Annotated in this window: 51 protein-coding genes, 3 pseudogenes and 2 riboswitches (2 of these 56 running past the window's edge); of the genes and pseudogenes, 32 read left to right on the top strand and 22 right to left on the bottom strand. The window is 54.1% G+C overall.

The window, feature by feature from the left end:
- The 6 genes and pseudogenes from FG166_RS09210 to FG166_RS09185 form a co-directional block, all read left to right on the top strand.
- Nucleotides 1–827: pseudogene (locus FG166_RS09210) on the top strand (IS256 family transposase) (its annotated part extends 139 nt beyond the left edge of the window); the annotation flags it as partial.
- A gap of 4 nt (nt 828–831) precedes the next feature.
- On the top strand, nt 832–1824 hold the full coding sequence (locus FG166_RS09205; RefSeq protein WP_262337642.1) for a transketolase-like TK C-terminal-containing protein: 993 nt from the start codon (nt 832–834) through the stop codon (nt 1822–1824).
- A 286-nt stretch (nt 1825–2110) separates the two neighbouring features.
- Nucleotides 2111–2791, top strand: a complete 681-nt coding sequence (rpiA, locus tag FG166_RS09200) for a ribose-5-phosphate isomerase RpiA (protein WP_003681165.1) — start codon at nt 2111–2113, stop codon at nt 2789–2791.
- Between the two features lie 391 nt (nt 2792–3182).
- Entirely contained in the window at nt 3183–3929 is a 747-nt protein-coding gene (locus FG166_RS09195; RefSeq protein ID WP_003681168.1) for a transaldolase family protein, read from the top strand.
- Nucleotides 3930–3941: 12 nt separating this feature from the next.
- A complete protein-coding gene (tkt, locus tag FG166_RS09190) occupies nt 3942–5945 on the top strand; it encodes a transketolase (protein ID WP_003681170.1) in 2004 nt (667 codons plus the stop codon).
- 210 nt (nt 5946–6155) lie between these two features.
- Nucleotides 6156–7517: an MFS transporter gene (locus FG166_RS09185; RefSeq protein WP_003681172.1), complete on the top strand. Its 1362-nt coding sequence runs from the start codon at nt 6156–6158 to the stop codon at nt 7515–7517.
- Nucleotides 7518–7731: 214 nt separating this feature from the next.
- On the opposite strand, the gene FG166_RS09180 is transcribed toward FG166_RS09185, so the two are convergent.
- The 3 genes from FG166_RS09180 to FG166_RS09170 all read right to left on the bottom strand — a co-directional run bounded on the left by FG166_RS09180 (nt 7732) and on the right by FG166_RS09170 (nt 9559).
- Nucleotides 7732–8550 (bottom strand): SPFH domain-containing protein, encoded by an 819-nt coding sequence (locus tag FG166_RS09180; protein ID WP_003685435.1) that lies wholly within the window; start codon nt 8548–8550, stop codon nt 7732–7734.
- Between the two features lie 179 nt (nt 8551–8729).
- Nucleotides 8730–9080 carry an ANTAR domain-containing protein gene (locus tag FG166_RS09175; RefSeq protein WP_003681175.1) on the bottom strand — a complete coding sequence of 117 codons (351 nt, stop codon included), beginning with the start codon at nt 9078–9080 and terminating at the stop codon, nt 8730–8732.
- A 26-nt stretch (nt 9081–9106) separates the two neighbouring features.
- Nucleotides 9107–9559: a universal stress protein gene (locus tag FG166_RS09170; RefSeq protein ID WP_021350218.1), complete on the bottom strand. Its 453-nt coding sequence runs from the start codon at nt 9557–9559 to the stop codon at nt 9107–9109.
- 116 nt (nt 9560–9675) lie between these two features.
- Here FG166_RS09170 and FG166_RS09165 point away from each other — a divergent pair, with 116 nt between their 5' ends.
- Both FG166_RS09165 and FG166_RS09160 read left to right on the top strand, forming a co-directional pair.
- Entirely contained in the window at nt 9676–10074 is a 399-nt protein-coding gene (locus FG166_RS09165) for a hypothetical protein (RefSeq protein WP_003681177.1), read from the top strand.
- A 6-nt stretch (nt 10075–10080) separates the two neighbouring features.
- The gene (locus tag FG166_RS09160; protein ID WP_003681178.1) at nt 10081–10557 is read left to right on the top strand and encodes a hypothetical protein; all 477 of its coding nucleotides are present in this window, start codon (nt 10081–10083) and stop codon (nt 10555–10557) included.
- Nucleotides 10558–11010: 453 nt separating this feature from the next.
- On the opposite strand, the gene FG166_RS09155 is transcribed toward FG166_RS09160, so the two are convergent.
- Together FG166_RS09155 and FG166_RS09150 are read right to left on the bottom strand one after the other, a co-directional pair.
- Nucleotides 11011–11862 (bottom strand): hypothetical protein, encoded by an 852-nt coding sequence (locus FG166_RS09155; RefSeq protein ID WP_003681179.1) that lies wholly within the window; start codon nt 11860–11862, stop codon nt 11011–11013.
- Nucleotides 11859–12284: a helix-turn-helix domain-containing protein gene (locus FG166_RS09150; RefSeq protein ID WP_003681180.1), complete on the bottom strand. Its 426-nt coding sequence runs from the start codon at nt 12282–12284 to the stop codon at nt 11859–11861. Before FG166_RS09150 ends, FG166_RS09155 begins: the two co-directional genes overlap by 4 nt.
- A 129-nt stretch (nt 12285–12413) precedes the next feature.
- Between FG166_RS09150 and FG166_RS09145 the strand changes: the two genes are divergently transcribed.
- From FG166_RS09145 to FG166_RS09135, 3 genes are all read left to right on the top strand, one after another.
- On the top strand, nt 12414–13376 hold the full coding sequence (locus FG166_RS09145; protein ID WP_003685422.1) for an alpha/beta hydrolase: 963 nt from the start codon (nt 12414–12416) through the stop codon (nt 13374–13376).
- Nucleotides 13377–13749: 373 nt separating this feature from the next.
- Nucleotides 13750–14172: an OsmC family protein gene (locus FG166_RS09140; protein ID WP_003681182.1), complete on the top strand. Its 423-nt coding sequence runs from the start codon at nt 13750–13752 to the stop codon at nt 14170–14172.
- A gap of 11 nt (nt 14173–14183) precedes the next feature.
- Nucleotides 14184–15197, top strand: coding sequence for a lipoate--protein ligase (locus tag FG166_RS09135; RefSeq protein ID WP_003681183.1), 1014 nt, complete (start codon nt 14184–14186; stop codon nt 15195–15197).
- A gap of 857 nt (nt 15198–16054) precedes the next feature.
- On the opposite strand, the gene FG166_RS09130 is transcribed toward FG166_RS09135, so the two are convergent.
- The 6 genes from FG166_RS09130 to FG166_RS09105 form a co-directional block, all read right to left on the bottom strand.
- Nucleotides 16055–18016: a cation:proton antiporter gene (locus FG166_RS09130; protein WP_003681185.1), complete on the bottom strand. Its 1962-nt coding sequence runs from the start codon at nt 18014–18016 to the stop codon at nt 16055–16057.
- Between the two features lie 103 nt (nt 18017–18119).
- Nucleotides 18120–18479 (bottom strand): magnetosome magnetite crystal formation protein family, encoded by a 360-nt coding sequence (locus tag FG166_RS09125; protein ID WP_003681187.1) that lies wholly within the window; start codon nt 18477–18479, stop codon nt 18120–18122.
- Nucleotides 18480–18523: 44 nt separating this feature from the next.
- The gene (locus FG166_RS09120; RefSeq protein ID WP_003681189.1) at nt 18524–19177 is read right to left on the bottom strand and encodes an energy-coupling factor transporter transmembrane component T family protein; all 654 of its coding nucleotides are present in this window, start codon (nt 19175–19177) and stop codon (nt 18524–18526) included.
- Nucleotides 19167–20549, bottom strand: a complete 1383-nt coding sequence (locus FG166_RS09115) for an ATP-binding cassette domain-containing protein (RefSeq protein ID WP_003681190.1) — start codon at nt 20547–20549, stop codon at nt 19167–19169. Before FG166_RS09115 ends, FG166_RS09120 begins: the two co-directional genes overlap by 11 nt.
- A 3-nt stretch (nt 20550–20552) precedes the next feature.
- The gene (locus tag FG166_RS09110; RefSeq protein WP_240839928.1) at nt 20553–21131 is read right to left on the bottom strand and encodes an ECF transporter S component; all 579 of its coding nucleotides are present in this window, start codon (nt 21129–21131) and stop codon (nt 20553–20555) included.
- A 70-nt stretch (nt 21132–21201) separates the two neighbouring features.
- Nucleotides 21202–21291: riboswitch (TPP riboswitch) on the bottom strand.
- A gap of 367 nt (nt 21292–21658) precedes the next feature.
- The gene (locus tag FG166_RS09105) at nt 21659–22618 is read right to left on the bottom strand and encodes a nucleoside hydrolase (RefSeq protein WP_003681197.1); all 960 of its coding nucleotides are present in this window, start codon (nt 22616–22618) and stop codon (nt 21659–21661) included.
- A gap of 172 nt (nt 22619–22790) precedes the next feature.
- Here FG166_RS09105 and FG166_RS09100 point away from each other — a divergent pair, with 172 nt between their 5' ends.
- The 5 genes and pseudogenes from FG166_RS09100 (at nt 22791) to FG166_RS09080 (ending at nt 27332) form a co-directional block, all read left to right on the top strand.
- The gene (locus FG166_RS09100) at nt 22791–23783 is read left to right on the top strand and encodes an NAD(P)/FAD-dependent oxidoreductase (RefSeq protein ID WP_003681199.1); all 993 of its coding nucleotides are present in this window, start codon (nt 22791–22793) and stop codon (nt 23781–23783) included.
- Between the two features lie 193 nt (nt 23784–23976).
- A pseudogene (locus FG166_RS09095) lies at nt 23977–25861 on the top strand (heavy metal translocating P-type ATPase).
- Between the two features lie 67 nt (nt 25862–25928).
- Nucleotides 25929–26159 (top strand): heavy-metal-associated domain-containing protein, encoded by a 231-nt coding sequence (locus FG166_RS09090; protein WP_003681208.1) that lies wholly within the window; start codon nt 25929–25931, stop codon nt 26157–26159.
- Entirely contained in the window at nt 26159–26707 is a 549-nt protein-coding gene (locus FG166_RS09085; protein WP_003681210.1) for a ferritin family protein, read from the top strand. Before FG166_RS09090 ends, FG166_RS09085 begins: the two co-directional genes overlap by 1 nt.
- Nucleotides 26685–27332, top strand: coding sequence for a Crp/Fnr family transcriptional regulator (locus tag FG166_RS09080; RefSeq protein ID WP_003681212.1), 648 nt, complete (start codon nt 26685–26687; stop codon nt 27330–27332). Before FG166_RS09085 ends, FG166_RS09080 begins: the two co-directional genes overlap by 23 nt.
- A gap of 100 nt (nt 27333–27432) precedes the next feature.
- Here FG166_RS09080 and FG166_RS09075 read toward each other — a convergent pair whose 3' ends face one another.
- A complete protein-coding gene (locus tag FG166_RS09075; protein ID WP_021349998.1) occupies nt 27433–27909 on the bottom strand; it encodes a DUF7679 family protein in 477 nt (158 codons plus the stop codon).
- A 394-nt stretch (nt 27910–28303) separates the two neighbouring features.
- A complete protein-coding gene (locus FG166_RS09070) occupies nt 28304–30433 on the bottom strand; it encodes an LTA synthase family protein (RefSeq protein ID WP_003681217.1) in 2130 nt (709 codons plus the stop codon).
- A 223-nt stretch (nt 30434–30656) separates the two neighbouring features.
- On the opposite strand from FG166_RS09070, the gene FG166_RS09065 reads away from it, so the two are divergent.
- Complete coding sequence (locus tag FG166_RS09065) at nt 30657–31310, top strand: histidine phosphatase family protein (RefSeq protein WP_012391720.1); 654 nt, start codon at nt 30657–30659, stop codon at nt 31308–31310.
- Nucleotides 31311–31711: 401 nt separating this feature from the next.
- The gene (locus tag FG166_RS09060) at nt 31712–32566 is read left to right on the top strand and encodes an NAD(P)H-binding protein (RefSeq protein ID WP_021349996.1); all 855 of its coding nucleotides are present in this window, start codon (nt 31712–31714) and stop codon (nt 32564–32566) included.
- Between the two features lie 29 nt (nt 32567–32595).
- Here FG166_RS09060 and FG166_RS09055 read toward each other — a convergent pair whose 3' ends face one another.
- Nucleotides 32596–33927: a nucleobase:cation symporter-2 family protein gene (locus FG166_RS09055; protein ID WP_003681223.1), complete on the bottom strand. Its 1332-nt coding sequence runs from the start codon at nt 33925–33927 to the stop codon at nt 32596–32598.
- 47 nt (nt 33928–33974) lie between these two features.
- Nucleotides 33975–34074, bottom strand: a riboswitch (purine riboswitch).
- 75 nt (nt 34075–34149) lie between these two features.
- The gene (locus FG166_RS09050) at nt 34150–35070 is read right to left on the bottom strand and encodes a magnesium transporter CorA family protein (RefSeq protein WP_003681225.1); all 921 of its coding nucleotides are present in this window, start codon (nt 35068–35070) and stop codon (nt 34150–34152) included.
- A 92-nt stretch (nt 35071–35162) separates the two neighbouring features.
- Between FG166_RS09050 and FG166_RS09045 the strand changes: the two genes are divergently transcribed.
- The 8 genes from FG166_RS09045 to scrK all read left to right on the top strand — a co-directional run bounded on the left by FG166_RS09045 (nt 35163) and on the right by scrK (nt 42803).
- On the top strand, nt 35163–36047 hold the full coding sequence (locus FG166_RS09045) for an RluA family pseudouridine synthase (protein WP_035430689.1): 885 nt from the start codon (nt 35163–35165) through the stop codon (nt 36045–36047).
- 56 nt (nt 36048–36103) lie between these two features.
- Complete coding sequence (locus FG166_RS09040) at nt 36104–36913, top strand: TerC family protein (RefSeq protein ID WP_003681229.1); 810 nt, start codon at nt 36104–36106, stop codon at nt 36911–36913.
- Nucleotides 36888–37208: a thioredoxin gene (gene trxA, locus FG166_RS09035; protein WP_003681231.1), complete on the top strand. Its 321-nt coding sequence runs from the start codon at nt 36888–36890 to the stop codon at nt 37206–37208. Before FG166_RS09040 ends, trxA begins: the two co-directional genes overlap by 26 nt.
- A 284-nt stretch (nt 37209–37492) precedes the next feature.
- Nucleotides 37493–38413 (top strand): ribokinase, encoded by a 921-nt coding sequence (rbsK, locus tag FG166_RS09030; protein ID WP_003681233.1) that lies wholly within the window; start codon nt 37493–37495, stop codon nt 38411–38413.
- 119 nt (nt 38414–38532) lie between these two features.
- A complete protein-coding gene (locus FG166_RS09025) occupies nt 38533–39417 on the top strand; it encodes an NAD(P)-dependent oxidoreductase (RefSeq protein ID WP_003681234.1) in 885 nt (294 codons plus the stop codon).
- Nucleotides 39401–40384, top strand: a complete 984-nt coding sequence (locus FG166_RS09020; RefSeq protein WP_003681238.1) for a LacI family DNA-binding transcriptional regulator — start codon at nt 39401–39403, stop codon at nt 40382–40384. The genes FG166_RS09025 and FG166_RS09020 overlap by 17 nt, the downstream gene beginning before the upstream one ends.
- Before the next feature lie 171 nt (nt 40385–40555).
- Nucleotides 40556–41908 (top strand): glucose-6-phosphate isomerase, encoded by a 1353-nt coding sequence (locus tag FG166_RS09015; RefSeq protein WP_015639535.1) that lies wholly within the window; start codon nt 40556–40558, stop codon nt 41906–41908.
- 19 nt (nt 41909–41927) lie between these two features.
- Nucleotides 41928–42803 (top strand): fructokinase ScrK, encoded by an 876-nt coding sequence (gene scrK, locus FG166_RS09010; RefSeq protein ID WP_035430736.1) that lies wholly within the window; start codon nt 41928–41930, stop codon nt 42801–42803.
- Nucleotides 42804–43087: 284 nt separating this feature from the next.
- On the opposite strand, the gene FG166_RS09005 is transcribed toward scrK, so the two are convergent.
- Nucleotides 43088–44407: an MATE family efflux transporter gene (locus FG166_RS09005; protein ID WP_003681244.1), complete on the bottom strand. Its 1320-nt coding sequence runs from the start codon at nt 44405–44407 to the stop codon at nt 43088–43090.
- Between the two features lie 236 nt (nt 44408–44643).
- Between FG166_RS09005 and FG166_RS09000 the strand changes: the two genes are divergently transcribed.
- Nucleotides 44644–45858, top strand: coding sequence for an ammonium transporter (locus FG166_RS09000; protein ID WP_003681247.1), 1215 nt, complete (start codon nt 44644–44646; stop codon nt 45856–45858).
- A gap of 72 nt (nt 45859–45930) precedes the next feature.
- On the opposite strand, the gene FG166_RS08995 is transcribed toward FG166_RS09000, so the two are convergent.
- From FG166_RS08995 to trpX, 4 genes and pseudogenes are all read right to left on the bottom strand, one after another.
- Nucleotides 45931–46266 (bottom strand): hypothetical protein, encoded by a 336-nt coding sequence (locus FG166_RS08995; protein ID WP_003681248.1) that lies wholly within the window; start codon nt 46264–46266, stop codon nt 45931–45933.
- Nucleotides 46267–46521: 255 nt separating this feature from the next.
- Nucleotides 46522–47283, bottom strand: coding sequence for an ABC transporter ATP-binding protein (locus tag FG166_RS08990; RefSeq protein WP_003681249.1), 762 nt, complete (start codon nt 47281–47283; stop codon nt 46522–46524).
- A pseudogene (locus FG166_RS08985) lies at nt 47276–48183 on the bottom strand (ABC transporter permease). Before FG166_RS08985 ends, FG166_RS08990 begins: the two are co-directional and overlap by 8 nt.
- Entirely contained in the window at nt 48183–49175 is a 993-nt protein-coding gene (trpX, locus tag FG166_RS08980; RefSeq protein ID WP_012391709.1) for a tryptophan ABC transporter substrate-binding protein, read from the bottom strand. Before trpX ends, FG166_RS08985 begins: the two are co-directional and overlap by 1 nt.
- Before the next feature lie 558 nt (nt 49176–49733).
- Here trpX and abc-f point away from each other — a divergent pair.
- Entirely contained in the window at nt 49734–51278 is a 1545-nt protein-coding gene (abc-f, locus tag FG166_RS08975; protein WP_003681253.1) for a ribosomal protection-like ABC-F family protein, read from the top strand.
- A gap of 90 nt (nt 51279–51368) precedes the next feature.
- The gene (locus tag FG166_RS08970; protein ID WP_035430690.1) at nt 51369–52442 is read left to right on the top strand and encodes a DHHA1 domain-containing protein; all 1074 of its coding nucleotides are present in this window, start codon (nt 51369–51371) and stop codon (nt 52440–52442) included.
- Between the two features lie 218 nt (nt 52443–52660).
- Here the strand turns inward: FG166_RS08970 and FG166_RS08965 are convergent, their stop codons facing one another.
- Together FG166_RS08965 and FG166_RS08960 are read right to left on the bottom strand one after the other, a co-directional pair.
- The gene (locus FG166_RS08965; protein ID WP_003681255.1) at nt 52661–52804 is read right to left on the bottom strand and encodes a hypothetical protein; all 144 of its coding nucleotides are present in this window, start codon (nt 52802–52804) and stop codon (nt 52661–52663) included.
- Entirely contained in the window at nt 52797–53396 is a 600-nt protein-coding gene (locus tag FG166_RS08960; protein WP_003681256.1) for a L,D-transpeptidase, read from the bottom strand. Before FG166_RS08960 ends, FG166_RS08965 begins: the two co-directional genes overlap by 8 nt.
- A 353-nt stretch (nt 53397–53749) precedes the next feature.
- Here FG166_RS08960 and FG166_RS08955 point away from each other — a divergent pair, with 353 nt between their 5' ends.
- The 3 genes in view from FG166_RS08955 to FG166_RS08945 are tightly spaced (at most 10 nt apart) and all read left to right on the top strand, a layout consistent with a single transcriptional unit that may run on beyond the window.
- Entirely contained in the window at nt 53750–54211 is a 462-nt protein-coding gene (locus tag FG166_RS08955; RefSeq protein ID WP_003681257.1) for a class Ib ribonucleoside-diphosphate reductase assembly flavoprotein NrdI, read from the top strand.
- Nucleotides 54208–56373, top strand: a complete 2166-nt coding sequence (nrdE, locus tag FG166_RS08950) for a class 1b ribonucleoside-diphosphate reductase subunit alpha (protein WP_003681258.1) — start codon at nt 54208–54210, stop codon at nt 56371–56373. The genes FG166_RS08955 and nrdE overlap by 4 nt, the downstream gene beginning before the upstream one ends.
- 10 nt (nt 56374–56383) lie before the next feature.
- Nucleotides 56384–57200, top strand: the 5' portion of a protein-coding gene (locus tag FG166_RS08945; RefSeq protein ID WP_003681259.1) for a ribonucleotide-diphosphate reductase subunit beta. Its footprint extends 104 nt past the window's final position; the window shows 817 of its 921 coding nt (coding positions 1–817); it begins with the start codon at nt 56384–56386; its stop codon lies off the right edge, out of view.

Here is a 57200-nt window from a genome sequence, read left to right as displayed (position 1 = left end):
AACCACATACTCGGATCGACCGATCAAAAGACGACGTGAACTACCGGAACGGGACGTACACCCGCACGATCGACACTGAGTATGGTGAAATTAATCTGACGATCCCACGGGACCGGTTAAACAAGTTTCAAAACGCCCTCTTCCCTCCTTACGTGCGTCGGACTGATGGACTGGAGGAAATGGTCATCAAGATGTACTCCAAGGGCGTCACAACTCGTGAAATCGCTGATATGGTTGAGAGAATGTATGGCCACTACTACTCACCAACCACGGTTTCAAACATCACTAAGCGGACGGAACACCTGGTTGAAGAGTTCCACGAGCGCAAATTCAAGTACTCACAGTACGTCTGTGTGTTCCTCGATGCTACTTACATTCCGTTACGCCGTGGTACCGTTGAACGAGAAGCCGTTAACGTAGCGATCGGAATTCGAAGTGACGGCGGTAAGGAAGTTCTTGACTACAGTATCGCACCGACCGAGAACGGAGCCGCTTGGTCTGAACTACTCCAGGGATTACGCGCACGGGGGATTAAAGATATTCAGTTGTTCATCGCCGACGGTTTAGTTGGACTTCAATCTGCGATTGAGGCTAACTACCCGCAGGCAAAGTTTCAACGGTGCTGGGTCCACGCAGAGCGCAACCTGTTAGGGTACGTTCGCAAAAACGATCGCAGGGAGATTATCACCGACTTTAAGGCTATTCGGCAAGCAGAGAACCTACAAGCCGCCAAAGAACGATTGGCGGCTTTCAGTGCTAAGTGGGAGTCCAGTTATAAGCGTCGAATCAAGAATCTAGTCCAAATGGAGGAGCTATTCACGTTCTTCTAACATGTTAGACGTGACCGACTTGGTTGACGAATATCAAACTGGTGATCAAATGGCAACCCGGGTTGCCAGTTCCGACGTCTTGCAACAACTTGCCAAGGCAAACCCACAGTTCTGGGGTGGAGCGGCTGACCTGGCCTCCTCAAACAAGACGGCCTTAAAGGACGATGGCAACTTTACGCCCGACAACTACGCCGGCCGCAACGTCTACTACGGGGTCCGTGAGTTCGGGGCCGCAACCGCAACTAACGGGATTAACCTTCACGTGGGGAGCCGTGCTTACGTAAGTACCTTTATGGTCTTTAGTGACTACCTTAAGGCTGCCATTCGCTTGGTTGCCATTCAACACTTACCATCAATCTTCATCTTTACTCACGACTCCTTAGCCGTTGGTGAAGACGGTCCCACCCACGAACCAATCGAGCAGTTGGCAATGTTACGGACGATTCCAAACGTTCAGGTCTTCCGCCCGGCTGATGCGCACGAAACAGTGGAAGCTTGGAAGGTGATTGCTAAGACGACGGATAAGCCAAGCGTTTTGATCGCATCATGGCAAAAATTGCCGGTGTTAGATGAAACGAAGGGCGCCGACGTTGAAAAGGGTGCCTACATCATTTCGCCGGCCAAGACGCAAGAACCAGATGGGATCTTGTTAGCGTCTGGGTCCGAAGTTTCCTTAGCCCTAGAAGTTAAAGCAAAGCTTCAAAAGCAAGGCGAATACGACATTCAAGTGGTTTCCGTACCAAGTATTGAACGCTTTAAGGAACAATCCGCTGATTACCAAGAGCAAGTCTTACCGACTGGTGTTCGTCACCGACTGGCGGTTGAAATGGGGAACACGCAAGCTTGGTACCAATTTGTGGGCCTTGACGGTCGAGTTGTCGGCGTCGACACCTTTGGTAAGAGTGGGAAGGGACCGGAAGTGGTCGCGGACTACGGCTTCACTGTTGATCACGTTGTTGACGTTTTCAACAAAATGTGGGAAGATCAAAATTAACTGTCAGCTAGGATAAAATCAAATCCATTAATACCAATCCACGGTTGATAGTTAATTTCGTTGTCTCAAGGATGCGAAGTCATTGTGATTACCAAGTTACCGGCCAGTTAAAACCGTGTGAGCAGTGATCATTAGTTACTCTCCTTACAACACCTTACAGTAATGATCAATAGCGAACCTGGAAGTAATGAGCGGATCGGAATGACTCGCATTCTCAGACTTGTAAAAAAGGCCGGGGTTTCCGGTCTTTTTTAATGTAAAACTAAACATTGGAGATGATATAGTTATGGATCAAAATGAATTAAAAGCACTCGTTGGAAAAGAAGCCGTTAAGTACGTTGAAGATGGTATGATCGTTGGGTTGGGGACCGGGTCAACCGTTCGCTTCATGGTGGATGCCCTAGGTGAACGAGTTAAAAACGAAGGTTTGAAGATCGTTGGGGTGACTACTTCACGTCGGACAACCAAGCAAGCAACTGAACTGGGGATCACGATCAAAGATATTGATGAAGTTGATCACGTTGACCTTACCATTGATGGTGCCGATGAAGTGAGCAACGATTTCCAAGGTATTAAGGGGGGCGGGGGCGCCCTGCTTTGGGAAAAGGTCGTTAACGATGCCTCAACCAAGAATATTTGGATTGTTGACGAATCAAAGTTAGTTGATAAGCTTGGCGACTTTGGGGTACCAGTAGAAGTAATCCCGTTTGGGGCGGCCCACGTTTTCCGCAAGTTTGAAAAGAAGGGCTACCAACCGCAGTGGCGGATGGACGGGGATAACCGTTACCTGACTGACGAAAAGAACTACATTATCGACCTCAAGATGGGGAAGATTGATGCCCCGAAGACCCTAGCTGAGGACCTTATTCACACCGTGGGCGTTGTTGAACACGGTCTCTTCTTGGATCGGGTCAACGAAGTAATCGTTGGTCGCCAAGACGGCCCGGAAGTTCTACACGCGCGATAAAAAATAGGTTTTGCTAACAAAAAAGGAGTGTAACATGCGTGCACTCCTTTTTTTGTCGAAATTTTCAGATTGGTCTAATTTTAATTTTGGCTGAATCTATGAAGAATCGATCATTCATTATGCGGCGATTATAAAATTTGCGCAACCGCTTGGGTGAAAAATCGACGCCCTTATTCCAAAATGGTCTATCCAATTAAATAAGCGTTAAATTAGCTTTATTTCATCGCTAAATCGGTTGATATAATTGAATTAAACATAATTGGTCTTAACAAATTAACCGCTCCAATTTACAAAAAGGTTGTTGACCCAGTTGGGTGAGACGTGCATGATATGAAGCATGACGAACTTAATAATGTGAAATTGGTATACTCTTAAAAGGAGCGATTTAGTTATGCAATTTACGAACCAAGCAACGATTGAAATTTACGCCGACGGGGCCGACATTAATGACATGCGTGAAATGGCCAAGTTACCGGAAGTGACTGGCTTTACCACCAACCCGTCCTTGATGAAGCGGGCTGGGGTAACCAACTACCTGGCCTTTGCCAAGCAGGTGGTTGCCGAGTTCCCGTCGATGCCGGTTTCCTTTGAGGTCTTCACCCAGGACCCGGATCAGATTAAAGAAGAGGCCACGATCCTGTCCTCTTTGGGGCCCAACGTCTACGTCAAGGTACCGATCTTATCCTTAGATGGGCAACCCAATATCAACCTGTTGCGTGAACTCTCCAACCAGGGGATCAAGCTTAACGTAACGGCGATCACGACCAAGGAACAGGTGCGCTGGGCCTTAGACGCCCTCGATCCCGTGGTGCCCGCGATTGTGTCCCTCTTCGTTGGGCGGGTCGCCGACACCGGGGTTGACCCGACTTCCTTTGTGATTTGCAGCTCGGCAATGTCATACCGCTACCCCAACGTGAAGTTGCTCTGGGCGTCGACCCGGGAAGTTGATAACATCCGCCAGGCCGAACAATCCGGCTTAGACATCATCACGGTACCACCGACGATCCTGCAAAAGTGGCTATCGCGCCGGGACATGACGCCGGCCGACGTCGCCTTAGACACGGTGCGTGGTTTCGAAGAAGACATCCAGGCACTGGGCTTTAGCATCCTCGATGACGTCGCTGACCCGGTTAAGTAAGGAGGGGGAAGAATGCAACGAGAAGAAATGCTGGCGGTTAACGCCCTACGCTTTTTGAGCGTCGATATGATTAACCAAGCTAACAGCGGTCACCCCGGGATTGCCATTGACGCCGCCCCGATGGCCTACACCCTGTGGGAACGGGTGATGAACTTTAACCCCCGCGACCCAGAGTGGCTTAACCGCGACCGTTTTATCCTCTCGGCGGGGCACGGCTCGGCGTTGTTATACAGCCTCTTGCACCTCAACGGGTTTGACCTGTCGCTCGCCGACTTGAAGGCTTTTCGCCAACTCGGCTCCAAGACTCCCGGTCACCCCGAATACGGCTGGACCCCAGGGGTGGATGCCTCGACGGGCCCGCTCTCCCAGGGGCTAGGGATGGCGGCTGGGCTGGCAATGGCCGAAAAGCATTTGGCCGCCGTCTACAACCGGCCGGGCCTGCCGCTGATCGACCACTACACCTACGTTCTGGCCGGTGACGGCGACTTGATGGAGGGGCTCAGCCAGGAAGCAATCAACCTGGCCGGTCAATTAGGGCTGGGCAAGCTGATCGTCTTGTACGACTCCAACCAGGTTTCCTTAGATGGCCCGCTAAGCTTTAGTAGCCACGAGGACCCACGCCAACGCTTAACGGCAGCTGGTTGGCAGTACCTGGTGGTTGACGATGGCAACGCCGATCTGGATGCGATTGAAGCGGCGATCAAGCAGGCCCAGCAAAGCACGCAGCCAACCATGATCGAAGTTAAGACCACGATTGGTTACGGGGCCCCGAATGGCGGCACAAACAAGGTGCACGGCGCTCCCCTGGGGGAAGAGGGGCGTCAAGCGATGGCCGACTTCTATTCCTGGTCAGCGGCGCCCTTTGAAATTGCCCCGGCGATCCGCCAACGCTTCGAAACCGCGGTGGCTAATAAGCGGGCAGCCTACGACAACTGGCAAGCCCTCTTTGCCACCTACCGGGCTCAGTACCCAAAGGAAGCCCGCCAGTTGACTAACCCGCAATTAAGTGTGACGGGGGTAGCGACCACCCGTAAACCGGGGGAGAAGGTGGCGACTCGTCAAGCTAGTGCGGAGGTCTTGCAAACGGTGGCCGGCGCCAACCCGCAGTTCTGGGGTGGGGCGGCCGACCTGGCTAGCTCGAACAAGACCTTCTTGGACGGCGGTGGCACCTTTGGTAAGGACACCCCGGCCGGCAAGAACATCTTCTTTGGCGTCCGCGAGTTTGGGATGGCCGCGGCCGTCAACGGGATCAACCTCCACGGGGGGACCCGGGCCTTTGGGAGCACCTTTTTAGTCTTCACCGACTACCTGCGGGCCGCCATCCGCCAAGCGGCACTGATGCACCTGCCGTCGATCTTTATCGGTACCCACGACTCGATCGCCGTGGGGGAGGACGGGCCGACCCACCAGCCGGTAGAGCAGCTGGCTAGCTTCCGGGCGATGCCGAACCTCAACGTTATTCGCCCCGCTGACGCTAACGAAACGGCCGCGGCCTGGCGGGTGATGGCACAGACGACCGACCGCCCGTCGTTATTAGTGGCGTCACGCCAAAGCTTACCGGTGCTAGAAGAAACGGTGGACGCACCGGTCGAGCGGGGGGGTTACGTGTTGGCGGATTCGAGTCGTGAGGTGCCGGATGGCATTATCATTGCGGCCGGTTCGGAAGTCTCCCTAGCCTTACAAGCCCGCGAGCTCCTTTTCGATGACGGGATCGATGTTCGGGTCGTTTCGATGCCAAGCACTAACCTTTTCGATGAGCAACCGAAGGCGTACCGAGATGCGGTCTTACCGCCACAAGTAACCCGGCGGCTCGCTGTCGAGATGGGTGCCAGTCAGTCGTGGTACAAATACGTCGGCTTAAACGGAAAAGTTATGGGCGTTGACCGGTTTGGTATTAGCGGTCAGGGGGCCGAAGTCGTTAAAGCCCTGGGCTTCACGCCGGAACACATTTTTCGGGAGTATAAGCATTTAAATAAAACGAATTACCTAGCCGTCAAAACACCTGTGATTCAATAAACCACGTTGCAATTGGTCGATAATCCATATATAATACGGTTGGCGAAAGCGCTACCACTCGCAGGTCAAGTTCGTAGATAACTCGGTTAACCGTCCAATTTATGACCCCGGGGTAATTTCCCGGGAAATACATAGATGAGCACTGGTTTAATTCGGTCCTCTCGTAACTATTCTGCTGGTGGGGACATCAAACAGAATAGGAGTGATTAGATGTTTAACTTCTTAAAGCCGTCACCGGACGCAACGAAACTGGTGCCTAAAGAAAAGGTCGCCGGCGAATACCGCAAGCGTCAGGCGGGGGTCTTAGTCGCCACTTGTGTTACCTACCTGTCCTACTACATCATTCGGCTGATTTTCACCACCGAACAAAAGCCGATCATGGAGGCGTACGGCTTTTCAATCGGTCAAATTGGGCTGATTTTATCAACCTTTGGGATTGGTTACGGGGTGGCCAAGCTGTTCATGGGGGGCTTAGCCGATAAGTCCAACACCAAGTGGTTCTTGGCTTCCGGGCTGTACCTATCTTGTATTTTCAACGCCTTCTTGGGCTTCACCAAGAACTTTTACATCATCTTATTCCTGATGATCTTAGTGGCCGTGACCCAAGCCATGGGGGCCGTGGCCTGCCAACGTGAAATCTCGCTCTGGTTCGCTAAGAAGAACCGGGGGACGATGTTCTCCATCTGGGCCTCTGCCCACAACGCCGGGGCCTTTGCCTGCGTGGCCGTGATTCAAATGGCCACCCTGCTCTTCTCAGGTTCTTTAACGATGGTTTTCTTGACCGCTTCCGTTATCTCAGCTATTATCGCAACCTTAATGTTGCTTATTAACTCGGAACGGCCAGAAGCAGTAGGGCTGCCAAACATGGCGGAATACTCTGGTTACGTGGAACTGGACGAAAAGGGGGAAGCTACCTCCCAAGAACTTTCCCAAAAGTCCTTCACCCAGATCCTCTTCCAAGACATCTTGACTAACAAGGTGGTTTGGGCCGTTACTTTGACGTCAATGTCAATTTACATTGTCCGTTACGGGGTCATGAGTTGGATCCCAAGTTACCTGCCGACCAAGGGCTTCTCCGCCGACTGGGCCAAGTGGTTAGTCGGGATCTTTGAACTTTCGGCCGTGCCAGGGGTAATCATCTTAGGGTTGGTCTCCGACTTCTTGAAGGGGCGCCGTTCCTTAGTTTGTTTCATCTGCGTGATTGGTTTGATTGCCTGCCTGATCACTTACTTTACTAGCACCAGTCAAGCCGTAATCACGGTAGTCCTCTTCATTATGGGGAGCCTGATTTACGCCCCACTGTCCTTAGTGGGACTAATGGTCAATGAAGCCGTGCCGAACTACGCCGTTGGGCTGTCGACCGGGTTCATGGGCTTCTTCCAATACGTCTTCGGTGAAACGGCCGCGACGGCCCTGATCGGTCAACTGGTCGACCACTTTGGTTGGGGCGCTTCGGCGACGACGATTTACGTGGCGGCCGCCGCTGCCTTCTTGCTCTTGGTTTACCTGGTCTTCAAGGAACGCAAGATCATGCAAATGGAAGCCAAGGCCAACGCGGCTAACGGAAATTAGGAAGTGCGACCCAACCTCCTCGACGGGGCGTATGGCTAAGCTGGGACGAACGGTTGATGCGGTACGCATCGTTCTTCGGCCAGCTTAGACACTAGCCCCGTGGTGGGGAGCACGTTATGGAAGTGCGACCCAACCTCCTCTAAATGAAACAGCCACCCAATTCGTAACTTGGCGAATTGGGTGGCTGTTTTATCTCTAGGAGTAATTTCTTGCTTTATTTGTTTTTGCCGGCGTCCCACAATTCCTTAGCGACCGGGACCTTACCTAGTTCGGTGATGTCGTCTTTATCCATCACCACTAAATTGTTGTTGCCCTCCGCCAGCTTAGAGAAGGCCAGTAGGCTTTGGTCGCGGAAGTACTTGTCGTCAACGCTACTCAGGGCCTGGCGAATCTTTTCAATCCGGTAGGCTTCGGCGTCGGCCTTGGTCCGCGTCGCCGTGGCTTGGGCCTGCGCGGTTTCGACCAGGGCGGCGTTTTTAGCGTCGGTGGTCAGCTTGATGTTGCGGGCTTCCCCTTCGGCCCGGGCGATCGTGGCTACCCGTTCCCGGTCGGCGGTCAGCTGCTTGTCCATCGCCTTTTGGATCTCCGGTGACGGGGTCAGTTCATCAATGTTGACCCGGTCAACGTTAATTCCGTACAGGCCGGTTAAATCGCCGATCGCAGCGGCCAGCTGGGCGTTGATGTTGGAAGTCGAACCGAGGGCCTGGTTTAATTCCAGCCGGCCGATGATGTCGCGCAGGTGGCCGCGGACCAGTTGGATCATCGACTCCTCGGAGTTGGTGTTTTCGTAGCTGTACTTAACGGCGTCGGTGACGTGGTAGTTTAACGAAACCGAGGCCTGTACGTCGGCGTTATCGCTGGTGATGACGCTGTACTTTTGCAATAAGATGGGCTGCATGGCCAAGCTAACGTGGCGGACGTGTTGAACCAGGGGAATGTACAGGTGTAAACCGGCTTCGACAGTCCGGGAGTACTTCCCTAAGGTTTCAATCAGCCCCTGGGTGTTTTGCTTGACGATGGCAATTCCGAACATGCTAAAACCTCCTGTATGTTTGGCACTGCGGTAGGAAACTCCGGTGGCGACGGGGCGGTTAGTGTTTTGCTTGGCTGGCGCCGTTGGGTTATCCGGTTTTTTCTTGGCCTCGCTTTTAGCGGCGAAGTAGCCGTAAAGGAGAAAGAAGATGATAAATACGATTACAAGGGAGAAAAACATCAGGCATCATCCTCGCTTTCGTTGGTGGGGGTGAGGGTTAAGACGTTATCTTTGACTGCGGTGACCACGAAACGTTGGCCGGGTTGTGGCTTGCCCGCAATCCGGTAGCGGTAGTAAATCCCCCGCACCAAGACGAGTGGCTCGGTGGGGTCGAAAGCAGATGGGGTGACGATTTGGCCAACCACGAAGCGCCCCTCTAAACTGGTCATCCCGGTCGCCGGGACCTTGCTAGCGGTGGTCAGCATGGAAGCCGCCACCTCTTCTAGTGGGCGTCGTTCGCTTTGCGCCCTCTTTTCAAGGGCCCGAAAGGCATCTTCGTCAAGGGAAATTGTCAGTTGATGCGAAACCATAGGGGCGCCGTCCTTTCATTCAAAACCTAAACCCGTACGACCTCCACGTCGCAAGCGGCGTTACGGACCACGTAACTAGTGACCGAGCCGACAATCAGGCGTTCGACCATCGACAGGCCGGTGGTACCAATCACGATTAAATCGTTGTGGTGGTCGGCGATAAAGTCGCGGGCGATCACCTGCTTGGGGTTGCCAAAGCGGATGTGGATAGCGACCGATTTAACCCCGCTTTCTTCGGCGTGCTTCTTTAAGTCGCCCAGCCGCTCCTGGGTCGTTTTAACCAGGTCGAAGGTTTGGCTGGTGCTCAGCGAACTGGCAATCGCGTAGCCGTCGGTCAGCTGGTTAACCTGGGCGACGTTTAGGATGTCTAAGTGGGCCTGGTGCTTTTTGGCGGCGGCAATCGCCTTTTCCATGACGACCGGGGTCGCCCGGGAGCCGTCGATGGGGACTAAGATGCGTTGGTAAGTTCCGTTTGTCATAACAATTCCTCCATTCATGCTTTCACCTATATTATACGCTACCCGGGGCGGGAGGAAAATTGAGCTTTACAGGTTGATCAGTTAGAATAGGGGAAGATTAGCAAAAGGGGAACAAAATGAAAAAAACAACGAACGCGAATAAGATCATCGCCTACACCATTATTGCCATGGTTCTGGCGGCGGTGATTGAGTTTTGTATGTACGCCCAGGTTGGCCAAGCCTGGAATTCAGCGGCCGTCTTAGGCCGGGTGGGCTTTTTGGTGGCCCTAGCCGTCCTAGTGGTAATCTTCGTGGCCTTGCGGGTCCGCCTGTCTAGTTACGTCACGATTCTGGTTAACCTCTACTTGGGGATTATTAACCTCGGGGGGCTCCTGCAAGTGCACGACCGCTCCGCCATGTCCGGCCTGTTGATCCAACTGGTGGCCATCTGCGGAATCGTCGTGGCGGTGGCCGGGATTATCCAAGGAATTCGCCAGCGGCTCAACTACACCTACTCGCGCTTAGAAGGGAAGTAACAAGCAATGGAAATGACCTACGAACAATACCTGGAGGAATTAGAGAGTGAACGGGTACACGTCACCACGGGGCAAGTGAGCGCCGCCGTTGTCCAGCAAGCAACCACCCTAAAGGCCGGTTTAATGGATATGGCCGAGCAAATCGCGACCGGACACTTAAGCCAGTACAACTGGGAGGTCAAAGTACCGGTTGGTGACCCAGTCAGCGTGCGCCTAGAAATGAACCTGATCAACGTGCCGATGGCCGAAGCACAGCGCTTAGACCCCAAGCTTTTAGAACGGGACCAGCCTTACCCGGTGAAGGTTTACATGATCGTTGAGGGCGAACAGCTTAACCAATCCGGCCTGCGGATCGATGAACTGGGGGACGCCGACGCCGTTAGCGACCAGCCAAACAGTTTTGTGACCCCGCTAGGTGAGTGGCTGGTTAACCAGCTCAGCGCCTTGACCCAAAACCGGGCCGCCCAAGAAGAGGACGATTAGCCTTGCCGGAAGCTTAAAATCGTGGTATGGTAAAGACTGCGATGAGTCGAGAGGTCAGGGAACCGACCCTTATTTGGTTCCCCCGTGCGAACGGAAATGATTCTCGAGTGGGGCACGTAACCTACCGGATTGTAGGGTGCCTGGTCCAGCTGGTAGTGGACGACCGGTGCGACCTGAGATAGTATCAATACACATCCACGTGGCCGCCAAGCCACGTTTGCCAAACGAAAACGCCACCTACTTCTCCACGGAGAAGCGGGTGGCGTTTTTATATTGCTGAGTGGGAAATAACCTCCGAAGCAGGTCGTATGACTAAGCTAGGACGAACGGTTGGTGCGGCACGCACCGTTCTTCGGCCGTACTTAGGCACTAGACCTGCGGTTATTTTCCACGTTTTCTGTCCAACATTCGTGAAGATAGTAAGATGCTTACTAGGAGTTGGATCGCACTTCTTTATTTAGCTAAATAAACCTGTTCATCAATCAGGTCAAAGGACTTTAGAGCGGCGTTAACCTGGGCTAGGCCGTCTTGGGAGAGCTGGGCTTCTTGCCAGAAACGCTTGGAATTGGTGGCGCCGTCCTTTTCCCCAATCACGAGGAGCTTGAGGGCGGGGTAGTGTTCCCGCAAATGTTCTAACAAGTCCCAGTCGGCCTCGCCCTTGTCCGGGGCCCACGACATGATCACGTATTCAACCTGGTCGGCGTACTTGTCGACGGCGGCGAGCGCGTCTAAGGGTTCAATTGAAATGACCGGATGGCGCCCAGTTTGGTTCTCCTTGACCCAGGCCGTGGAATCGGTGGTGAACACCGTTTGGGTCGGGCGTTTGTCCTTTAAGCCCTTGGACAAATAACCGTTGCCGGCCATCACTTCCAAGACCGGTGCGCCCTTTAAATAATCACTCAGGCTGCTGATAAAGGAGACGTTGGTAAAGGACCACATTCCGTAGGTTTCCTCTAGGTAGTCACGGTAGTCGCGCAAGAGGGCGTCAACCTTGGGCAGGGCGGCCGTGTACTGGTCCCACAAGCGGTCGCCGGTTGCGTCGCCCTGGGGGTACTTAGCCGCAAGCTGGTTGAAGATGACGGTTTGGATGTCATCGGGCAAGAGCAACTTCGGCAACGGCTGGGGCAAGAGCCCAGACTTTAACAACTGGTCGTCTAACAAGGCGGCGTTGAGCAGGTACTTGACCTGGGGTACCTTGTCAAACAGGTCCCGGTAGCGGGTTAGTTGTGCAATGTAGGGAGCTGGGGCCGTGGTCCGGGCCTTTTTAGTAGCTTTTTTGAGTTGGCGGAGTTTTTTGGGGTTCATGATTCGTCCTTAAAGTTTAAGTTCAGTTCTTCTTGTTGGGCATAGAAAGTGGCGGTTTCGCGACGGTTGGCCTGGCCCTTAAAGTAGCCGTCAATCAGTTGGAAGATTTCGTAGCGGTCCTCGCTGGTTAGGGTCCGCTGGTTGAAGGTCAGGGCCTTGTTGGTATCAAAAAAGAGCTTGGCCAAATCGGTTTCGTCGTGGTCGGAGCGCCCGGTCAAGTAGTCGAGGCTGACGTTAAAGTACTCGGCTAGCTTGCGGACCTCAACGTAAGACGGGGTCCGGATCCCCCGCTCCCAGTTCCCGATTTGGGAGGGGGAGTTAGGCTTTTCACCCGGGGCTAAGTTCTTGCTCAGGGCGTCGGCTAGTTCTTGGAGGGTAATTTTTTGTCCGGCGCGCAAGGCCCGGAGTCGTTCTGGAAACATATCGACACTTCCTTCCTCAATTCAGTTTTATTATACCATTCACGCCACGCCCCGTGGTCTTAGAAAAGCAAATGACGATTACCCACACAGCGTGGTAAAATGAAACGATTGAAAATTGAGGAGAAAACGATGCAAAAAACGAGCAACAAACGCCGCCGCTGGCCCTGGGTGGTCGGTGGCTTAGTGACCCTCTTAGTGGTCGCCTTTTTAGGGGTGGCCCTGTATTTCTTTAACGTCGCAATGGTGGCGGGGCACAAGTCCTTTATTAACAACAATACCAAGATTGAAAAGTCCGACCCGCTTTACGCCCAGAAGATGTGGTTCCAAAAGACCCCTAAGCAGGTTTGGACGATGAAGTCGGCGACCGACAACCTGAAGCTGGACGCCGATTACATTCCGGCGGCCAAGAAGACCAATAAGTCGGTCCTGATCGCCCACGGTTACATGAATAACAAGGATTCGATGGGGGCCTACGCCGCGATGTTCCACCAGCTGGGCTACAACGTCTTGATCCCGGACGCCCGGGCCCACGGCGATAGCCAGGGGAAATACATCGGTTACGGCTGGCCGGAACGCTACGACGAACGTAAGTGGATTAACCGTCTGATTAAAGAAAACGGCGCCGATAGTCAGATCGTGATGTTCGGGGTCTCAATGGGGGGCGCCACGACGATGATGACGTCGGGCATCAAGTTGCCTAGCCAGGTCAAGGCCTTCATTGAAGACTGTGGCTACACCAGCGTTAACGCCGAACTGATGCACGAAGCTAAGGACCTGTACGGCTTGCCGGTATTTGTCGCCTGGCCGCTGATCAAGACGATGAGTGGTATCAACCGGGTTGCCAACGGCTTTTTCATCGGCCAGGCTAGTTCGGTGAAGTCCCTACACCACAACCATCGCCCAATGCTCTTCATTCACGGTACCAAGGACACCTTTGTCCCAACCGCGATGGTCTACCAAAACTACGCCGCGACTAGGGGTCCCAAGGAACTGTGGTTGGTCAAGGGAGCCGTTCACGCTAAGTCCTTTGCGACCGCCCCAGCGGCTTACCAAGAGCACGTGAAGGACTTTTTGGAGAAGTATATTAAATAGTTGCTAAGCCCTACTTGATACGCTAAGGTGTAGTTGTAAACACACGATGGCTAGCTACCATAATCAAGATTAGCCACTTGATGTAGCATAGTTGTTCACCCTTCCTCTTAGCTAGAGGAAGGACATACATATTAAGAGGTTAGGGTAAATCTTTCTCTAACCTCTTTTTGTTGTACAGATAACGTGCTCCCCAACCGCAGACCTAGTGGCTAAGTCTGGACACAGAACACCGCGTACCGCGCTAACCTGTGCCCTATCCTTGGCCCACGGCCTGCCAATTGGTTGGTGCGTACTTCCAATAACGCACTTCCCTTTTCTTTTAGTCAGTTCAGCGTATAATGGGTGCAAACGCATTCATAAGGAGGGAAAAGTGATGACTTTTCGTTCTTTATACCACACCGAAGTGATTAATGATGCCGGTTTAAACGGCCACGCCCGCGTGACCCTGGGCGGTGACTTAGATGTTTTGACGTCCAGCCCGCTCCAGGATGACCCGGGGACCAACCCGGAACAGCTCCTGGGATTAGCGCTGGCTACTTGTTTAAACGCCACGATCGAAGCTGAAGAGGGGCGCCGGGGACTAGAACACGCCGCCGAAGTTAAGGTTGGCGTTGACATGGGCAAGGATACCGAGGGCTACCAGTTCTTTTTGGACTGCCAGGTCCGGATTCCCCAAGTCGCTGAAGCAGAGACCCAAGAGATCTTGGCCAAGTGCGAACGCCGCTGCCCAGTTGCTAAAATCGTTGGTTCAAGCCAAAACGTCAGGGTGCACCTGGTTAAGCAATTCGCATTTTAGAGGAGGAGAGCATGAAGTACTTAGTCACTGATACCAGGGACATTCGCTATAACCTGGCGCTAGAAACCTACCTGATGGAGCACGTCCAACTCGATGAGCCGATCCTCTACTTTTACATCAATTCGCCTTGCATCATTCTCGGCCGCAATCAGGACGCCTATGAAGAGGTCAACCTTGATTACGTGCGTGAACATAACATCATCGTTACCCGCCGGACCTCCGGGGGTGGGGCGGTCTTTGACGACCTGGGCAACGTTTCCTTTAGCTTTATCACTAAAGATGATGGCCACTCTAACGGGAACTTCGCTAAGTTCACCGACCCGGTGATCGAAGTCCTGCACGAAATGGGGGCGACCAAGGCTGAACTATCCGGGCGCAACGACTTACAGATCGAAGGTAAGAAGTTCTCCGGCAACGCCATGCGGATTGCCCACGGGCGGATGTTCTCCCATGGCACCCTGATGTACGACGTCGACCTCGACGTGATTGGCCACGCCCTCAATGTGCCTAAGGACAAGATTGAATCCAAGGGAATTAAGTCGGTCCACAGCCGGGTAACTAACCTAAAGCCCCACTTCACGCCGGACTACCAGCACCTGACGATCGAGGAATTCCGCGACACGCTAGCCAAGAAGATCCTCGGTGTCAGTGACCTAGCCGATGCCAAGGAATACGTGCTGAGTGATGAAGACAAGGCCGCCGTGGCCAAGATCAACGCGGAGATCTTTAGCAACTGGGACTTCGTATATGGCAAGTCGCCCAAGGCGGCCATCCAACACCGCCAACACTTTGACCAGGGGACGGTCGACTTCCGTTTTCAAATTGAGGGCGGTAAGATTGCCTACCTCAAGGTCTATGGTGACTTCTTAGGTCAAGAAGACGTGCGCGATTTTGAACAGCGTTTGTTGGGGGTTCGCTACGACCGGGAAGCCATCAACCAAAAGATTGACGAGGGCTTGGTGGCCCGGGTCTTTGGTAAGATCACCAAGGACGAAATTGTCGACCTGCTGGTCCGGCAGGAATGAGAGCACGACTGAAATCTCTGATTTCTTAGTCGTGCCTCCGCAAGCACCAATAGGACTCTAGCTAGGTTCGTGAAACGAACTGCTAGAGTCCATTGGTGTACTGCCGTGTTGCCTTTAAAAAAGAGTAGTTGGGTAGTAATCGCACCCTCGCAAGCGTCAGTAGGGTTCTAGGAAGTTCGCTAGTCGAACGAGTGGAAGCCACTGACGTACTGCGTATGTAGAATTCAGGAAAAATGGTGATAAGGTGGATCGTGCCTCCGCAAGCACCAATAGGACTCTAGCTAGGTTCGTGAAACGAACTGCTAGAGTCCATTGGTGTACTGCCGTGTTGCCTTTAAAAAAGAGTAGTTGGGTAATAATCGCACCCTCGCAAGCGTCAGTAGGGTTCTAGGAAGTTCGCTAGTCGAACGAGTGGAAGCCACTGACGTACTGCGTATGTAGAATTCAGGAAAAATGGTGATAAGGTGGATCGTACCTCCGCAAGCACCAATAGGACTCTAGCTAGGTTCGTGAAACGAACTGCTAGAGTCCATTGGTGTACTGCCGTGTTGCCTTTAAAAAAGAGTAGTTGGGTAGTAATCGCACCCTCGCAAGCGTCAGTAGTCCCTAATATTTCTCGGGAAATTACCCGGGAATCAAAAACGCCCGTCGTGGTTTTAACCACGGGGGCGTTTTTTCGTTAGGTGGGTTACCAAATGTTATAAGGGGAATGGCGGCTAACGGTTGGGTCGCACTTCCCATAACGTGCTCCCCAACCACAGGCCTAGTGGCTAAGTCCGGCCACAGAACACCGCTGGCGCGCTAACCTGTGACCTATACCTAGCCCACGGCCTGTTTGATAGGTTGGGTCGCACTTCCTAGTTAGTCGATTGAATGTACACCAACTGGTCGGTGGAGATGTGTTCGTTAAGGGCGTTGGCCAGTTCAACCGAAATCGTACCTTTGGCGGCCGCCTGCTGGATGTAGGAATGTTCAAATTGGAAGGCCGCCACGAAGAGGATGTCGATTTGCTCGCCGTCGAGGTGCTCGTGCTGGCGGAAGAAACGCTGGCGGTTGAAATAGGAGCGCCGGACCATCGTCACCTCGTGGGTGTTGGCGGGGGTCTGGATGTCATTCAGGTAGGCGATGACTTGGGGGTAGATCAGGTCAAAGACGCGGGCGACCTGTTGCTGGATCGGGGCGACCTCGCGCTTGAAGTAGGCGGTTTGGGCCGGGGTTATGTGCGAAACCCGGTGGCGGACCCGGTGCCACTTGATCCGGTAGTAAATCCCCCGACAGAAGTTGATCAGCCCGTCCCCGTGGCTAGCCAGTTCCCGTGAGATCAACCCGACGTACAGGCGGGCGATCTTGTCGGTCACCTTGCCTTCTTCACTGAGCTTGGTGATCGCGGCGAGTTCGACCTCGTGGGCCCGGTCATAAATCCTTTGGAAGCGGGCCTGGTTGGTCTTAAAGGTTAGGGTGCTTTGGCTGGATAACACGTTTAAGACCACCGCTTTTTCGGCCGCCCCGCCCGGTTCATTGGCGAGTTGGTCGATGGCGTAGTGGACGGTCTTGTTAAGTTGATATTGGAACTCGCTTTGCCGGTAACTCTTCTTTTTGGCCGGTAGGATGCGTGGAAAGGCGAGCGCCCCGACCGTGATGCTGATGATGATCACGAGGGCGGCGATCAAAATTATCGTGTTGCGGGCCGCTAGGGGTTGGCCGTTGATGGTGTGGGGGATTGAAAAGGCCATCGCTAAAGTGATCGTCCCGTGGATTCCGCCAAGGGAGAGTAGGAAACTGTCCTTTTGGCGCTGCTTTTTCTTAGAGTGGAGGTCAACGAACTTGAGTTGGCTCCAGAAGTAGCGTAGCGCCCCCATTACTAAGTAGAGGGCAATGGCGACCACGAAAATCTTGGCTAGGCGCGCTAGGGAAGTGTTACCGAGCACGCTGGGCAAGGTGACCCCCAAGAAGACGAAGACCAGCCCGTTTAAAATGTCAGCGACCATCGACCAGATCGTGGTGGAGGCAATTTGGACCTTAGCCGAGGTCAACCGCAAGCGGGTGTACAAGAGGGCGTGGACGATCCCAGCGGCCACCACGGCCAGGATCCCGGATAAGTGGAGTTCCTCGGCAAACCAGTAGGTGACGATTGGAGTCATCAGGTTGATCGGGATCACAATTCGCCCGATATCAACGTGGGTCCGCATCAAGGTTGTCCGCAATTGGATGGCTAGGAAACCGATCAGCGCCCCAAAGATGATCCCGCCTAAGAAGACGTAGAGGAAGGTGAAGATCCCCTGCCCTAAGGAAAAGTGCCCCGATGACAGGGTGGAGGTGGCCAGGCCGAACAAGACCAGGCCGGACGCATCGTTAAAAAGGGCTTCGTGCTCTAAGGTCCGGTTGACGTTTCTGGGCATCGCCACCGTTGCCGATAGTGACTTGACGGCGACCGCATCGGTGGGGGTGATGATTGCCCCCAACATGAAGGCTAGCGGTAAGGAGAAGGTCTCCGCCATCGCTAAGTGCAAGCCAGTCCCTACCACCAGTACCGAGAAGACAACTAAGGTGACCGCCATTGATAGCGTTTGTTTGAGGTTACGCGATAGTTCGCGTGGGGAGGTTCCCTGCCCGTCGTTAAAGAGTAGGGGGGCAATGATTAACAAGAGGAAGGTTTTGGGATCTAGTTCAAAGGTGTGGGATTGAACGGGAATCAGGGCCAAGACAATCCCGGCTAAAATTCGGTAGATGGCCAGTGGCAGCCGGGGCCACAAGAGGTGTAAGACGTTGGCGGCCACCACGGCAATTAGGAGCATTAAGATCCCAAAAATCGTCGACAAGAATTATCATCCTTTCTAAAAATGGGCGGAAACAACTCCCTTCTAAGCAAGGGTGCTAAGCAAGGGTGGGTGGCTTCCGCATTATTTGTAACAACGCAAAAAGTTAACGCCGACCTAAGAAGACGAGGACGGCCATGACAATGTTATAAGCAAAGAGGGCGGCACTACCGACGAGTAGGGCAACCACCCAGAGGATGTTTAACCAGGCGGCGCCCCCGGTGATGGTATGGTGGCTGGCGCTAATCCCGACTGCGTTTAAGATGGCGACGACCACTAGCAAGACTATGACGACTAAGAAGGGCGCCAGTTGAGTCCAAAAGGCGACCTTACCATGGTGGGCCAACGGCGGGTTATCTTGCCGGGCCACGATCCAAACGATCAGCGGAAATAAGACTGGCAAGAAAAGGACTGCCAGGTAGCTTAAGCCCCCCACGATTCGGTTTGTTAAGGTCTGCTCGTTCATCAAATCTCCTCCCCCAAAACTTTTCTTTTAGCATACCGAAAAGCCTAGGGAAAGGCAATTAAGAGCACCTGTAAAATTATAATTCCGCCGCCGAGGAGCGCCCAGTCGTACCAGTGAACGGCGATGGGGTGGGCGAAGGTGCGTTGTTTACCTTCGACAAAGCCGTGCGATTCGATCGCTTGGGCCAGCTGGTCGGACCAGTTAATCGCCACCAGGATCGCCTTGAAGTACAGGGTGGGTGACCACAGGTGGAGGGTGACGCCGCGCATTAAAGCGGCCGCCCGGATTTGGATGACTTCTTGCTTGATCTTAGGCAAGAGGTTGACCGCCGACAAGGTCCCGTAAGCAAACTTAGCCGGCAGGTGGGCGGTTTGTTCCAGGGACTGGGCCAATTTGAGCGGGGTGGTGGTAAAGGTCACCGTCGCCCCTAGCATTACGTAGAGGTAGATCCGGCTGACTAAGACGAAGCCAAAGTGCCAGTCGTGGCCGGGGCTATAGAAAACGATCGTCACAAAGAGGGCCAGGGCCGGTAAGAAGGGGCCAGCCAGCAGCCGCAGCCACTGGCGCCAGTGAAGGCGGTGGGCCAATAAGACGAAAATGGCAATCACTAAGAAGACCAGGTTGGCCGTTAAGCGGCTGGTAAAGGAGACCTCAAAGGAAATTAGGAGAACCAACAGCAGTTGCAGACTAGGATTCATGGTGCACCTCCCCTTGGTAAGTTAAGTGGTGGTCGGCTAAGTGGAGGCGGTAATCGATGTGGTTGGCCAGCCCGGCTAGCTGGTGGCTGATGATGATCAGCGTTTGCGGCCAAACTTGGCGGCTCGCGTCGATCAGCTCCCACACCACTTCAATCGACTTACTGTCGAGGCCGGCGAAGGGTTCGTCCAGGAGTAAGACCGGTTGACCCATCATTAGCATCAACAGCAGTTGGAGCTTTTTTTGCTGGCCGCCGGAAAGCGAGTAAACGACCCGTTCGTCCATCCCGGTCAGCCCCAGTTTTTTCAGGGTAGCTTGGACCCGTTCCGGGGTAAAGTAGGGGTTTTGCCCCTGTTGTTGGCTAAGCTCCAGTTCTTCTTTGACCGTCACGTTGAGGTACTGGTCAGAGGCGCGCTGAAAGACGAGGCCGACTTGGCGGGCGTACGGGGCCGCCTTGGCCTGTTTGATTTCTTGGCCCTGGTAGGTAACCGAACCTAGGTAGGGGCGTAGCTTGGTCAGGGCCCGAAAGAGGGTGGTTTTGCCGCTACCGGATTCCCCGGTTAGCAGGGTGACCCGGTCTTTAAAGAGGCCTAGCTGGTCGATGGTTAACAGTGTTGCACCGTTCGTAATTAGTTTTAAGTCGGCCAGGGAAAAGAGGGGCGTGGTCCCTTCAGTTGGCAAGTAAGCTGGGAGTGGTTTAGCTAGTTGCTCGGCTTGATCAAAGCGCTCCGTTGCCTCTTCGCCTTGTAATAAGCGACAGCGCCCCTTTTCAAAGGCGATCACGGTCGGCTGGTACTGGCGGTAGCCCTGTAAGTCGTGGTCGGCGATGATAACGGTCTTGCCCTGGTTTTTAAGCTCCACTAAGCGGGCCAACAATTGGGTCCGGTGGTCATGATCGAGGGAGGCGAAGGGTTCGTCCAGGAGGATCAACTGGCTATCCATGGCCACGGTGATCGCAAGGGCGACGAGCTGTTGTTCACCACCGGACAGGGTTACTAAGCGCCGGTCGGCTAGGTGGTCGGCCTGGCAAAACTTCAGCGCTTGTTCCACCTTGGCCGGGATCTGGTTGGCCGGAAGCGCCAGGTTTTCCAGGGCAAACTCAACCTCGTGGCGCGGGGTGTCGAGGGCAAACTGGAGGCTCGGGTCCTGAAACATCAAGGAAGCCGTGCCCGGTTCGACCCCACTTACCTCGCCGGTTAAGGTCCCTCCGTACCGGGGTAAGAGGCCGGCCATAATGCTCAAGAGGGTCGATTTTCCACTACCAGAAGGGCCGGAAAAGAGGTAGAGCTCCCCGGCCGGCAGGGTTAGGTTTAGGTCGACTAAAACCGGTTCCTCTTGGTAGGCAAAGTTTAGGTGCTGGATACGGTATTCCATGGGTTAGGCCTGGGCTTGCGGGATGACGTGGGCGCGTTCCAAGAGGTTAGTGATCAACTTGACCAAGACCCCGCAGAAAAGAAACATCGAGATGAAGCGAATCGCAAAGCAGGCTAAGAGGATCGGCAGGGCGAAGTGGCTGTAACCGTTACGGAACCAGTCCCAGGCAAAGGTTAGGATGGTGGTGGTGGCCGTCGTTGACAGGATCGTCAGCCAGTTGTACATCCGGTAGCCAACTAGGGTGAACCCGAGTTCAGAAGCAACCCCTTGGACCGCCCCGGAAATCAGGTTCGAAGCCCCCCATTGGCCGCCTAAAAACATTTCCCCGGCCGCCCCGAGAAATTCGCCCAAAAAGGCGGATCCCGGGCGCTTGAGCATGAAACCGGCTAATGGTCCGGCCATGCACCACAGGCCCATTGTAAAGTCGTTGCCGGCCGCCCCCAGGCCGATTGGCGTCAGGGCTAAGGTAACGGCGTTGTAAACAAAGTCGCCGGCAAAGTAGATCACCCCGAAGATGATCCCGATTAGGGCAAGTAAGATGACGTCGCGCAATCCGAAACGTGATTTATTTATGAGAAACATTCCTCCAAAAATTTTTACCATTCCTTGCCCAAAGAAAAAGCCACCCCGGGACATGGGGTGGCTGATTTTTGACGGTGATTACCTGTCGTTCCCTTCGTTGGTCCTAACCAAAGCAGGTTCAATGGGTATTTATCAGCCAATGGCACCCCAGACAAGATATGATTTAAGACCATCATACCTGTTTTTGGTAGTGGGGGCAAGAAAATTCTTACCGATCGCCTGCTTAGGACGGTTCGTGGCGCCACGCCTTGTTAAAAAACGGGAGTGCTCTGACTAGGTTGGAAAAAGGGCTACCCATATCTTGGGGATAAGTCCGTAATTATCCACAACCCCTTGGGGAAAAGTGGAAAAGCGGTGGAAAAGTTACCAAAAGACTAAGACCACGGAACGTGGCGTGACGAAAACGGGTAACATCGTAAGACAACGGAGAGTGGTGTGGAGGACAAAAGAAAAAGGAAGTGAGCATTATTTCGCTCACTTCCTGGCTTAGCCCATGGCCCGTCGAGAAGGTTGTTCCGCACTTCCTATTAGTGTTCCTTAAACAAGTTGGTCAACAGGTCCATGAAGGTGGCTAAGTAGCGCTCCTTGTCGACGTCGACGGCCACCTTGGTATTCGGGTTCGGGTCGTTTAAGCGGTCCTTATCCCCAATCGTACGGCCGTAGTTGTTTTCGTCGTAGATTACCTTCATGAACAGGGAAATCGTGGTCACAAAGGTTGGGTCTAAGGAGACCCCGACGGCCAGTGGGTCGTGCAGGGCGCAACCGTTCTTGTCGATGTCTAAGTTGTAGTAGGCATCGATGTAAAAGTCGGTGATGTCAGCAAAGGCAATCCCGGACTTGGTGCCCAGTTCGCGCCACTGTTGGGTTTCCTTCTTAGTTAAGAGGGTCCGCAAAGTGACGTCCAAGCCAACCATCGTCAGTGGTAGGTCGCTTCGTAAGACCACGTCGGCTGCCTTAGCATCTTGGTTGATGTTGGCTTCGGCCACGTCGGTCACGTTCCCTTCAACGGTCAGGGCCCCACCCATGAAGGTAACGTTGCCGATCAAGTGGGCAATCTCGGGGTCCTTTTCCAGGGCGGCGGCCAGGTTGGTCATCGGGCCGGTTGGAATGATGATCAGGTCTTGGCCGTATTGGTGGGCGGCTTCAATGTAGAAGTCGACCCCAGACATTTCTTCTAAGGCCCGCTTTGGTTCTGGCAGGTCAACGTCACCAATTCCGTTGTCACCGTGGATGTCCTTGGAAACTTGCATCACATCGAAATGATCGCTGGTGCTGGAGTGAGGTAAACCCTTGTAAACCGGAACATCGGTCTGACCGAGCAGTTCTAGCAACTTAAGGCTGTTTTTAGCGCAGACGTCGAGCAGGTTGTTTCCGTAAGAAGAAATAATCCCGATCAAATCAACGTCGGGTGCAGCAACCGCGTAAGCAATTGCTAGTGCGTCATCGACCCCGGTGTCCAGGTCCAAAATCATTTTCTTTTGTGCCATTATAAAACCCTCCGTAACGTATAATTTAGGATTGTGATTTCGCTTTCAATGATACTTGAATCACCGGATAAATACAAATTAAAATCAAGAAAGTCCGAACATTCATAATAATTGTTCAGAAAAGCGGGCGTGGTATAATCGGCAGGGTAACCAAAACGAGGAGGAAGAAACGATGGAAGAACGCTATGACGTGACGATTATTGGTGGGGGTCCGGCCGGGATGTTCGCCGCCTTTTACTGCGGCCTACACCAGCTAAAGGCCCAACTAATCGAAGCACTGCCCCAACTGGGGGGCCAACCCGCCGCCCTCTACCCGGAAAAGCGGGTTTGGGACGTGGCCGGTAAGGCTGGGGTCACTGGCCAGGAACTGGCGGATGACCTAGCAGCCCAAATCGAAGTGGCGCCGGTCGATCAATTCCTGGGCGAAAAGGTCACCGACGTGGTCAAAGAAGATGACGGCTCCTTCACCATTCACAGCGCCAAGCGGACGTCGACCTCCAAGTCGATTGTAATTGCGATGGGTAACGGCGCCTTTAGTCCCCGCAAGCTGGCCCTGCCCGGCGCCGAAGAACTGGAGGGCAAACAGGTACGCTACTTTGCCAACCACAAGGAAGACTTTAAGGACCAACGCGTTGCCGTCCTCGGTGGTGGGGACGCCGCCATCGACATGGCCTTGATGCTAGAAGACGTGGCTGAGCAAGTTTACCTGGTTCACCGCCGCGATGCTTTCCGGGCCCTTGAACACACCGTTGCCCAACTGGAGGCCTCAACGATTGAAAAGTTGACCCCGTACCTGCCCAAGGACTTAACCGTCAACGCCGATCAATCGGTCACCTTGAACCTCAAGAAGATGCGCGCTGACGAAGAGCGACCACTCGAAGTTGATAAGGTCTTGGTAAACTACGGCTTCACCTCCAATAACGCCGCTTTAAAGGACTGGTCTTTGGACCTAGCGAGTGAACGGGGGCAAATCAAGGTCGACCAAACGATGAAGACCTCAGTTCCTGGGGTGTACGCAATCGGCGACGGGGTCGTTTACGAAGGTAAGGTGGCCCTGATTGCGACCGGCTTCGGGGAGGCGCCTACGGCAATCACCAACCTAGCCAAGGAACTCTACCCCGACAAACGGATGGCTACTCACAGTTCATCGATGGGGATTGGCTAACTAACGATTATTCTTAAACTAAAGCGGGCGACTGACGGAAGAACTTTCCGTCGGCCGCCTTTTTACGTTTCACCCTAGCTTAGTCCACAGCCTGCTTTACGGTTGTTCCGCACTTCTTTTGGTACTCTTGATTCCGATCAATTTAAATGGGGGTGGTACCGGATATCCTTAAGGTAACAAAGGAGGGATAATTATGGGAAAAGTCCAAGAATTCTTTAATCGCCACCAACAGCAAAACGTCTGGGCGATGACGGGGTTAATCATCTTCGCCGAACTCAGCCGTTTAACTAACTTGGGGCAAGCCTACTCACTCTTGATGGTGCTCGTCGCCATCATGGGGGGTGTGCCACTGGTCTTACGGGCGGTCAGCGCCTTGACCTACCGGGTGATCTCGATCGAACTATTGGTGGCCGTGGCCATCGTTGGCGCCCTGATCATTGGTGAGTACAACGAGGCGGCCATCGTCGTGTGGCTCTTTAACCTCGGCGACGTCTTGGAGGCGTTAACCCTAAAGAAAACCCGGGCGGCCGTCAAGTCGTTGACCTACATGGCGCCGCAAACCGCCACCGTCCTCGCCGACGTAAACGACGCCACCGGGGAGGTTACGGACATTGACTTCGTGGACGCGGGGGACTTGGTCTTAGTGAAAGCGGGCGACCGGGTACCAGTCGACGGGGTGGTAAAACGGGCCACGGCTTAGTGAACGAAGCCAGCTTAACGGGGGAGGCCCGGCCGCTTCCCAAGGCGGTGGACCAAACCGTTAGCGCCGGAACAATCTTAGCGGATGGCACCCTGGTTGTCGAAGCTAGCCGGGTCGGGGAAGACACGACCTTTGGCCAGATCATCGAACTAGTCGAAGAGGCCCAAGACAGTAAGTCCAAGGCTCAGCGGGTGATTGATCGCTTTGCCAAGTACTACACCCCGCTGATTATGCTAATTGCCCTGGTGGTTGGACTGGCAACGAAAGACGTCGCCCTAGCCATCACCGTCCTGGTGCTTGGTTGCCCCGGGGCCCTGGTAATTGGGGTGCCGGTGTCGACCGTCGCCGGGATCGGTCGGGCCGCCAAGCTCGGGGTGTTGACCAAGGGGAGTGCCAGTTTGAGCGCTTTGAGTAAGGTTGACACACTGGTCTTTGATAAGACCGGCACCGTTACTAAGGGCTTGCCCGCGGTGGTGAGTGACTGGTGGGATACAGGTGTTAGCGAGCGCGACCACCAATTGCTAGTCAGTGTCGAGACGGTCGCTAACCACCCGCTGGCCAAGGCGGTGCTTAAATACGAAGCGGTCGCCCCCTTACCGGTGGACCAAAGCAAGGTGCTGGCGGGCCAGGGGATGGTGGCGCAGGTGGCAGGGGCTACGGTGTTGGTTGGCAACGCTAAATTATTAGCTACCCACCAGGTGGACTTAACTGCGGTGGCCACCACGGCGTCGGCATGGCAAGTAGTGGGACGCTCCCTGGTTTACTTCGCCGTTGATGGTCAGTTGAGGGGCCTGCTTGGTATTAGTGACCCGCTCAAAGACGAGGCCCGGGCGACCTTTACTAAGTTGCGGGCGTTGGGTTACCAGAACCTGATCATGCTAAGTGGCGGGCGTTGGGTTACCAGAACCTGATCATGCTAAGTGGCGATAACCAGACCACCGCCGAACGGGTCGGAAAAGAAGTTGGGATGACCCAGGTGGTCGGGAACCTGATGCCGGCAGAGAAGGTTGAAAAGATCAAGGAGCTCCAAGCAGCTGGTCACCGGGTCGCCTTTCTGGGCGACGGGGTCAACGACAGCCCGGCCCTAGCCACGGCCGAGGTCGGAATTGCGATGGGCAACGGGACTGACGTTGCCTTAGAAGTTTCCGACGTCGTCTTGCTCCATTCCGATTTAGCCAAGTTACCGGTCGCCCTGACGATTGCCAAGAGGATGGTCGCCAACATGAACCAAAACATCGCGATTGCCATTTTGACCGTTACCCTGCTCTTTGGCGGCCTCTTTGCCGGCTACGTCCACATGGCCTCGGGAATGTTGATTCACGAGCTCAGTATTTTAATCGTGATCATCAACGGGATGCGACTCTTAAAAATTCATTAAAGTTGATGGGGATCAATTATTTTTCGAGTTGGCCTGCCTATACTGAAGCCCAAAAGGGGGATTTATCATGGAAAAGGTACTAATGGAGTTGGGCGGGATGTCATGCCCGTCATGCTTGGACAAGATTAAAACGGCGGTTGAACACCAGGCCGGGGTCAGTGAGGTTAAGGTCCTCTTTAACGCCGGTAAGTTAAAGGCGACCGTGGATAGCGACCAAACCACGGCCGCTGCTTTGAAGCAGGTCGTCGAAAACCTTGGTTATCAGGTTAATAAGGTTAAGGAAAAGGAGTTAGTTTAATGGAGATCCAAGAACAATACGAAGTGGAGTTAAAGCAAGCCGACGTCGACCACCACACCCCCACGGCCGGGGCGATGACCGGCCACATTTTGGCTAACCTCTGGCTCCACCAACAAAAGATTAATCAGGCCCGCCTGTTTGCCAAGGGCTGCGCCAGCCTCTTTTTGGCTCAGTACACGGGCGAATGGTTGAACACGGAACGCCAATACTTTGATCGAATTAATCAACTGCTAGTGATCAATGGCGAGGCGGTACCGACCACAACCGCTCAGTTTACCCAGTACACGATGCTAAAGGAAAACGGCGCCCAGAAGTATGCTCCGGGCAAGGACCAGCTCTTTGACCTAATCAAGGACTTTGACACCCAACTGCTCTTCCTCCAAAAGGCGATTGCCCTCGGTAAAAAAGAAGGGTTGATGAAGTTAGTTCACACCCTAGTCGACCTCGACACCTGGATGCGGACGCAAATTTTGGCCGGGCAAAATTTCCTGGGAAATGATTTGATGACGGGAAGGTATCAAGAAGATGATGACGACGATCAATGGTGAGCACCTCTGCGTTTCACTGGTGCCGCTCTTTAACCAACTGTCTTTGCCGGATCAAAAACGGATTGAAACCATGGTGCACCACCACCACTACCAACGCCGTGAAATTATCCTTTCCCCGGGCGACGAGGGAAAGCTACTGATCGTCGAAGCGGGACGGTTGAAACTCTACCAACTCAGCGAAAGCGGCGACGAACAGGTGCTGGCGGTGCTGGGGACTGGCGAGTACGTGGGCGAGCAGTGGCTTTACGGGGCCGCCAACGAAGCAACCTTTGCGGTGGTTGAACAAGACGCCGCCATTTGCGAACTAACCTACGACGCCTTTACCAACCTTTTAGCCGAGTACCCGGAATTGGCGGCCCGGCTCTTGCAACTGACGATGGCCAAGGTGCGGGAATTAACCGCCCAAAACCAGTTTTTGGTAATTGATGGGGTGGAAGAACGTCTGTGGGCCTACCTATCCCACCTGGCCAGCCAAAGGGGCGGGCGCTTTACCCTGCCGATGAAGATGAAGGATTTGGCCGCCTACCTAGGGACAACGCCAGAAACTCTGTCGCGCAAGTTCCGCCACCTGCAAGAAGAAGGGAAGATTACCCGCCAGAACCGTGTAGTGACCATTAGCCAATAAAAAAGGACGCCACTAGGCTTCCTTTTTTATTGGTTAGTTTGCTAATGGGAGAGGGAAGAATCACCTTTCTTAGCCCAATGGCCCGTTAACTAGCTGTTTCCTACTTCTCTTTTTTGACCCGGGCTAGCTGAAGCCGGATTCGCCACTTGGTGATTAGAGTGATCAGTGGGTGGCGGCGGTGGTTGAGCCAGTAATCAACGTCGGCACGGATTTGGTACTGACTCAGCTGGGGGTGGTCGTGGTGCAAAAAGGTGGCGTCAACGGAAACGTCTTGTTTTTGCCACATTTCGGCCATGATGAACTGGCTACGGGTCCGTAAGAGCTTAGCGGTAGCGGGCCCCGCTTCTACCGCGGTTAGGCTAGTAACCAGCCCGGTCGCAATTGGCGGGGTCACGCGGTTGTCTTTGAGGTAGGGAGCAACCGGGACGTTAATCAAGGCGTTTAGCATCACGGCGTTCCAGTCGTTATCCCCGCGATCCCGGCGGCTGGCCAGGCCCGGTTCGACGTCGTTAGCGATCAAATAATCGGCCTCTTGGCCCCAACTTAACTTAACGTGGGCGACGAAAACAGTTGCCATCACAATCTCCTCCTTTATCAAGTTAATTATACATCAAAGTGGACCGCGACCACGCCGGGATCCATAATAAAAGGCCGTTGGCAGCAGGTGCTGCGAGCGGCCTTTTTGTTTATTCTGTAGGTGCGTGGTGGTCAAACGGCCTACCAATGGTTGGGTCGTACTTCCTGATAACGTGCTCCTAGCCACGAGCCTAGTGCCTAAGTACGGGCAAAGAACGGTGCTGGCGCACCAACCATTTGCCCTAGCTTAGTCATGCGGCTCGTCGAGAAGGCTAGTCGCACTTCTCACGCAGTACGCCAATGGACCCCATTGGCTCGACAAAGCCGAGTCTGCTGGAATCCTATTGGCGCTTGCGGGGGCACGACGACGAAATCAGAGATTTCTGTCGTGCTCCCTAATTATTATTATCATCCGGGTTCGTAATCTTAATCCGGTTCGAACTAGTCGAAGAGTGGCTCACTTCTGGGGCATCGGTACTGAAGACGTCGGCGGTTGTCTTACCGCCGTTTTCATTAATGAGCGAAGTCGACTTGTTACCAAGTTTCTTTTCGATCGCCTCTTCTTTCTTCAGCCCGTTGGCGTAGTTGTAATCACTTGCCTTGACCTTGGTGAAGCCCTTCGGCGTGTAGAAGCGCAGGAGGTTCTTTTGGTTGAGCGAGTCGGATAAGGATAGTTCTTCGTTGACTAACTTGGCGTCGGCCTTGACCTTCTTCTTTTTGGCCGCCGTCAGCGTAGCGGTTTTACCGGTCTTATTGCTGTAGACCGTGCCCGAAATCGAGGTGAAGTTCGGGGTCACAAAGTCGTGGTTGCGGAAGGCAACGACCTGGCTGTGCTCCTTGGAGAAGAGGTCGGTCCCAAACATGATGTAACGCTTGGTGGAAATGCCCAGCAGGTGCAAGAGGGTCGGTAAGACGTCCACTTCGCCCCCGTAGGTGTTGAAGACGCCCCCCTTGTTAGTGCCTGGAATAACAAACATTAACGGTACCCGTTGGAGCTGGGCGTTGTCAAAGTCGGTCCAGTCGTCGGCATTCTTACCGAGCACGGAGGCCAAGGCGGTGTTTTCGCTGTTGGAAATCCCGTAGTGGTCCCCGTACAAGACGATAATTGATTTCTTAGCCAGTCCCGACTTATCGAGGTAGGTGAAGAATTCCTTGACCGCCTGATCGAGGTAGTGGGCGGTGACAAAGTAATTGTCGACTGTGGTGCTCCCGGTGTCCGGGGCGGTAAAGTTCGGGTCGGTATCTTCGCTATCGAGGTCAAACGGGAAGTGGTTGGTAACCGTGATGTACTTGACGTAGAACGGTTGTTGCAGGTTTTCTAAGTACTTGATCGAGTCCTTAAAGAGAAGCTTATCCTTTAAGCCGTAGCCGGTCGACTTGTCACCCGACGTGTCGTAGTAAGAGGCGTCGAAGAAGTACTGGTAACCCATGTTTTTGTAGACGTTGTTACGGTTCCAAAATGAGGCGATGTTACCGTGGAAGACGGCGGAGGTGTAGCCGGCCCGCTGGTTTAAAATGGCCGGCGCCGCTTCAAAGGTGTTGTCACTACCCAAGGTGGCAAACAAGGACCCCTGGGAGAGGCCAAAGGTAGAGGTCTCCAGCAGGTTCTCGGCGTCAGAGGTCTTTCCTTGACCGACCTGGTGGAAGAAGTTATCGAAGGCGTAGGTCTCCTTGCTCTTGTACAGGGAGTTCAAGAACGGCGTTACCTCCTGGCCGTTGACCTTCAAGTTAATCAGGAACTGTTGGAAGCTTTCCAGGTGGATAACGATTACGTTCCGCCCCTTGGCAATCCCGTACATTTTGACGTTCGGTGAAGCGTAGTGCGAATCGGTAAACTTTTTAACCTTTTCTAGCTCCGATTTGGTCGCCGACTTACGCATGTCGTTGACGTGCTCGGTCTTAACTAGGTCGTAGGCGGTAAAGGTATCTAGGCCGAGGTACTTGACGATGTAGGTCCGGTCAAAGGTCCGCCCCAGTAGTTGGGGCCGGTCCATTTCCGCGACCGCCAAGTTCACCCCAAAGACCACCAGGGCCACCGAGGTGAAGGCGAAAGCGACCCGGTGGCTGACCGCCCGCGGATCGAACTTGATCTTGCGAAAGAGCATCAAGACTAAGATCACCACGATGTCTAGCCAGTAAAAGACGTCGTGGAGGTTGGTCAGAGCAATCGAGCTTCCCGACAGCCCCTGGTTAACCTTGGAGTAGCCGGTCATGGTGGCGATCGTCATGAAGTCGGTGAATTCCCGGTAGTAGATGACGTTTAAATAGAGCAAGACGGTATTTAAAACGTCAATTCCCATCAGGACCGGGTAAAAGAAGCGGGACCGCTTAAAGTAAAAGGCGAGTCCGAATAAGAGCAGGGTGGTCCCAAGCGGGTTAACTAACAGGATGGCGTATTGGACAATTCCCTCGGCGCCCAACTTAAAGTCGGTAAAGTAGGCAAAGAGGGTCTTGGCCCAAAAGAGAACCACCAGAAGGGCAAAAAAGCCGATCCGGGTGTTCACGAATTTTCCGAGTCGTTTCATCGTAAAGTGATCCTCGCAAACATAAATAATTTCGTTATTAAAGCGATGGGGCTAAGTAAATTAGCCGATAACGATCAACATTTTAACATAGGGGGAGCAGGGAGTTGGGGGATTTGAAAAATCGTTGAAGAAACTTAACGGAATTCAAAGCGGGGCGCCGCTACATTCAACCCGAAAATGGGGTACAATAAGGCGTGAAAGCACTAACAATGGAGGGATGACGATGACCAAGATCAATATTTACCTCGTTCGCCACGGGCAAACCTACTACAACATTTATAACAAGCTGCAGGGCTGGAGTAACTCGCCCTTGACTGACCAGGGTTACCAAGACGCCGAAAAGGCGGGACAACGCTTAAAGGACGTCCACTTTGACGCCGCCTTTTGTTCCGACCTTACCCGCGCCGTTGAAACCGCCCAAACAATCCTCGATGAAAATAAGGCCGATTCGGTCAAGGAGCCGACGACGGCACCGTATTTCCGCGAGGAGTTCTACGGCTCTTACGAAGGGACCTATATGGACCAAGCTTGGTATAACGCCGGGGCTCCCCACGGGTTAAAGACCTTCAAAGACATCGTCACCAAGTACAACATCGACACCGCCAAGGACTGGTTAAAAGACGCCGATCCCTTCCACGACGCCGAAAACAGCACCGAGTACTGGAAACGGATGAACGAAGGCTTAGCGATCATTCGGGACGCGGGGCTGCCGGACGGGGCCAACGTTTTGTTGGTTTCCCACGGCAACACCTGCCTGTCCTTGATTGAACGTTTCGGCGAGGGGAAGTATGACATTACCGAACGGCCGGCAAACGGGAGCCTATCCAAGTTGGTGATGGATGGCGACCGGGTCAGCGTTGAGTTTTATAATCATTAAAAAAGGAAGTGCGACCCAACCTCCTCGACAGGCCGTTGGTAAGGTTCGGGCACAGGTTAGCGCGTCAGCGGTGTTCTGTGGCCAGACTTAGCCACTAGGCCTGTGGTTGGGAGCACGTTATCAGGGAGTGCGACTAGCCTTCTCGACGAGCCTTATGACTAAGCTAGGGCAAATGGTTGGTGCGCCAGTACCGTTCTTTGCCCGTACTTAGCCACTAGGCTTGCGGTTATTGACCACGTTTTCTGTCTAATATTCGGACATACAGCAAGAGGCTGGAAGAAAACCTTGTTTTCTTCTAACCTCTTTTTTCGGCCATAGTTGTTGATAATAAAATAACATATGTTACAATCAATGTTGTAATTTAAAAAGTAACAGATATGAACCGAAGGAGGAAGTAAATGATGAAGTATGCAGTAACCGCAGCAACCGGACGTTTTGGTCGGGTGGCCGTTGAACAATTGGTTGATTTAGTTGGTAAGGATCAAGTGGTAGCGATCGTACGCGACGTTGCCAAGGGGCGAGAGCTATTGCCGGCGGGAATTGAAATTCGCCAGGGTGACTACGCCGACCAAGCGGGGATGACCAGTGCCTTGGCAGGCATTGATCGTTTACTCTTTATTTCCTCACAACCAGGGGGGCCAGTTTCCCGGGAGACGCAACACTTAAACGTGGTTGCCGCTGCGAAGGAAGCCGGCGTTTCCTTGGTTGCCTACACTAGCTACCCGCAGGCGGACCAAGCTAAGGCTCCTTTGGCCCACGATCACCAGGTGACTGAAGCGGCCATAAAGGAAGCCGGGCTCGCCCACGCTTTCTTGCGTGATAACTGGTACCTGGAAAACGACGCCAGCTTCCTGACGGCTGGCAAGGAGGGGCAAGCGGCCATTTACTGGACCACTGGTAAGGCAGCTTGGGCACCGGAAGCCCTTTACGCCACCGCCGCCGCTAAGGTGCTGGTGAGTGACCAGCCAAAGGAAGTTTACGAATTTGGCGGTCAACCAATCAGCTACGAAGAACTCGGGGACGCCTTAAAAGAAGCCCTGGGTAAGGAGGTAGAAGTGGCTAAACTAAGCCGGGAAGCTTATGAAGCCGCTTTGGTAAAGAGTGGTATGGACGAGGCGATGGCAACCATGATCGCCTCCTTTGAAGAACCGCACGAGGCGGGGGACTTGGATGTGACAAGCGATGACTTGGCCACCGTCCTCGGTCACCCGTTGCCGACGTTAGTTGCTAGCATCAAGGAATTGCTGGCTAAGTAAAAAAGGACCCGCCGACGCGGGTCCTTTTTTTACTTGGCTTCCTTTTTGAAGAAGTCTTGGTAGTTCAAAATTAGGTTTAAGATAACGGCGCAGGCCGAACCGACAACCACCCCGTTACCCAAGATGATTTGGGCTTCGGTGGGCAGTTGTTGAAAGATTTGCGGGTAGACGGTGACCCCGAGGCCTAACCCCACGGACAGGGAGGCCACCAAGAGGTTGGAACCCTTAGCAAAGTCGACCTTGTGCAGGATTTGGATCCCCTGGACCCCGACCATCCCGAACATGACGATCATCGTGCCCCCTAAAACGGGCGTGGGAATGATGGTGGCAAGGGCGCCGGCCTTTGGCAATAAGCCCAGCAAGATCAAAAGGAAGGCGGCGTAGTAAACCGGCTTCTTGGTTTTGACCCCGGACATCTTGAGCACCCCGACGTTTTGCGAGAAAGTCGAGTACGGGAAGGTGTTAAACAGCCCCCCCAGCATGGCGGCAATCCCTTCGGCCCGGTATCCACGGGCCATATCCTTGCTGGTGATCTTGGTGTCGGTGGCGTCACTTAAGGCAAAGTAGACCCCAGTTGATTCGATCATCGTGGTTAAGGCGACGAGCATCATGGTAACGATGGCGCTGGAGTTAAATTGTGGGGTGGCGAAGTAGAAGAACTGTGGGGCGTGGAACCAAGCGGCGCTGGCGACGGTGCTTAAAGAAACCATCCCCAAGACGCCGGCAAATAAGGACCCCAGTAAGATCCCCAGCAGAATAGCGATCGACTTTAAAAAGCCCTTGGCAAAGCGGTTGATCATGACGATGATGATGATCGTAACGATCCCGATTAAGAGGTTGCTAGGGGCACCAAAGCTCTTCGCCGTGGCATCCCCACCACCGAGGTTTTGAAAACCGACCGGTACCAGGGTGAAACCGATGATCGTGATCAAGGACCCGGTCACCACCGGTGGGAAGAGCTTCTTGAGCTTGGCAAAGACGCCGGCAATCAAGAAGATAAACAACCCCGAGCAAATAATGGCGCCGTACATGTAGCCGATCCCGAGCTTGCCGCCGATTGATTCCAAGGGGGCGACGGCCTGGACGGCGCAGCCCAGGACCACCGGTAGGGCGATCCCAGTTAAAGCGGTCCGTTTTAACTGGAGTAAGGTAGCGATCCCGCACATGAAGATGTCGATGGAAAACAGGTAGGTCATCTGGGCGGCGTTAAAGTGCAGGTAGTTCCCGATCAACAACGGCACTAAGACGTCACCGGAGTACATGGCTAACAGGTGTTGGAAACCTAGGATAAGGTGGCGCCAGAAGGTGGTTGCTTGCCCCTCCAGGCGTTGTTCAGCGGAAATTGACGGTGAAAGTTTCAAAAGATTCCTCCCCGCAGGTACCTAAATAAAAAAAGTGGACCCACAAAAGCCCACTCACTTTTGCTTATAGTCTTCAGTTTGCGGCTGAAGGTAGAGACTTGCCGACCATATTACGGCGATTATATAGGCACTTACGTTTTCTAAATTTGATACCAGTATCTTACCACTTAAAAGCGAACGATACAATCTTATGGAAACTTAATCATCGTTATTTTCCGAAAATTAACGCCACCACCGTTTGTTAAAGATCAGCCAAATCGAAATGGCGACCATGATCAGGGTAATGATGATGGTGATTTGCCAAGCAAAGTCGTTGTTGGCAAAGGGGAGGGACTTGACGTTTTCCCCGTAAAAACCAGAGACGATCGGCGGGATCGATAAGATAATTGAGTAGACGGTCAAAAACTTCATCGTTTGGTTCAGGTTGGAATCCAGCACCTTGCTGTAGGCGTCGGAGACCCGGCCGGTCACGTCCGAGGTCATCTGGGCCATTTCCAACCCCTGCTGGGCTTCGATGATAACGTCGTCCAGGTCGGATTGCTGGTCGACGCTCATCCGGTAACCGAAGCGGCGCTTGAATTCCTGGAGCAAAGAAACGTTGCCCTGCAGGGAGGTCAAGATGTAGACCAACCCGGTTTCTAGTTCCATAAACTCGGTGATCGCCGAGCGTTCGGTCCGGCGCCGCAAGTTATTTTGGATCTTTTGGCGTTGCTGGTCGGCCCGCCGAATCGGGGGAAAGTAGGCCGTTGACAGCCGGTAGAGGATCGGCAAGATAAAGTCGTAGCGGGTGTCGATGTCGCCGTGAGCCTGGAGGCGCTTGAGTTGTTCGGCAATTAAACCGTTAACGAAGTTAGTGTGGGCGTTGGTAAAGGTCAAGACGTTGTTTTCGGTCAGCATGATCCCGACCGGGGCGGTTTGGGGGGCTGATTCCTCGTGGTTGGGGATGTAGACGTCAAAGATGAGCAGGGTGATCCCGGCGTCACGATCGATTTCAATCCGGGCCTTTTCGTAGGGGTCGATGGCGTAGTCAAGCAGATCACTCGTCACTTCGTATTTTTCAAAGAGCTCATCGCGTTCGTGGGGGAGGGGCTCAAAGACCGACACCCAGTAACTGTGGTCATTAAACTTAACGGAACTTAACACATTGCACACCCCTCTTTCTTAGCTTTCCCCATTATACACCAGTTTGCCAATCCCTTGGTCTAGGTTACAATAGTCACAAAGGGGGAATGATGATGGAATATCGCTGGCAAATAGAAGAACGCCTGCCGGTGGATCAAGAGGCAACGCCCTTACGGCACCTTTTGCAGCGCCAGTGGCTGTTGCCCAAGCGTTTGGTCCACTACCTGCGCAGTCGCCGTCAGGTCCTAGTCAACGGCTCCTACCGTCCGGTGTCGAAGACGGTTGCGGCTGGCGACGTGATCACGCTTAATTTTTCCGGCGACGAGTTTCGCACGCCCGATTCATCGTACCTTCCCGATCCGGGACCGTTGACCGTCCTGTACGAAAACCGGGACCTCTTGGTGGTCGACAAGCCGGCCGGAATTAAAAGCCACCCCAACCAAGCGGGCGAAGTCGGCACCCTGATGAACCGGGTGGCAGCCTATTTAGAGGGGACTAACGACGCCGCCTACATGGTTCACCGCTTGGACAAAGAAACCAGCGGGGCGATGATCGTGGCCAAAAATCCGGTGGTGGTGCCGATTTTAGACCGGTTGATTAGTACCGGCGAAATTCACCGTGACTACTTGGCCCTGGTGGCCGGGGTGCCGAACCCGGCCCGCGGGATTTGGGACCTTCCCTTAGGACAGGACCCGACCGACGTTCGTAAGCGCAAGGTCTTCGGCAAAAACGCCCAGCCCGCCCGGACCCATTACCGGACCTTGGCCGTCAATGACGACCGGGCGCTAGTGGTGTTGAACCTCGAGACCGGGCGGACCCACCAGCTACGGGTGCACTTGGCGGCGGCTGGCTGCCCGATTGTGGGCGATCCGTTATACGGTACGGTGGCGGCCCCCCGGATGTACTTGCACGGGGTGGCGCAAGAATTGGTGCTCCCCTTTTCTTTAAAACGGGAACGGATTGTGGCTAAAATCCCTGACGATTTCCCCCAGTTTTGATAGAATAGGGGTAGACAAGTCACAAATCAACAATACAAGGGAGTGTGCATAATTAATTGTCACTTATTGAGAATCTCTACGGACCATTCTTTGACTTACACAACTGGGCGGCGGTCGTAACCTCCGGACAGGACTGGTTAATCATCCTGTCCTTGGTAATGATGGAGTGTTTGCTCTCCGTCGATAACGCCGTCGTCTTAGCCGCCCAAACCCGGGTCTTGCCAACCCTAAGGGAACAAGAGGAATCCCTTTTCTACGGAATCTGGGGTTCGTATCTGTTCCGTTTCCTGGTGATTGGGATCGGGACCTACTTGATTCACTTCTGGGAAATCAAGGCCCTCGGGGCGGCCTACCTAATGTATATGGCTTACCGCTTCTTTCACGTTAAGTTCTTTGGCAAGCATTCCCTACACAAGGATAAGAAGAGCTCCCGGCTGGGGAAGCTAACCGGACGCAAGCGCTTTTGGGCCGTGGTGGCGCAGATTGAGTTTACCGACATCGTCTTTTCCATCGATTCGGTCTTAGCCGCCCTTGCCGTCTCCAACAATCCGGTGATCGTCTTGATCGGGGGCCTGATTGGGATCCTGTGTATGCGGGGGATCGCCGAATTCATCATGCGCTTAATGCGGAAGGTTCCGGAACTGGAGCCCATGGCCTACGTATTAATTGCCGTTATCGCCGTTAAACTGTTTCTGACGATCCCGGCAATCGACATCGAAATTCCATCGGGGCTCTTCGGGATTTTCATTTTACTGGTCTTTGCCTTGACCGGGGTGGTACACTTCCTTCGCCGGGGGAAGCACCCAGCTTCTTCAAGCAAGTCAGTAGGGGGGAAAAAAGATGGCACAAGTGGCACACAAAGATAACTTTAAGCAACTAGTTGAGGGTCCGGTAACCGTGGTCGACTTCTGGGCTCCATGGTGTGGGCCCTGCAAGATGATGGCGCCGGTCATGGATCAACTAGAAGCCGAATACGGCGACCGGATTAAGTTTGTTAAATTTAATATCGACGAGGATCAGGAAACGGCCACCCAATTCAAGGTGATGAGCATTCCGAGCCTGGTCTTATTCCGGGACGGGAAGGCCAAGGAAAAGGTGACGGGACTGTACCCAAAGGACCGCTTGGCCCACTACTTGGAACGGAAACTTAGTGAGGGATAGAAAAAGTGGTGACAGGAATCAGTGATTTCTTGGTCACCTTTTTTTGATTCCCTAAGTTTACACAGATATCGTGCTAACCAACCGCAGGTCTAGTGTCTAAGTACGGACGAAGAACGGTGCGTTTCGCACCAACCGTTCGTCCTAGCTTAGCCATACGACCTGCCGAGGAGGTTGTTTAGCACTCAACTTTTACTTGTAACCGGTTTACAAGTCCGGTATACTAGTAAACGATCAAGTAACGTAAAACGATTTACTGAAAACGAACGCACCAGAGGAGGAAAATCATGACTAACCGCATCGCCGTTTTAGGGAGTATTAACGTAGACACCACCTACCACGTCGCTCGGTTCCCGGAACCAGGGGAGACGCTGTCGGCTACCGACAAGAGCTCGGCACCGGGGGGCAAGGGGGCTAACCAAGCTGTGGCCGCTGCTCGTTCCGGGGCGCAGACGACCTTCATCGGGATGGTGGGCGCCGATAACGAAGGGCGTTTCATGCGTGAAGCCCTACAAGAAGACGGCGTTGACACCCAGTTTGTTGGCAATGACGTTCGCCACGGGACCGGGACGGCCCTGGTGACCCTAGACGCAAACGGCCAAAACGACATCATGGTTTACGGGGGGGCCAACCAGGCGATGACCACCGCCGTGTTAGACCGGACCGACGACCTGTGGGACCAAGTCGACTTTTTGGTTAGTCAGTTCGAAACTCCGCAAGAAGTAACCCTGGCGGCCTTTAAGCTGGCCAAGGAACACGGGGTGACGACAATCTTAAACCCGGCCCCAGCCAAGGAAATTCTACCGGGCTTGCTGGCGGTGACCGACGTGATCGCCCCTAACGAAACCGAAAGCGCCCTGTTAACCGGAATTGAAATCAACGATGAGGCTGACCTGGCCAAGACGGCGGACTACTTCCGGGGCCAAGGGGTAGCTACTACCTTGGTAACCCTGGGTAGCCGGGGGGCGTACTTCAACCACAACGGCAAGAGCGGGATTGTGCCGGCCTTTAAGGTTAAGGCGGTAGATACGACCGCGGCCGGCGACACCTTCATTGGCGGTCTGGTTTCCCAACTGACCCCGTCAATGGAAAACCTGGCGGACGCCATTACCTACGCTCAACGGGCCTCCAGCTTGACGGTTCAAGGGATGGGGGCAATGCCATCGATCCCAACCCGGGCCCAAGTAGAAGAAGCCTTGAAAAACTAATTACTGCACAAACTTTTAAGGCGCACTCTAAAGCGGGGTGCGCTTTTTATTTATCATCAAAATGGCTTTCCAATCAATAAGAAACCGGTTACTATTGTTAACAAAGGAAGGCGAAGAAAATGAAAATCGGATTTATCGGAACTGGGGTCATGGGCACCGGAATTGTCAAAAATTTGTTGAAGGCTGGTAACCGGGTAACGGTTTACAACCGGACCAAAGCCCACGCCGAGGAGGTACTCGCGGCGGGGGCTAGTTGGGCGGCTAGCCCGGCGGAGGCCACCTTAAATAGCGAGGCCGTGATGGTGATGGTGGGCTTTCCGGCGGACGTTGAAGAAACCTACCTGGGACCTAAAGGGATCTTTAGCGTTGTCCAGCCGGGTCAAATCGTGGTGGACATGACCACCAGTAAGCCGAGTTTGGAGCGAGAACTTAAGCAAAAGACCCCGGCCGGAGTGGGAATCCTAGATGCCCCAGTTTCTGGCGGCGATAAGGGGGCCAAGGAAGGGACCCTGACCGTGATGGTTGGTGGCGACCAAGAAGCCTACCAAACCATGACCCCGGTCTTTTTGCAACTGGGCAAGGATATCCACTACTTTGGGACCGCCGGGGCGGGGCAACACGCCAAGATGGCCAACCAAATCATGGTGGCCGGCACGATGACCGGACTGGTGGAAACCCTGGTTTACGCCAAGGCGGCGGGCCTCAATTTACAAGACGTGGTCGCCACGGTCGGTGGTGGGGCGGCGGCTAATTGGAGCCTCGCCAATTACGCCCCCCGGATCCTAAAGGACGATTACACGCCCGGCTTCTTTGCTAAGCACTTCCTAAAGGACCTGCGCATCGCCCTAGAAGAGGCGGACGCCATGGGGATTGACCTACCGGCAACTAAGGTCGCAAAACAACTCTACGAACAGCTGGTGGACTCAGGCCACGGCGACTTGGGCACCCAAGCCCTAATTAAACTCTGGTGGAAGGACGAGAAAGAAGATGGAAAAAAAGATTAAGTTAGACGACGTGGCGCGCTTGGCGGGGGTTTCTAAGGCCACGGCCTCGCGGGTGTTGAACCACCGCGGGTATTTAAGCCAAAAGACGATTGATAAGGTTCACCAGGCCATGGAGGACCTTAACTACCGCCCCAACGCAATTGCCCGCCAACTCTACAAACAAGAGACGATGCTGGTGGGGCTGATTTTCCCGACCATCAATAACCCCTACTTTGCCCAGTTGGAGGCGGCCCTTGAAAAGTGCCTCTACAACGAGGGCTACCGGGCGGTAATGGGAAACAGCGAAAACAACGCCAAAAAGGAAGAGAACTACTTGCAACTCCTCTTGGACCGCCAACTCGATGGCCTCATCGTCGGGGCCCACAACCCGGAAATCCCGGCCTACCACAAAACCAGCCTGCCAATCGTTTCGATTGAACGGGTGGTTTCCAATCAGGTGCCGGTGGTGTCGGTGGATAACTACGAGGGCGGGCGGCTAGCCACCCAACGCCTGCTCGACGACGGCTGTCAACATATCATTCACACCAACTACCCGGGGGGCTTTGCCTCGCCAAACCAGGCCCGGGAGAGCGCCTACCGCGACTTAATGAGCCAAAACGACCGGCCGGCGATTGTCTACCAGGTGCCCTTCGATGAACCAGAGGACCAAAAACTGGTCCGGATCCGCAAGATCTTTGAGGAACACCCCGAAGTCGATGGGATCTTTGCCGATAACGACACCAACGCCCGTTTGGCCCTTACGGCAGCGACCGAAGCGGGGCGGCGGTGCCCAGAAGACATTAAGATCATTGGTTTTGACGGCGCCGATATGACCCGCTTGCTCTTGCCAGAGTTGACGACCATCCAACAGCCGATTCAGGAAATGGCCGAGGCGGCCGTGGAATTGCTGAAGGAAAAAATCGCCGGGGAACCCGCCGTTCAGTACCGGACCCTGCCGGTTAAATTAGTTGAGGGGACGACTGCTTAGCCCCCGCTATTCCTCGTTCGCGGTGCGGGCGGGGGATTTTTTTTGAAAAATATATACAAACCGGTTTACATATGGCAGCAAGCAAGCTATTATAAAAACCGAGAAATGGAGTTAGCGCTTTCATAAAACTGAAAACGCGCGATTGAGATTTACCTAAGGAGTGACATCAAGATGGAAACGTTATCGTTTGATTCAAGTGCGTTAAAGAAGTTTGTTCACCCAAACGAACTCGGTGAAATGCAGGCGATGGTGACCGCCGCCGACAGCGAGTTGCGCAACGGCACTGGGGCCGGCGCCGACTTCCGCGACTGGCTGCACCTGCCAACCGACTACGACAAGGACGAGTTCGCCCGGATCAAGGCGGCCGCCAAGAAGATCCAAGCCGATTCCGAGGTCTTAGTCGTAATCGGGATCGGGGGCTCTTATTTGGGCGCCCGGATGGCGGTGGATTTCTTGCACCACTCCTTTTACCAGGCCCAAACCGCGGCGGACCGCAAGCAACCGCTGGTCCTCTTTGCCGGCAACAGCCTCTCCTCTTCTTACATCGCCGACCTGATTGACGTGATCGGCGACCGCGACTTCTCGGTTAACGTGATCTCCAAGTCCGGGACGACGACCGAACCGTCAATTGCCTTCCGGGTCTTCCGCCAACTGCTAGAAGACAAGTACGGGGTCGACGGGGCCAACGCCCGGATCTACGCCACCACCGACCGTCAGCGCGGTGCCTTAAAGACCGAAGCCGACGCCGAGGGTTGGGAAACCTTCGTGATTCCGGACGGGGTCGGCGGCCGGTTCTCAGTCCTGACTGCCGTGGGGCTCTTGCCGATTGCCGTTTCCGGCGCCGACATCGACCAACTAATGGCCGGGGCTGCCAAGGCCGAAGCTACCTACGTCAACCCGGATCTGACCCAAAATGAGGCTTACCAGTACGCCGCTTACCGCAACATTTTGTACCGCAAGGGATACACGACCGAACTGCTGGAAAACTACGAACCAAACATGACGATGCTGGCCGAATGGTGGAAGCAACTGGCCGGTGAATCCGAAGGCAAGGACCAAAAGGGGATTTACCCGTCCAGCGCTAACTTCACCACCGACCTCCACTCCCTGGGTCAATACATCCAAGAGGGACGCCGTAACCTGATGGAAACGGTCGTGAAGCTGGCCGAACCAAACCACAACGTCAAGGTGCCGAGTGCCAAGAGCGACCTCGACGGCCTCAAGTACCTGGAAGGCAAGGAAATTGATTGGGTCAACACCCAAGCTTACCGGGCCGTGGTCGCTGCTCACACCACCGGGGGCGTGCCGGTGATGACCGTCAACATTGCCAAAGAAGACGAGTTTACCCTCGGTTACCTGATTTACTTCTTTGAAGTGGCGATCGCGATTTCCGGTTACCTAAACGGGATCAACCCGTTCAACCAACCAGGGGTCGAAGCTTACAAGACCAACATGTTTGGCCTGCTGGGCAAGCCGGGCTTTGAAGAAATCGGTGAACAACTCAAGAAAGAAATGGACGACTAAAAGGAGAATTACCATGACCATGTTATTAGGATCAATCGAAGCTGGTGGAACGAAGATGGTTTGTGCCGTTGGAAACACCAACTACCAAATCAAGGATTCCATCCACATTCCGACCACGACGCCGGAAGAAACGCTGGGTAAGATTATCGATTACTTCAAGCAGTTCGATAACCTGTCCGCTATCGGGATTGCCTCCTTTGGCCCGATCGAAATTCGCCGCTCCTCACCGAAGTACGGTTACATCACCGACACGCCGAAGCCGGGTTGGTCAAACGTGGATTTCGTTGGCCCAATCAAGAAGGCTTTGAACGTGCCGATCGCTTGGACGACCGACGTAAACGGCTCCGCTTACGGGGAATACCTGATGGCAACCTTATTTAACCGCCGGATTCACTCCCTGGTTTACTTCACCATTGGGACCGGGGTCGGCGGCGGGGCCGTCATTGACGGGCACTTCGTTGGTGAACAGGGCCACACCGAAATGGGGCACATCCGCGTTAAGCGCCACCCAGATGACCTAGACTTTAAGGGAATCTGCCCGTTCCACGGCGACTGCCTGGAAGGTTTAGTTGCCGGGCCAACCTTCGACGCCCGCTTAGGCAAGCCGGGGAAGGAATTACCGCTGACCGACCACGTTTGGGACATCATGGCATACTACGTGGCCCAAGCGGCTTTAGATACGACCCTGATGTACCGGCCGGCCCAAATCGTCTTCGGTGGTGGGGTCATCTCCGAAGACTTCTTAAAGAAGGTCCGGGCGGAATTCAAGAAGCTCTTAAACGACTACGTGGAAGTGGGCGACCTCGACCAGTACATCACGATGCCGATGGCCAAAAACAACGGTTCGGCCACGATCGGGGACTTTGCCCTCGCGTTGCAGGCGGCCACGGAATAGGGAGTGCGACAGAAATCTCTGATTTCGTAGTCGCACCCCCGCAAACACCAATAGGACTTCAGCGGGGTCGCCAGAACCAATGGAGTCCATTGGTGTACTGCGTTTAAAGTGCGGACCAACCATTGGCAGGCCGTGGGCTAAGCTAGGGGGAAGGTTGGTGAGCACGTTATCTGAGTAACCGTAAAAAAATAAGCATCCAAAATAAGCCCCGTCACGTTCGTTTAACGAACGCGGCGGGGCTTTTAAATTTACCTGCAGCGGAGGTTGGGTCCCGTTTCTTTTAACTAGAATTTCGGCTTATACCGCGCAAAGAGGGCGATTGCTAAGATGGCGGTCAAAAGGTCGGCCACGGCCTGGGCGGCGATGATGCCGTGGTAGCCGAAGAAGTGGGCGAGAATGACGATGGCCACGGTGAAGATGATCCCTTGGCGAGCCAGGGACAAGAGCAGGGCGGGCAGGGCCTTGCCCATTGACTGGAAGACGGTTGTAAAGACCAGGGTGAAGCCGGCTAGAGTTGAAGAGATAACCAGCCAGCGAACCATGATGGCCCCCTCCTTGACGATCGTCGGGTCCTTCATGAACCAGGTGATAATGATCGGGGCTAAGAAGAACATGATCGCCGTCATGACCAGGGCAAAACCACAGACCACTAACAGGTCGAAGCGCAGGGCACTCTGGAAGCGGCGGCGGTCCTTGGCGCCGTAAACGTAACCAATCAGTGGTTGGGCCCCGAAGGCGAAGCCAATGAAGATCATGTTGATGATCATCGATACCTTAAGGGCGATCCCCATGGCGGCGACGGAATCGGCGCCGTAGTCAATTAGGTAGCGGTTGGTCAGCGCCATCGCTAGGGTGGCCATGACGTTGGTGATGCTAGCGGGGATTCCGATCGCGTAGATTTGGCGTTTGAGGTCCCAGGAGACCTTGGTTTCCTTGATCGAGGTGGTCAGCTTTTGGGACTTGGTGCGCAGGTAGTAAATCATTAAAAGGTCACCAATTACGTTGGAGGTGACGGTGGCCAGCGCCGACCCGGCCGCCCCCAGGCCGAGGGTGAAGATGAAGATCGGGTTTAAGACGATGTTGATAATCGTTCCGGTCATCGAGGCCTTCATTGATTCTAGAGCTAACCCCTCGGTGCGCAAGATGTTATTCGGGGCCAGGCCAAAGACGACAAAGGCCGCCCCCCAGGCCATCACGGTGTAGTATTCATCGGCGTACTTCCAAGTCGCCTTGCTAGCCCCCAGCAAGTGTAGGGCCTGGTCCTTGAAGATTAACATTAGGGCGGAAACGATGATGCCCCAGAAAAAGGCGGCGTAAAAGGCGTAGCCGGAAACGTTACGCCCCTCTTGATCGCGTTTTTCCCCAAAGAGGCGCGAGATCACGGACGAGCCCCCCAGTCCGAAGATGTCACCAATGGCAATTAGAAGGGTGAAGACTGGGGCCCCCTGCGAAACCCCGGCGACCAGGGCGGGATTTTGGGTTTGGGCGACGAAGAAGGTGTCGACCATGTTGTAAATTAGGGTGACGGCCATCGATAAAACGACCGGCATCGCCAGCGTAAAGTAGACGCGGCGGATCGAAGTGTGTTCAAATAGTTGCTCCATGGTGGGTTTCCCTTCTTAAAAAATATTATATCCATTGTAGGAGAATTGCGAAGGAGCGTGCAAGTGCAAAATTGGTCTAGTCGAAAAAATAAGAAGTTGGAACCGCTACCAACTTAAAAAAGCCCCGTTTGAACCCCACCAAACAAAAGATATCCACAAACCAAGCGGCGCCCCTTGCGAAGGTGATTAGAATGGTCTAATCTTATCAACATTAATTCGGAAGGGGTTGAAGAAAGATGAACGCAGCAAACGTATTGTTCGTGATGGTCGCAAGCATCCTGGTCTTTTTCATGACACCGGGCTTGGCCTTATTCTATGGAGGGTTAAGCGAAAAGAAGAACGTGGTCAACACTTTTATGTCAGTGTACTTCATTTGCGGAGTCGCCGTGATTATGTGGATCATCGTTGGCTACTCCCTGTCGTTTTCCGGTAACGTTTGGGGATTGTTCGGGAATTTACACTGGGCGATGTTTCACCACGTTAACATCTTTGCCCTGACGGCCACCAAGATTCCAACCGGCCTGTACTCGATGTTTCAAATGATGTTTGCCATCATTACCCCGGCCCTCTTCATCGGGGCAGTGGTTGGTCGGGCCCGGCCGTGGTTCATCGTCGCCTTCGTCATCTTCTGGTCGCTTTTGGTTTATTACCCGCTAGTCCACATGGTTTGGGGTGGCGGCATCCTCGGTAAGCTAGGGACGCTCGACTTTGCCGGCGGGACCGTCGTCCACATCAACGCGGGGGTGACGGCCTTGGTCCTCTCCTGGATGGTCGGGCCGCGTTTGCAACGTCACAACGACCAACCGGCTAACTTGGGCTTGGTTTTGATCGGGACTTCCATCCTGTGGCTCGGTTGGTACGGCTTTAACGCCGGTTCGGCCCTAGCGATTGACAACGTGGCCGTTCAAGCCATGTTAACGACGACGGTGGCCACCGCGGCAGCCATGGTCGCTTGGCAACTACTGGAAGTCAGCTTTACCGGGAAGGTTTCCCTAGTCGGTACCTGCACCGGGACCGTCTGCGGGTTGGTGGCGATCACGCCGGCGGCCGGCTACGTCACCATCAGCGGGGCGGTCATGATCGGCCTGGGGGCGTCCATTTGTTCCTACCTCTTCGTAACCTACGCTAAGCCACGTTTGCACCTGGATGACACCCTAGACGCCTTTGGCTGCCACGGGGTTTCCGGGATCTGGGGAAGCATCGCCACCGGACTCTTTGCCACCAGCCAGGTTAACTCCCAAGTTACCGACAACGGACTCCTGTACGGCGGCGGGATGCACCAGTTCTTAGTTCAAATCGTTGCTACCCTAGCCACGATGGTCTTTACCGGGGTAACGTGCTGGCTGATCATCAAGGGCCTACGCCTCGTGATGCCGGTTCGGGTTTCGGCCAGGGAAGAAGCGGTCGGCCTGGACATCACCCAACACGGCGAGCGAATCATGGCCCGCTAATCGATTATTCTTCAACCCAACAATGAAATAAGGGACCGAGAGGAAACAACTTTCCTCTCGGTCCCTTATTTTTTAGTTCTTAGTCAAAATAACCATCATTGCGGTGGTCAACGAAGTGGTGATAGGCGGAAATACATCCGGGATTGGTACCAAATGGGGGCCATCTAGTGAACCAAGCATTGTGATTCCTAACCAAAATCTCTCTAATTCACCCCCGGGAGCGTCAATTAAATGGTAGGCAACATCCTCTGGTAAGCAGTAGTGAAAGTTAGCAGGGGCGTCAGGATACAGTATCTCGTTGACCCTTTGGAGATCATTAATGGTTACGCCATTTGGAAAGTGCTCCCAGAGGACGGCGGGGTCAATTTGCATGGCAAGAGCGAGGCGGTTCGTGAAGTTGGTTTGCATGGTTTGTTCAGCCCTCCGTTTTTAAAGTTATTGTGCCCGAAATGATAGGGGAGGACAAAGAAAAGGGCTAGGAGAAATTCTTCTCCCAACCCTAGCTTAGCCCACGGCCTGCCTAATGGCTGGGTCGCACTCACTCATAACGTGCTCCCCAGCCGCAGACCTAGTGGCTAAGTCCGACCACAGAACACCGCGTACCGCGATAACCTGTGTTCTATCCTTAGCCCACGGCCTGCCTAATGGCTGGGTCGCACTCAACTATTCAAAGTACGCCGCCAACTTCTCCGGCGTCAGGGTCGCCTTGTCTTTACCGGTCAGGTCGGCTTTGATCTGGCCGTCCTTCAAGACTAAGAGACGGTTGCCATAGTGGATGGCGTCTTCCATGTGGTGGGTGATCATCAGGGCGGTCAACTTGTCTTCGCGGATCCGCTGGTCGGTCGCCGCCATTAAAGTGGCACTGGTGTGGGGGTCGAGCGCGGCGGTGTGTTCGTCTAACAAGAGGATGTCGGGGCGCTTTAGGGTCGCCATCAAAAAGGAGAGCGCTTGGCGTTGACCCCCAGACAGGGCGCCGGTGGCCGTCATTAAGCGGTTTTCCAGCCCGTTATTCATCGTGGCGACCAGGGTCTTAAATTCGGTCAGCCGGGACTTGAGGCGGCGGAAGACCAGGTGGCGGGCCTGACCGCGTTTTTCGGCTAACAAGAGGTTTTCGGCCACCGTCATCCGCGGCGCCGTTCCTAGTTTGGGGTCTTGAAAGACCCGGGCTAAGAACTTGGTCCGCCCCTCCTGGGAGAGGTGGGTGATGTCTTGGCCGTTGTGGAGTAGTTGGCCGCCGTCCGCGGTCAGGTTGCCACCAATTACGTTGAAGAGGGTTGATTTCCCCGCCCCGTTGGTTCCGACGATCGTGATGAAGTCACCGGGGTTGATCGTCAGGTTAATCCCCTTGAGGATCGTGGTTTGGCTGGCGGTGCCGCGGTTGACAACCGTGGTGACGTTTTTTAGTTCGAGAATTGGTTTAGTCATGGGTGGCAACCCCCTTTAAGATTGGCTTTTTGATATTTAAGATCCGGTCAATTTGCGGGATCATCATGCATAAGGCGAGGACGATTGCGGAGAGTAAGTTGAGGTCGTTGGCCGAAAAACCGAGTTGCAAAACGGCTAGGAGGATCAACCGGTAGAGGATCGACCCCAGGGTAACGGCGACCAGGCGTTGGCCCAGCGTCAGTTCGCCAAAGGCTACTTCACCGATGATGATCGAGGCCAGGGCGATCACGATGGTCCCAATCCCCATGTTGATGTCGGCGTAACCGTTGGACTGGGCGATTAAGGCACCCCCCAGCCCAACCATCCCGTTAGAGATCATCAAGCCAACGATCGTCATCCGGTCGGTCCGGATCCCCATCGAGCGGGCCATGGTGGGGTTATCCCCGGTGGCGATGAAGGCCTGGCCGTAATCGGTGTTTAAAAAGAAGATTACTAAAACCGTCACGATCACAATCACGGTGAAACCGAGCACCACCGAGTCAAAGTACTGGGGCAGGCTCTTTAAGAAACCGTTGGAAAAGAGGGTGGTTTGGCCGAGCAGGGAGGTGTTGGACTTGCCCATGATCCGCAGGTTAATTGAGTAAGCGGCGGTCATGGTGAGGATCCCGGCTAAGAGGCTGGGGATCTTTCCCTTGGTGGTTAACAGCCCGGTGACTAATCCGGCGAGCATTCCGGCCCCGGTGGCGGCTAGTGAAGCCAAGAGCGGGTTGACCCCGTGGACGATCAGGGGATCAGGGTCACGGCGACGGCCGCCCCGAGCGGGAAGGTCCCTTCTACGGTCATGTCGGTAATGTTTAAAATGCGGAAACTAAGGTAAAGGCCGAGGCCAAGTAGCGCCCATAAGAGCCCCTGGCCGATGGCGGATGTGATTAGAGTCATTATTTAAATACCTCCCCGTGATCTTCGGCAGCCTTTTCGAAGGCCTTTGGTACCTTGAGGCCCAACTTATTAGCCTGCTTGAGGTTTAAGACTGGTTCCCCGTGACGAATGTATTCAATGGCGGTGGTTTCCGGCTTGGCCTTGCCCTTTAGAATGGCGACGACCACCTTGGCCCCTGCCACCCCGAGCTTGTACTGGTTGATACTGTAGGTGGCAACCCCGCCGTCTTTGACCATCGTGTCGGCCGCCGGGAAGACCGGCTTATTAGCGGCGTCGGCGTTTTTAACTAGCGTTTGCATCGCCCCGGCAATCGTGTTGTCGGTGGGCACGATGACGGCGTCAACTTCAGACAGCATTTGCTGGGAAACCTGGTCCAAGTCGTTGGAGTTAGCGATCGAATAGGACTTAAGGTTTAAGCCCATCTTCTTAGCCTGGGCGACGAATTGCTTGTGTTCCGATTCGGCTGACGGGTCCGAAGAAGTGTAGATGATCCCGAGGGTCTTGGCGTTTGGCATGAACTGGTGGACCAAGTGCAGTTGATCGGCGACCGGGGCCTGGTTGGAGATCCCGGTGATGTTGCCGCCCGGCTTTTTATCATTTTTAATCAGGCCGGCGCCCTTCGGATCGGTGACCGCCCCCAAGACGATCGGGATCTTCGTGGTGGCGTTGGCTAGGGCCTGGCTGGCTGGGGTGGTGATCCCAAACAGGACCGTGGAGTGGTCATTCACCAGCTTGGTGGCCATCGTCTTTAAGTTTGACTGGTCGCCCTGGGCGTTTTGGTATTCGATGGTGACGTTTTTGCCGTCCTTGTAGCCCTCCTTAGCTAGTTCGTCGACAAAGCCCTTGTAGATTTGGTCCAGGGCCGGGTGGTGCATCAGGGTTAAGACCCCGATTTTAGGCTTGCTGGTGGTGGTGAGGCTGCCCCCCTCCTTAAAGAAGGCGACCCCCAAAAAGGCCACGAGCAAGACGATCAGTGTGTACATCCGCTTCATTGATTTTTCTCCTTTCCAAAATAAAAGGGGTCCGCGTTTAACGGGCCCCTTTTGGGAAAAAAGAAACGCCCGTACGTGGATCCGTACGAGCGCCAAAGTATGCTTTGAAGCCGGTACAGATGCAATCTGAAAGATCCCAGGTTGCATCCGTAAACGGTCAACCTGAGTTACCGGCTTTGCCAGGCGTTATTCACTTGGATAAATGGGTTACTCATGTTGACCGCTCCTCTCGTTTGATTTGTAACCACTATACCGGAGTGGCGCTCAACCTGTCAACCAAAAATGAGAATAATTTAATTTGTTTGTTAGAAAGTGAGTGCGAACCAACCTTCTCGACAGGCCGTATGGCTAAGCTAGGACGGGGGTTAACGCAGAATGTGTTGTTCTCCGGCCTACTTAGGCACTAGGCCTGTGGTTGGTGAGCACGTTATCTGTGTAACCTGCGAGAATAGGGCCTGGGGAGATTTCTTCCATGTGCACGATTATTGGACTGGTTGGTTCGCACTTCCTATTAGTGTTACAATTAATTATTAGACTGAAAACGGGGGATTGATTTTCATGGCAGTACTAGACGTGTCCGGTTTGACGATGAGCTTCGCCGATAAAAAGCTCTACGATGACGCCAACTTCCAATTGGAACGCGGCGAACACATGGGGGTGGTCGGACAAAACGGGGCCGGCAAGTCGACTCTAATTAAGATCTTGATCGGCCAGCTCTTACCGGTCGCCGGGCGGGTCCAGTGGCAAAAAAACACCAAGATCGGCTATTTAGACCAGTACGTCGACATTCCGGCCGGGATGAACTTGATCGACTTCTTGCACACCGCCTTTGCCGACTTGTACGCCATCAACGACCAGATGAACCAACTCTACCAAGACTACGCCACGAAAATGGACGACCGGCTCTTGACCCGGGCCGGGCGCTTGCAAGAAGAACTCGACGCCCATAATTTCTACGGGCTGGAGACCGAAATCGAGCGGGTGATGGCCGGGTTGGGCTTAAACGAACTGGGCAAGGAGCACGTGGTTGCCGAGATGTCCGGGGGGCAGCGCTCTAAGATTATTTTGGCCAAGATGCTCTTGGAAAACCCGGACGTGATCCTTCTGGACGAACCGACCAACTACCTAGATACCGCCCACATTGAGTGGTTGATCGAGTACTTAAACGACTTCGCCGGGGCGGCGATGATCATTTCCCACGACTACGACTTCTTGGAACGGGTCACCAACACGATCGTCGACGTCTCCTTTGGCAAGATTACCAAGTACCGGGGCAGCTTTAAGCAGGCGATGCGCCAAAAAGAGGAGAAAAAGGCCCTCCAGGAGCGCGAGTACGAAAAACAACAGGAGGTCATCGATAAGGCCGAACACTTCATCAGGAAGAACAAGGCCGGTTCCAAGTCGACGATGGCTAAGTCGCGTGAAAAGATGCTGGCCCGGATGACCCGGATCGACCCGCCGGAGGATAACTTGAAGGCCTCCTTTAACTTCCCTTACGAAAACACCGGTTCGGCCAACGCCTTGCGGGTCGAAAACATCCAGGCTGGTTACGGCAAGCCACTCTTGGCGCCGGTTACCTTTTCGATGACCGGGGGCGAAAAGCTGCTCTTCTCCGGCTTTAACGGGGTCGGTAAGTCAACCTTGATTAAGACGATTTTGGGTAAGATCCCGGCGCTATCAGGGACCAGTACCTTCTCCCCGTCGGCGAAGATTAGCTACTTTGACCAGGACCTGATTTGGGATGACCCAACCAAGACGCCCCTACAAACGATTCAAGACCAGTTCCCGACCATGTTACCCAAGACGATTCGCCAGCGCTTAGCCAAGGCCGGCATCAACGCCGCCAACGCCCAAAAGCCAATGAACCTCTTGTCCGGGGGGGAACAGACCAAGGTCAAACTGGCCCTCTTGGAGCTGACGCCCAGCAACTTCTTGATCCTAGACGAGCCGACTAACCACCTCGACGACGAAACCAAGGAGGGGCTCAAGCGGGCCCTGCAAAATTTCCCGGGCAATTTAATTTTGGTTTCCCACGAGCAGTCCTTTACCAACGGCTGGCTGGATAAGGTCTTAAACGTCGAAAAATTAAGCCTTAAAAAATAGGGGTGCGCACTGTTAAACAAGAATTTAACCGCCAAGGAACCAGCCACGCCAATCCTTGGTATAATGGCCTTATACAAGGGGGGGACCACGATGACTGAACGAATTAAGATTTTTTCCCACAACGACTTGGATGGCTTTGGGGCGCCGTACCTGCTCCAAGCCGTTCAGGAGACCGTTTTTCCGGACACGACCTTTGACATTGATAACATCGGTGCCGGCCGGATCGACGAGTACTTTGACCACTGGTTGCACAGCCCGGAAGCCGGTAGCTTCACCGATGTGTACATCATGGACATGACGCCGGACTCCGAGCACACTTTCCAGGAACTAAACGCCAACTTCGCCAATCACTGGCTGATGTTTGACCACCACGAAAGCGAGGCCGAGGCCCGCCAGAAGCACGCCGCTAACGTGGTCACCCAAGCAGATGCGGACGTTAACCCGAGCGCGGCTAGCCTCGCTTGGGACTGGTTGACCACCCAGCCGCGGTTTGACCAGCTTAGTGCTGACCGGCGCCGCGACTTGGCCTACCTGATCGAGCTGATCCGGGCCTACGATACCTGGGACTGGCAAAACGACCCGAACATGAGCCAGGAGGTCCGGGTGGCCGCCGACGAGTTCGACCAGCTCTTCTGGTTCTACCCGCTCAGTCACTCGGCCGAGTTTGTCGAGCAGGTCTTTGCCCAGGGCTGGGAGCAGTACCGCCAGCAAAACGACCTGCTGGTCCAGACGCTGAATGACCGCCGAGACCACTACTTAAAGGGGCACTTAAAGGACCTGATGATCGAAGAAATCGCCGGTCACAAGTGGGGGATCGTCTACGCTAGCGACTACAAGTCCGAGATTGCCCACCGGCTGATGGAGGAAAACCCGGAGGTCGACGCGGCAATGGTCGTCGCCCCTACCAGTGTTTCCCTGCGGTCTAACGGCAAGGTCGACGTAGCTCAGTTTGCCGAGCAGTACTTCCGCGGTGGTGGCCACGTCGATGCCGCAGGCGGCCGCTTGGACGTTAACCTGATCCAAGTCGGAGAGCAAGCGGTGATCGACTTCGTCAAGGAAAAGATCGCCAACCAAGCAGAAGAAGCCAAGGAAGAAGAAACCACCCTCGCCGACAGCCTCGACCCGGAGCTGGCGGCTAAGATGGCGGCACTGTTTAAGAAGTGAGTGTGACCAACCTCCTCGACAGGTCGTATGACTAAGCTAGGACGGGGGGTAGTGCGGCACGCACTGTTCTCCGCCCGTACTTAGGCACTAGGCCTGTGGTTGGGAACACGTTATCTGTGTAATAGAAGTCAAAATCCCCAGTTAAGGAGTTCTTCCTTAGCTGGGGATTTATTTTTGCCTAAAATATAGCACCAACGGCCAGCCAATCAAGAGAATGATCATCCCGACCCAGACACCTGCCAGCCTAGCGCCCAAGAAATCGGGGCCAGACCAGTCTGGTGGGTGGAGAGGTTATAAAGCCCCACCCCCAGTAAGTAAAGCAAGCTGGGCAGGCCAAAGGCTTTGGCGAGTTTTTTAATCATTGGTGATCACAACCTTGGTGCCTTCCTTGATGTTTTCGTAGAACCACTTGGCGTCCGGCACGGATAAACGGACGCAACCGTGGGAGGCAGCCTTTTTACCGAGTTGTTTTGCTTCAGAAAGTTTGTAATTACCGGATTCATCGGTTGGGACGGAGTGGAAGAGATACTCACCGTGGTTTAACCAGGAAACCCAGTAATGGGCCCCTTCACCACTCTGTTGACTGTAAAAGTAAGTCCCCCGCTCAGCCTGGATGTAATAAGTCCCGGTTGGCGTATCGTTTTTACCGGTCCCGGTTGAGCAATACATCGTGTATAAGATCTTGCCGTTATCGATTAGGTAAACCCGCTGTTTCTTCTTGGAAACCTTGATCCATAGGTCGGGGTGGGCGTTGACGTCCGGGTAGGCGACCGTTTCCGATGACTTTTGCCAGTCAATTGGTGTCCGCATGACCGAACTAGTTTCTGATGTACTTGAAGAGCTGGCTTCGTTGGCGGTATCGACCCGGTGGTTACCCAAGAGGTTGGCAAACCCGATCGCCACGACTAAGGTGAGGGCAACGGCGAGCAGGCCGCGTTTTAATGAAGACCGCATTCTGATCCTCCTTTGATTTTCACTAATAGCTGGATTGTAGCACACTTTCACGAGCGGTGACCACCTTCCAGGTAATGGTAACCAAAGTTTAACCAAGTCGTAATCCCGACCGGTCGATCACTTAGTTAACGAAGTGACAATCTGAACGGTGATGAGTTCGGTATTAAATTAAATTTTTCTCATCGGATCCGTGACGGGGGTCAAGAAAGGGCAGAGGGGAGGCCCCGTTAATCAGAAATAGCGGTGGGGAACAAAGTGGTTGATCACGAAGAATATTAAATTATTCTAATTTTAATTAATAACTAAATCTAGTACAATCACAACCACAACATCTTGTGATTGGAGTGCAATGAATGGCTAAAGAAATCAATATCTTGTATATCTCGTTGAGTGGCAACACCCGAGATTTTGTGCGGCGCTTAACGGACTACTACCAAGACCTGGGGGTGGTGGTGAATTCGATTAACGTCCGTGAGAAACCGGACCGCCAAAAACTGACGGCGCCCTTCGTGACGATTTTGCCGGCCTTTTTAAACGGTGGCAACGGTCGCGATAACGGCTACAGCGAGATTCTATCACCGGCGCTGGGCCACTACCTCGCCTACGAAGGCAACTACCACCGCTGTTACGGGATCATCGGCAGCGGTAACCGTAACTTTAACCGCCAGTTCGCCCTGACGGCTAAGCAGTACGCCAAGCGGTTCGGTTTTCCCTACCTGACCGACTTTGAACTACGGGGCAGCGACAACGACATCACCCGGATCGGCCAACTGCTACTGGAACGGTCCCAGGCCTTTGAGGAGGAACAAGCATGACGGAAGAACGAACGGATCCACAATCCTATTTTTACTACAACAATCTAGTTAACATCCCGGAAAATGGCTCAATTGCCGTCCATTACGATCAGGACGCCTTAAAGGCCTACTTTAAAGACCACATCATTCCCCAAACGGTTCGCTTTCAAAGCCCCGCAAAACGGCGGGCGAAGCTGGTCGCTGACGACTACTTGGACGGGGCGGTTCTCGACCAGTACCCGGCGGAATTCATTGACCAATTAGAGGCCCGGGTGCGCGCCCACCACTTCCGCTTTAAGAGCTTCATGGGGGCTTACAAGTTTTACGCCCAGTACGCGATGAAGACCAACGACGGTAAGCGATTCCTGGAGGACTATAACGACCGGGTGGTGGCCAACGCCCTCTACTTGGCCCGCGGCGACCAACAGTTAGCCAAGGACCTGACCGACGAGTTGATTAATCAGCGCTACCAGCCGGCGACGCCCACCTTTTTAAACGCCGGTAAGAAGCGGCGCGGCCAGATGGTGTCGTGCTTTTTGATTGACGTCCAGGACTCGATGCTATCGATTGGTCGGGCGCTCAATTCGGCTCTCCAGCTGTCCCGGATTGGTGGCGGCGTTGGCGTCAACTTGTCGAACTTGCGGGCGGCTGGTGACCCGATTAAGAAGATCGAAAACGCCTCGTCTGGGGTCCTGCCGGTGATGAAGTTGTTAGAGGACGCCTTTTCTTATTCCAACCAGCTGGGGCAACGTAACGGCGCCGGGGTGGTTTATTTAAACGTCTTTCACCCTGATATCATGGCCTTTTTGGAGACCAAAAAGGAAAATGCCGACGAAAAGATCCGGGTCAAGACCCTCTCCTTGGGCCTGGTGGTGCCAGACAAGTACTACCAGTTGCTCAAGTCCAACGCCCCAATGTATTTATTTAGCCCCTACGACGTCGAGCGGGAACTCAAGACCCCCTTTTCCTACGTTGATTTGACCAAGGAGTACGACCGCCTGGTGGCCAACCCGCGGATCAAGAAGACGGCGATTTCAGCCCGCGAGCTGGAGCAAAAGATTTCCCGCCTCCAACAGGAATCGGGCTACCCCTACATCTTAAACATCGATCACGCCAATCGGGACAACCCGGTCGCCGGTAAGATCATCATGTCCAACCTCTGCAGCGAGATCCTCCAGCCCCAGGAACCGTCGACTTTGACGTCCGACCTGTCTTACGAAACGGTCGGCACCGATATTTCTTGCAACCTGGGCTCGACCAACATCGATAACATGCTGCAGGCCCCGGACTTTGGCCGTGCCGTTGAAGTGGCGGTGCGGGCGCTGACCAACGTCACTGACACCACCAACATTGAGGAGGTCCCTAGCATTGCTAAGGGCAACCGCCTCTACCACACGATCGGCCTGGGGGCGATGGGCCTCCACACCGCCCTGGCCCGCCGGCAGATTGAGTACGGCTCCCCGGAGGCACTCGAGTTTACCGAGGCCTACTTCTTAGCCCTGAATTACTACTCGCTTCTGGCCAGCCACCAGATTGCTAAGGAACGGGGCGAGACCTTCGCGGGTTTTAAAGACTCGCGTTACGCCGATGGTTCTTACTTTGACGACTACGTGACTAAGCCCTTCACCCTTAAGTTTGAAAAGAACCGGGCTGCTTTTTCAGGCGTTCACCTGCCGACGACGGCCGACTGGCAAGCCTTAAAAGAAGCGGTGCAAACGGATGGCTTGTACCACCGTAACCGGCTGGCGGTGGCGCCGAATGGCTCGATTTCTTACGTTAACGAAACTTCAGCCTCGCTGACGCCGATCACCCAACTGGTGGAACAGCGCCAGGAAAACAAGGTCGGTGCACTCTTTTATCCCGCCCCGTATCTTTCCAACGAGACTTTGCCTTATTACACGCCGGCTTACGACCTCGACCAGCGCAAGATCATTGACACCTACGCCGTGGCCCAAAAACACGTCGACCAGGGGATGAGCCTAACCCTGTTTATGCGCTCGACCTTGCCGACCGGCCTGTACGAGTGGAAAAAGCCTGACCAACCCAAGATGACGACGCGCGACCTAAACCGGCTGCGTAACTATGCCTGGACCAAGGGGATCAAGTCGCTGTACTACATTCGGACCTTTACCACCGACGACGAAATTCACACCGCCAACGAGTGTGAATCCTGCATGATTTAAGGAGGAAGCAATGGATTACTTGTACTACAAGGCAATTAACTGGGACGAACAAGAAGACCAGGTCGACCAAGCCACCTGGTTAAAGTTAACCAATAACTTCTGGTTGGACACCCGGGTGCCGATTACCGACGATCAACCTAGCTGGCACGCCCTGACGGCGCAGCAACAAGCCCAAGTGGGGCACGCCCTAGCCGGCCGGGCCCTCTTGAGCGCCTTCCAGTCCGAACTGGGGGCGCCGAGCCTACGGGCGGGACGGCGGACCCAACAAGAAGAGGCGGTCTTAAACTTGATCACCTTCATGGAGTCGGTCCACACCAAGGCGGTGACGACGATCTTCCGCCGCTTGACCGATGAAGAAACCACCGCTGCTTATTACGCTTGGGCTGACGGTCAGGCACCTCTTCAAGCGGCGCTGATCGACTTAACGAAGGGAATTGAAGGAGACGACCTAATGCGCCGCGGCCTCTTTTTGATCGCCGACACGGTCCTGTGTGCCGGTTTTGACTGGGCGGTCCTGACCCAGCCGGCCCTGGCCCAAACTAACCAAATGCTGAAAAATATTTTGACCGGGAACCTGATCTTTCGTGATTACCTGGCTTACAAATTCCGCCAGGGGATAGCTGAGCTGCCCTTTGCGAAACAAGAGGCCCTGGTAGCGCAACTAACGAAGGGTGCCCAATCGTTAATCAAGCTCGCCCACCAGCAAAACGAGGCCCTGTTAGAAGACGCCGGGGCGGCTAACGACTTGGTTGACTTCCAGTGGCGGATGCTCTTAGTGGCCCTTGGCCTGGGTGAACAACCAGCCGAAAGTGGCCCGGTAGCCCACC

The organism is Limosilactobacillus fermentum (assembly GCF_013394085.1).
GTDB lineage: Bacteria > Bacillota > Bacilli > Lactobacillales > Lactobacillaceae > Limosilactobacillus > Limosilactobacillus fermentum.
The sequence above is the reverse complement of the archived record's forward strand: the minus strand, read 5'-3'. Positions and strand labels throughout refer to the sequence as shown.

Bases quoted from the DNA above. Each gene is read 5' to 3' on its own strand.
- FG166_RS09205 (WP_262337642.1), top strand. From the start codon at position 832: ATGTTAGACGTGACCGACTTGGTTGACGAATATCAAACTGGTGATCAA.
- rpiA (WP_003681165.1), top strand. From the start codon at position 2,111: ATGGATCAAAATGAATTAAAAGCACTCGTTGGAAAAGAAGCCGTTAAG.
- FG166_RS09195 (WP_003681168.1), top strand. From the start codon at position 3,183: ATGCAATTTACGAACCAAGCAACGATTGAAATTTACGCCGACGGGGCC.
- tkt (WP_003681170.1), top strand. From the start codon at position 3,942: ATGCAACGAGAAGAAATGCTGGCGGTTAACGCCCTACGCTTTTTGAGC.
- FG166_RS09185 (WP_003681172.1), top strand. From the start codon at position 6,156: ATGTTTAACTTCTTAAAGCCGTCACCGGACGCAACGAAACTGGTGCCT.
- FG166_RS09180 (WP_003685435.1), bottom strand. From the start codon at position 8,550: ATGTTCGGAATTGCCATCGTCAAGCAAAACACCCAGGGGCTGATTGAA.
- FG166_RS09175 (WP_003681175.1), bottom strand. From the start codon at position 9,080: ATGGTTTCGCATCAACTGACAATTTCCCTTGACGAAGATGCCTTTCGG.
- FG166_RS09170 (WP_021350218.1), bottom strand. From the start codon at position 9,559: ATGACAAACGGAACTTACCAACGCATCTTAGTCCCCATCGACGGCTCC.
- FG166_RS09165 (WP_003681177.1), top strand. From the start codon at position 9,676: ATGAAAAAAACAACGAACGCGAATAAGATCATCGCCTACACCATTATT.
- FG166_RS09160 (WP_003681178.1), top strand. From the start codon at position 10,081: ATGGAAATGACCTACGAACAATACCTGGAGGAATTAGAGAGTGAACGG.
- FG166_RS09155 (WP_003681179.1), bottom strand. From the start codon at position 11,862: ATGAACCCCAAAAAACTCCGCCAACTCAAAAAAGCTACTAAAAAGGCC.
- FG166_RS09150 (WP_003681180.1), bottom strand. From the start codon at position 12,284: ATGTTTCCAGAACGACTCCGGGCCTTGCGCGCCGGACAAAAAATTACC.
- FG166_RS09145 (WP_003685422.1), top strand. From the start codon at position 12,414: ATGCAAAAAACGAGCAACAAACGCCGCCGCTGGCCCTGGGTGGTCGGT.
- FG166_RS09140 (WP_003681182.1), top strand. From the start codon at position 13,750: ATGACTTTTCGTTCTTTATACCACACCGAAGTGATTAATGATGCCGGT.
- FG166_RS09135 (WP_003681183.1), top strand. From the start codon at position 14,184: ATGAAGTACTTAGTCACTGATACCAGGGACATTCGCTATAACCTGGCG.
- FG166_RS09125 (WP_003681187.1), bottom strand. From the start codon at position 18,479: ATGAACGAGCAGACCTTAACAAACCGAATCGTGGGGGGCTTAAGCTAC.
- FG166_RS09120 (WP_003681189.1), bottom strand. From the start codon at position 19,177: ATGAATCCTAGTCTGCAACTGCTGTTGGTTCTCCTAATTTCCTTTGAG.
- FG166_RS09115 (WP_003681190.1), bottom strand. From the start codon at position 20,549: ATGGAATACCGTATCCAGCACCTAAACTTTGCCTACCAAGAGGAACCG.
- FG166_RS09110 (WP_240839928.1), bottom strand. From the start codon at position 21,131: ATGTTTCTCATAAATAAATCACGTTTCGGATTGCGCGACGTCATCTTA.
- FG166_RS09105 (WP_003681197.1), bottom strand. From the start codon at position 22,618: ATGGCACAAAAGAAAATGATTTTGGACCTGGACACCGGGGTCGATGAC.
- FG166_RS09100 (WP_003681199.1), top strand. From the start codon at position 22,791: ATGGAAGAACGCTATGACGTGACGATTATTGGTGGGGGTCCGGCCGGG.
- FG166_RS09090 (WP_003681208.1), top strand. From the start codon at position 25,929: ATGGAAAAGGTACTAATGGAGTTGGGCGGGATGTCATGCCCGTCATGC.
- FG166_RS09085 (WP_003681210.1), top strand. From the start codon at position 26,159: ATGGAGATCCAAGAACAATACGAAGTGGAGTTAAAGCAAGCCGACGTC.
- FG166_RS09080 (WP_003681212.1), top strand. From the start codon at position 26,685: ATGATGACGACGATCAATGGTGAGCACCTCTGCGTTTCACTGGTGCCG.
- FG166_RS09075 (WP_021349998.1), bottom strand. From the start codon at position 27,909: ATGGCAACTGTTTTCGTCGCCCACGTTAAGTTAAGTTGGGGCCAAGAG.
- FG166_RS09070 (WP_003681217.1), bottom strand. From the start codon at position 30,433: ATGAAACGACTCGGAAAATTCGTGAACACCCGGATCGGCTTTTTTGCC.
- FG166_RS09065 (WP_012391720.1), top strand. From the start codon at position 30,657: ATGACCAAGATCAATATTTACCTCGTTCGCCACGGGCAAACCTACTAC.
- FG166_RS09060 (WP_021349996.1), top strand. From the start codon at position 31,712: ATGAAGTATGCAGTAACCGCAGCAACCGGACGTTTTGGTCGGGTGGCC.
- FG166_RS09045 (WP_035430689.1), top strand. From the start codon at position 35,163: ATGGAATATCGCTGGCAAATAGAAGAACGCCTGCCGGTGGATCAAGAG.
- trxA (WP_003681231.1), top strand. From the start codon at position 36,888: ATGGCACAAGTGGCACACAAAGATAACTTTAAGCAACTAGTTGAGGGT.
- rbsK (WP_003681233.1), top strand. From the start codon at position 37,493: ATGACTAACCGCATCGCCGTTTTAGGGAGTATTAACGTAGACACCACC.
- FG166_RS09025 (WP_003681234.1), top strand. From the start codon at position 38,533: ATGAAAATCGGATTTATCGGAACTGGGGTCATGGGCACCGGAATTGTC.
- FG166_RS09020 (WP_003681238.1), top strand. From the start codon at position 39,401: ATGGAAAAAAAGATTAAGTTAGACGACGTGGCGCGCTTGGCGGGGGTT.
- FG166_RS09015 (WP_015639535.1), top strand. From the start codon at position 40,556: ATGGAAACGTTATCGTTTGATTCAAGTGCGTTAAAGAAGTTTGTTCAC.
- scrK (WP_035430736.1), top strand. From the start codon at position 41,928: ATGTTATTAGGATCAATCGAAGCTGGTGGAACGAAGATGGTTTGTGCC.
- FG166_RS09005 (WP_003681244.1), bottom strand. From the start codon at position 44,407: ATGGAGCAACTATTTGAACACACTTCGATCCGCCGCGTCTACTTTACG.
- FG166_RS09000 (WP_003681247.1), top strand. From the start codon at position 44,644: ATGAACGCAGCAAACGTATTGTTCGTGATGGTCGCAAGCATCCTGGTC.
- FG166_RS08995 (WP_003681248.1), bottom strand. From the start codon at position 46,266: ATGCAAACCAACTTCACGAACCGCCTCGCTCTTGCCATGCAAATTGAC.
- FG166_RS08990 (WP_003681249.1), bottom strand. From the start codon at position 47,283: ATGACTAAACCAATTCTCGAACTAAAAAACGTCACCACGGTTGTCAAC.
- trpX (WP_012391709.1), bottom strand. From the start codon at position 49,175: ATGAAGCGGATGTACACACTGATCGTCTTGCTCGTGGCCTTTTTGGGG.
- abc-f (WP_003681253.1), top strand. From the start codon at position 49,734: ATGGCAGTACTAGACGTGTCCGGTTTGACGATGAGCTTCGCCGATAAA.
- FG166_RS08970 (WP_035430690.1), top strand. From the start codon at position 51,369: ATGACTGAACGAATTAAGATTTTTTCCCACAACGACTTGGATGGCTTT.
- FG166_RS08965 (WP_003681255.1), bottom strand. From the start codon at position 52,804: ATGATTAAAAAACTCGCCAAAGCCTTTGGCCTGCCCAGCTTGCTTTAC.
- FG166_RS08960 (WP_003681256.1), bottom strand. From the start codon at position 53,396: ATGCGGTCTTCATTAAAACGCGGCCTGCTCGCCGTTGCCCTCACCTTA.
- FG166_RS08955 (WP_003681257.1), top strand. From the start codon at position 53,750: ATGGCTAAAGAAATCAATATCTTGTATATCTCGTTGAGTGGCAACACC.
- nrdE (WP_003681258.1), top strand. From the start codon at position 54,208: ATGACGGAAGAACGAACGGATCCACAATCCTATTTTTACTACAACAAT.